This is a genomic window from Actinomadura roseirufa (assembly GCF_900659635.1).
GTDB lineage: Bacteria > Actinomycetota > Actinomycetes > Streptosporangiales > Streptosporangiaceae > Spirillospora > Spirillospora roseirufa.
In genome coordinates, this window is the sequence record NZ_CAACVB010000017.1 from 1 (window position 1) to 57,671 (window position 57,671).

The following is a 57,671-nucleotide window of genomic DNA, read 5'->3' on the forward strand; positions in this document are numbered from 1 at the left end:
GTGCGGGCCGCCGGTGCCGAGCACGTCGTCGGCCGACCAGGACCGGTCACCGCGTTCGGCGGGGGCGGGGGACGTCCGGCCGCGGGCCCGGCGCGACGGGCGGCTCCGCCCGGAGCCGGGCTCCTCACGGCGGCCCTCGTCGCGCCGCTCGCCCAGCCGACCGTCACTCAGCCGACCGTCACTCAGCCGACCGTCACTCAACCGGCCCTCGCTCAACCGGCCCTCGCTGTACCGGCCCTCGCTCAGCCGACCTTCACTCAGCCGGCCGTCGCTCAACCGGCCTTCGCTGTGGCGTCCCTCGCCGCGCCGGCCCTCGCCGGTACGGCCGGAGTCGGGACGCTCACCGGCGTGCCGCCGCCCCTGGTAGGAGCGGCCCGCGGGCAGCTCGGCGACCGGATGGGCGGGGTAGGGCCCACCGAGCAGCCCGCTCGGCGGCGCGCCCGCGGCGGCACCGAGGTCGCCCGCGGGGACCGCCGGCGCGCCGGTCCCGCGCGGCCGGCCCCGGGAGGAGGCGCGCAGGAACGACACCACACAGGCGATGATCACGCCGAGGGCGAGGCCGATCACGGCGTTCTGCGGGAGCTTGCTGGGGGCCGCCCCCGTCGGGTCGGCGGTGTCGAGGAACTGGACGCCGTCGTTGGTCTTGGAGCGGGCCGACAGGAGACCGCTCTCCTCGGTCTGCAGCTTGGTGAGCTGGGCGGCGAGCAGCCGGTAGGTGCGGCTCCCGGACTGGGTGAGCTCCATGTCCTGGGTGGTCTTCTTCTCCAGGGCCTGGAGATTCTTGATCTGCTCGTCGAACTTGCCGGTGTTGGTGGAGACCGTGACGTCCTGGTAGGCCTGCAGGACGGAGTTCGCGACGGCCGCGGCCTCGGCGACGCTGGCGCCGCTCGCGGTGACGATGACCACGCCGCCGTCGGGCTTGCTGGAGGTCTTCACCCGGCCGCGGAGCTGCCCGCCGGTGAGGCTCGGCCCCTTCTTGTTCTTGAGGATCTCGGCGGCGCGGGCCATGACCGGCGTGGAGGAGGCGAAGGCCGCGCGCTGCGCGGTGTAGGCGGCGTAGCCCTGGCCGGACATGACGCCGAGGCGCAGCGCGTTGTTGTTGTTGGTGGGGTCGGTGACCGCGAACCTCGCGGTGGCCGTGGCGCCGCTGAACAGGATCTGCGTCGCCGCGACCGAGGCGAGGACGCACGCCAGCACGATGATGAGCGACATCAGCCGGTAGCGCCAGACGGCCTCGACGAGGCTGATCTCCGGTGTGACGGGGGTCTGTGCTGTCATCGGGTGTCTGAGTCCTCAGGAGGGCGTGGACGGGGTGGCGTTGGCGGGCGAGGCGTTGGCGGGCGGGGCGAGACGGCCGACGGCGTCCCGCAGCTCGCGGTGGTAGCGGTCCTTGCCGAACCGCCGGGCGGCGTCGTCGCGGGCCCGCTTGGCCATCGCCAGGGCGCCGTCCCAGTCGTCCAGCAGACGGGCGATGCCGTCGGCCAGGGCGGCCGGGTCGTCCGGGGGGACCAGGACGCCGTTCTCGCCGTCGGCGACGATCTCGACGAGCCCCTGCGCGGCACTGGCGACCACCGGCCGGCCGGCCAGCATCGCCTCGACCGCGACGTTCCCGAAGGGTTCGACGCGCGAGGGCACGATCGCGATGTCCGCCTCGGCGAACGATTCCCAGACCGAGGCGCGGAAGCCCGCGAAGACCACCCCCTCGTCACCGCCGGCCAGGGACCGCAGTTCCTCCTCGAACCACTCGTAGCCCGGGAAGACGCTGCCGATCAGGGTCAGATTGGCATCGTACCCGCGCTCGCGGAGCAGCCGGACGGCCTTCACCGCGACATCGGACCCCTTGCGCGGGGAGAGCCTCCCCACCAGCACGATACGGGCGGGCGGGCCGGGTTCGGCCCGGGGCGGGACCGTCGCGGGGGGCTCCTCCACGCCGTTGTAGACGATCTGGGCGCGGCGCCCGGCGCCGCCGAGCGCGGCGGCGCTGGCCCGGCTGTTGACCACGACCGTGCGGGCGAGCCGCAGCGGCGCCGACAGCGCGGCGCGGACGGGGCCGGGCACGCCGTCCTCGGCCTCGTGGACGTGGCACAGCGCGGGGACGCGGGCGAGCCGCGCGGCGACGAGCCACAGGGGGATCGTCACGGTGTTGACGTAGAGGACGGCGGCGCGCTCGCGGCGCAGCAGCCGACGGGCGCGGGGCAGCGAGCGGGCGGTGGCGAACGACAGCCGCACCAGGCCGAGCGGGGACATGAACGCCTTGCGGAGCACCGGGACGGGCAGCACGACGACCTCGGCGCCCGCGTCGCGCAGCGCCTGGGAGAGGGGGCCGTCGGCGGGCAGCGTCACCACGACGCGTCGCTGCGGCGCGAGCGCCCGGACCGACTCGACGAGCATCCGGTCGGAGCCGTAGAGATCGGGCGAGGGATGCGCCAGCACCACCGCGGATCTCGTCTGCCGTTCCCCCACCTGGCCTCCTTTCCGGTGGTCCAGTCCCCCTGGCCACCGGCGTCTCGCAACCTTCAGGTTAACTCTGGTTTACCGTCAAGACGCGCAGTACCCCTTGCGCGTAACCTGTGCGGATCAAATGACAAAAGGGTGCGTCTAGAGGGATGGGGGTACTGGTGCGCATCGCCATGGTAGGGACTCGCGGAGTGCCGGCACGATACGGCGGCTTCGAAACGGCGGTGGAGGAGATCGGCAAACGGCTCGTCGCCGGCGGGCACGAGGTCACCGTCTACTGCCGCGGCGAGCGCCATCCCGAGCCCGAGTACCTCGGCATGCGGCTGGTGTACCTGCCCGCGATCGAGAAGAAGGTCGCCGAGACGCTCAGCCACACCGGGCTGTCGGTGCTGCACGCCTTCCGCGGCAAGATCGCGCGGGAGGGCGCGGACGTGGCGCTGGTGTTCAACGCGGCCAACGCCCCGCTGCTGCCGGTGCTGCGCACGCTGCGCATACCCGTGGCCACCCACGTGGACGGCCTGGAGTGGAAGCGCACGAAATGGAGCGGTACAGGGCAGCGCTATTACCGCGCCGCCGAGTCCCTCGCCGTGCGCTGGTCGGACGCGCTGATCGCCGACGCCGCCGGCATCCAGGACTACTACCGCGAGAAGTTCGGCGCCGAGTCGGTGTTCATCCCCTATGGCGCGCCGATCCTGGAATGTACCGACACCGAGAAACTCGCGGACGCCGGATATGAGCCGGGCGGGTTCCACCTGGTCGTGGCCCGGTTCGAGCCGGAGAACCACGTCCACGTCGCGGTCGAGGGCTACCGCCGCAGCTCGGCGACGAGACCGCTGGTCGTGGTGGGGTCGGCGCCGTACGCCGACGAGTACACCGCCCAGGTGAAGGAGCTGGCGGGCGACGACCCGCGCATCACGTTCCTGGGCGGCGTGTGGGACCAGGACCTTCTCGACGCGCTGTACGCGGGCGCCCTCACCTACATCCACGGCCATTCGGTGGGCGGGACGAACCCGTCGCTGCTGCGCGCCATGGGCGCCGGGGCGTCGGTCCTCGCCTTCGACGTCAACTTCAACCGCGAGGTGCTGGGCGAGGAGGCGGGCCGCTTCTTCGCCGACGCGGGCGAGCTGGCGGCGCGGATCGAGGCGGCCGAGGCCGACCCCGGCGCGGCGGCCGACCGCGGCGAGGAGGCCCGCAAGCGCGCCTCCGAGCGGTACGTGTGGGACGACGTGGCGGCCGCCTACGAGCGGCTCTGCGAGGACCTGATGGCACGGCGGCTGTCGCGCAAGACCGTCCGTCCCCGATGAGCGCGCCTCAGATGACCACTACCGGACAGTTCGTCCGTCCCCGGATGGGGACCGGGAACATCCTGGTTCCGGCCGGGTCCCGGCGCGCGGCCCTCGCCGGGGTGGCGTTGCTGACCCGGTCCAAGCTGCCCGCGCTCGCCGCGCAGTGGGCGCTGTACGGCGCGGTGGCGGTGGCGGGACCACGGGCGGTGCCCGGACCCCGGGTCGGCTGGGACCCGCCGGGCGGCGCCGAGCGGTGGGCGGAGCTCGCGGCGCGGATCGGCCCGTTCGACGGCCTCGCCGTCTACGAGCGGCCGCAGGCGTCGCGGCGGGCGTCCGGGCTCGCGGCGGTCCTGCTGCGCCGCGGCCGGCCCCTCGGCTTCCTCAAGGTCCGCGCGGACCGGGGCGAGCTCGACCGGGAGCGGGTGGCGCTGTCGGCGTTCCCGGAGGGCAGGGCCGAGGGCTTCCGGGTGCCGCGGGTGCTCGACCGCGACGTGACGGCGGGCTGGAGCTGGATGCTCATCGAGGCGATGCCGCCGCGGCCCGCCCGCCCGGCGCGCGGCGCGGCGATCGGGCCGCTGGCCGCGGAGATCGGGCGGCGGCTGGCGGGGGTGCTGCCCCGCCCGTCCGGCACGCCCGGCCACTGGGCGCCGATGCACGGCGACCTGACCGCGTGGAACCTGCGCCGCTGCGGCGCCGGCGCGCCCTGGCTGATCGACTGGGAGGACGCCTCGTGGGCGCCCCCCGACGCCGACCGCGTCTACTACGAGGCGACGCACGCGGTCGTGTTCGGCAGGCCGTCCGGCGCGGACGGCGCCACCGGCCCCGAGGAGGCGGTGGAGTTCTGGCGGGAGCGGGTGGCGCGGCGGTCCGGCGCCGACCACGACGCGCCGTTCAATGAGCGCCTGGACGCCGTCCTGCGCTCCATGACGCCCGTCCCCGTCTAGGACGCCGGTTCAGGACGCAGGGCTGTCAACAAGATGAGCGCCCCGGTGGGGTCACCGGGGCGCTCACTGCCTGCTCTTCGCGGGCGTCAGCCCACCGAGTTGGAGGCCGCGCTCGTGAGCGTGTTGCCCAGCGGGTCCTTCACTCGGATCTTGTAGGTGTGCTTGCCCTTGGGGGCCGCCGCGTCGGTGAAGCTCAGGTTCGGCCGGTTCCAGAACGTGGAGTTCTGCTTGACCGTGCCGATGGCGACGGTCCCGCTGTCGCGCAGCACCTCGTAGGTGAGGGCGACGTTGTCCATGTCCCAGGTGGCCCGCCAGTTGACCTTGTTCCTGGTGGAGCTGAGCTTGACCGCCTCCGGCGCCGCGAGGTCGGCCTTCACCGGGCCGGTCTTGTTCGGTGCCTTGGCCTTCACGGCGAAGCGGACGAGGCCCTGCTGCCCCTTGCCGTTGACCTTCGGGAACTCGCCGCCGATGGCGACGTAGGTCTCGTTGCCCGTGACGGCCCAGGCCGCCTGGTTCTGCTTGGTGAACGTCCCCACCGCGAGGGTCGGGAACCAGTGCAGCAGGCTCGGGATCGGCTGCTTGCTGTAGTTGCTGTTGGAGCCGGGGGGCGCCTGGTCACGGCCCGTCGCGACCTTGGTCTCGGCGAGCGTCCGGTGCCAGGTCTGGGGCTTGGTCTCCGGGAAGGCGCCCAGCGACTCGCAGGCGTGCGCGTGGGACACGCTGTAGACGGCCTGGCTCTGCGCGAAGATGCCGTAGGTCGCGCCGTAGCAGTTGTCCAGCCACGTCAGCTCGCCGTCGGCGGCCTTGGCGGCGAACCGGCCGTCGAACCAGTGGCCGCCCTCGCCGTCCGCCGAGCCGAAGACGGTGTCGCCCGACACGAACAGGTCGGTCACGTACGAGTAGTGCTCGTCGTCCTGCTTGGTCGGGATGGGGCGGCTGCTCCACTCCGCGGACGCGCCGTTGGAGGCGCTGACCGCGCCGATGCCGACGTGCTCGGCGCCGTTGAGCTTCTGGAACCGGCCGCCGATGAGCACCCGCGTGCCGCCGGGCGCCAGCGCCATCGCGAAGACCTCGTTGTCGTCCGCGGTGGGCCGCCAGGTGTCGACGTTGGCGCCGTTCGACGCCTTCACCGCCGCGAGCCTGGTCCGCGACTTGCCGTTGACGTTGAAGAAGTTGCCGCCGAAGTACACCGTCGAGGTGGTCGCGGCGATCGCGCGCACCTTGTTGCCGACCTTCGGCGCGAACGCGTCGACCAGTTTGCCGGTGGCGGTGTCGAACGCGGCGAGGCGGTTGTGCGCCTTGCCGTCGACGGTGGTGAACTCGCCGCCGACGTAGACGCGCTTGCCGTCGGGCGAGGCCACGATCCGCAGGCCCTGGCCGTCCAGCGAGTGCGCGAACGAGGTGACGAGGTTCCCGGTCGTGAGGTCGAACGCGAGGATGTTGTTGCGCGTGACCTCCTTGGCGTTGCCGGGCGCCGTGCCCGGCGGACGCGCCTTGGTGAACTTGCCGGTCGCGTAGACCGTGTTGCCGACCGTCGCCATGCTCCACACGACGCCGTCCACCTGCCAGGTCGGCAGCGGGTCGGCGCTCACCGTCGCCGGCGTGCCGACGCCGGGGGCGGTGTCGGCCCCGGCGGTGGCGACGGGCATGAAGGACGCGCCGCCGAGCGCGACGACGGCCGCGGCCGCCAGGCCCGCTCGCGTGCTCGCCCGGCGCTGTCGCAAAAGAGCTTTCACAAGTCGGATCCCTTGCTCCATGGGCTCCCTGTGACCCCTGCGGTCACTCCGGACTGGCGATCCTAGTGGCCGCGCCGCCCTCGACATCGGGCGACTTATGAAATCGTGACCGAATTCCGAAACTCCGGCCTTCGTCCATGCGGTATAGCGCTCTTTTCCGTCTTTTGTGAGAAGAAAGGCGCTCCGAGGCGTGAACCTCGGAGCGCCTTCGGGCGTCGCCGCCTCTTACCCCACCGGGCTTACTCCACCGTGGGCACCACGGCCTTGAGGTCGTCCACCGTCACGAGCACGGGCGCGTTGGTGGCGTTGCCCGCCAGGTAGGCGCGCACGCCGACCGAGCCCGGGGCCTGGAGGCCGGGGGTCGCGTCGGTGCCGGTGACCTGCCAGCCGGGCTCGGCCGTGCCGTCCGCCCAGACCTTCGCCCGCAGCGTGGCCGGAGCCGAGCCGGTGACCTGGAGCCGCAGCCGCAGCGGCGCGCCCGGGGCGTAGGTCAGCCCCGCGACCGTCTGCTCGCCGCCGATCGCGGTCTCGGTGTTGCCCGCGTCGGTGCGGCTGAGCTGCAGCGACACGACGCCGGACGGGCGGAGCCTGATCCGTGCCCGGTACTCGCCCTGACCGGCGACGCGGCGTCCGGCGGCCCAGACGTAGACGCCGTTGCCGGTGCCCTCCCTGTCGGCGGTGACCGTGAAGGTGAGGTCGGTGTCACCGGAGGACACGGCGCCGGCGTAGGCCCCGCCGTCCGCCTTGGCGGCGGTGAGCCCGATCCTGCCCGCACCGTCCACCGAGGTCGCGGCGCCGCTGCCGGCCATGGTCCAGGCGCCGCCGGTGTCGGCCGTCCCCCAGCCGTTCGCGACGGTGCGGCCGAACGCGTCGGCGGCGAGAGTCCTGGAGGTCACCGTGACGGGGTGCGCGGCCTCGCCGGTCGCGCCGCGGTCGTCGGTGACGACGAGCTTGACCGTGCGGGCGCCCGCGGAGGCGTAGGTGTGGGACGGCTTGGCGCCCGTGCCGGTCGCGCCGTCGCCGAAGTCCCACGCGTGGCCGGCCACGGAGCCGTCGGCGTCGGCGGAGCCCGACCCGTCGAACGCGCAGGTCAGCTCGTCGCAGGACACGGTGAACGCGGCCGACGGAGGCTGGTTGGGCTTGACCGTCCCGGTACCGAGCCCGCGGTGGCGGGCCACCTCGGCGGCGGTCAGCGCGCGCGGGTACACCGCCACCTCGTCGAGCGTGCCGTTGAGGAAGTTGCTGGACGGCTTGCTCGGCCAGCCGCTGAGGTTGTCGCCGCCGATCCGCCAGTAACCCGTGTAGTCCTCGCCGTTCTTCGCCGACGCGTCGGCTCCGGCCTGCGCGCCGTCGACGTACAGCCGCAGCCCGGTGGTCTCGTCGACGGTGCCGACGAGGTGATGCCACTTGCCGTCGTTGAGCCCGGCGCCGCTCTGCACGGTCTTGACCCCGCCGAAGTTGACGCCGAAGACCGCCCGGCCGTCGTTGGTCATGTACAGCTGGCGGTCGTAGCGCGCGCTGAGACCGGTCGCGGCGCTGCCGTAGCCGATGATCTTCCCGCCGGTGCGGGCGGTGGTCCGCACCCACGCCTCGACGCTCAGGTTCCTCGGCGCGGCGGCCGCGCCGCTCGCGCCGGTGCCCGTGGACGTGCCGCCGAAGGCGACCGCCCGGTCGGGATCGCCCACGAGGGCGCCGGACTGGCCGCGTGTCACGCCGGTGCCGAGCGTGAGGTCGTTCACGCCCGCGCGGTCGTAGGCGGGGCCGCCGCTCTCGTCGAGGCGCCAGTAGGCGGCTGCGCCGTCCGCGCCGACCTCGCCCGCGTAGGCTCCCAGCGTCCCGGCCGGGGTCACCGCGGCGGACGCGGCGCTGGCGGCGGCGTTGCCGGACGGGTCCACGGCCCGGACCTTGTAGGTGTGCGCGGTCCCGGGCGGGGCCGTCTTGTCGAGGAACGCCGCGCCGGGCTTGGACCAGAACGCCGACGGCTTCTCGACGGTGCCGATGGGGGCCGTGCCGTTATCCCGGAGCACCTCGTACTTCAGGGTGGCGTTGTCCATGTCCCAGGTGGTGGTCCACGAGACACGGACCGTCCCGTCGGGGAGAGCCTGCGCCTTCGGCGCCGCCAGTTCGGCGGCCTGCGGGCCGGCCTTGTTCGGCGCGTTCGCCTTCAGCGCGAAGCGGACGAGGCCCTGCTGTCCCTTGCCGTTCACCTTCGGGAACTCGCCGCCCATGGCGACGTAGGAGGCGTTGCCCGTGACGGCCCAGGCCGCCTGGTACTGCTTGGTGAACGACCCGGCCGCGAGCGTGGGGAACCAGTGCAGCAGGCTCGGGACGGGCTGCTTGCTGTAGTTGCTGTTCGAACCCGGTGGGGCCTTGTCGGCGCCCGTCGCGTAGGCCGTCTCGGCGAGCGCGCGATGCCACGTCGTCGGGCTGGTCTCGGGGAAGGCGCCCAGCGACTCGCAGGCGTGCGCGTGCGAGGCGCTGTAGATCGCCTGGCCCTGCGCGAACATGCCGTAGGTCGCGCCATAGCAGTTGTCCAGCCACACGAGGTCGCCGTTGGACGCCTTGGCGGCGAACCGGCCGTCGAACCAGTGGCCGCCCTCGCCGTCCGCCGAGCCGTAGACGGTGTCGCCCGACACGAACAGGTCGGTGACGTAGGAGAAGTGGGTGGCGTCCTTCTTCGTGGGGATGGGCCTGCTCGTCCACGTCGAGGTCGCCCCGGTGGACGCGTCCACCGCGCCGATGCCGACCTGGGCGGCCCCGTTCAGCCGCTGGAACCGGCCGCCGACGAGGACCCGCGTGGCGGTGGGCGAGAGCGCGAGCGCCATCACCTCGTCGTCGTCGGCCCTCGGCGTCCAGGTGTCGACGTTCGCGCCGTCGGAGGCCCGGACCGCGGCGAGCCGCGTCCGCGCCTTGCCGTTGACGCTGAAGAAGTTCCCGCCGAGGTACACGGTGGAGCCGGTCGCGGCGATGCCGCGGACCTTGGCCGACACCGATGGGCGGAAGGCCGGGTCGAGCGCGCCGGTGGCGGTGTCGAAGGCCGCGACGTGGTTGCGGGTCTGCCCGTCGACGGTGGTGAAGTCGCCGCCGACGTAGACGCGCCCGCCGTCGGGCGAGGCCACGATCCGCAGGCCCTGGCCGTTCAGCGTGTGGGAGAACGAGGTGACCAGCTCGCCCGTCGTGAGGTCGAACGCCAGGATGTTCTTGCGCGCCACCTCGCGCGCGTCCCCCGCGGACGTGCCCGGTGGACGCGCCTTGGTGAAGTCGCCGGTCGCGTAGACGGTGTTCCCGACGGTCGCCATGCTCCACACGACGCCGTCCACCTGCCACGTCGGCAGCGGGTCGGCGGTCACCGTCGGCGGCGTCCCGGCGGGAGGATCGGTGTCGGCGGCCGCCGGCACGGGCGGCAGCGCCGACGCGCCGAGCACCGCGGCCGAGACCGCGGTCACCGCCGCGACGGCCGTTCGGCGGACGCGCGCGGCGCCCGGATGCGAAAGTACAGATCTCACTGGCGTTCCCTTGAGCCTCGGCTTCCGTCCCCCCACGGCCACGGAAGTAAAGGCAGGGTAACCGAAGGGGAACATCTAGACTGCGCCTGACCAGTGACTTCAGCATCGACGACCGAGGAGAGAGTCGCATGTCCCACGGTGGAGCGCGCCCGCCGATCTTCGTCGCGACGGGTGCGGCCCTGGCCCTCGCGCTCGCGCTGACCGGCTGCTCCGGCGAGAAGAAGAAGGCCGCCGGCAAGCCCGCGCCGCCGCCGCCGAGCGCGCAGCCGGAGGCACAGGCCAACGCCGCGCCGGGGTCGCTCGCGCTGAAGTCGACGACGGGCCTGCGCAAGCCGGTGACCTACAACGACAAGGTCACCGTGGCGATCAGTGACATCCGTTATGTCAAGAGCAAGGGGCAGGGGCCCGGCGAGATCCCCGGCCGCGTCCTCACGATCTTCACGCTGCGCTTCGGCAACGGCTCGGCGCGGCCGCTGGACCTCAACAAGGTCCGGGTCGTCGCCCGTTACGGGCCGGCGAAGGCCCTGGCCAGCCCGACGTCCTACGCCAACATCAACGACTTCTACGGGACGGTCGCCGCGGGCGGGAAGCGCGCGGCGTCCTACGCCTTCGACCTGCCCGCGACCGGATACAAGCAGGTCACCCTCGGGGTCACCTTCGACGCCCAGCACAAGACCGCCCTGTTCGCGGGCTCCCTGCGGCACTGACCTCCGGGCCGTGGGAGCGACGCGAGTGGCCGGACGGCCGTGCGGTGGGTAATTTCGGTGGTCAACGGTCTCCGGGGGTCAAGGGGCAAGTCATGGCGCACAGCTCGCACCGCGCGGTCATCGTCCGGGTGCTCGCCCTGCCGGTGATCGCGGCGGTCGGTTTCCTCGGCTGGCAGCTGCCGCGCAGCCACGACGGCCCGCCCGCCCCCGCCGCGCCGCCCGGCCCCCCGGGCTCCGCGGCCGTCGGCGCCACCTCCTACAAGGTCCCGGGCGGGGCCCTGTTCGTGTCGCCGTCCGGGAGCGACGGCGCCGACGGCTCGAAGCGGCACCCGCTGCGGACGGTCGCCAAGGCGGTCGCCAAGGCGCGGCCGAAGGGCACGATCGTGCTGCGCGGGGGCGTCTACCACGAGACCGTGACCGTCCCGTCCGGCAAGCGGCTGACGATCCAGTCCCACCCCCGCGAGGCCGCCTGGTTCGACGGCGCCTCGCCCGTCACCGGCTGGCGCCCCGGCAACGCGGCCTGGGTGAAGGAGGGGTGGACGGCGCGGTTCGACGCCAGCCCCACCTACACGGCGGGCGCCGGGGAGAGCGGCGACGCCGACTTCCGGTTCGTCTCGCCCGACCACCCGATGGCAGCCCACCCCGACCAGGTGTGGGTCGACGGCGTCGCACAGCGCCAGGTCGGCCGGCGGGACCAGGTGACGGGCGGGACGTTCTACATCGACGAGGGCGCCCGCCGCCTCTACGTGGGCTCGGACCCGCGCGGGCACGACGTGCGGGCCAGCACGCTCGGCGAGGCGATCACCGTGCAGGGGGCGGGCTCGGTGCTGCGCGGTTTCGGCGTCCGCCGGTACGCCACCGCGCTCCCCCAGATGGGCAGCGTGAAGGTCACCGCCCCGGACGTCACCGTCGAGAACGTGGTCGTCGACGACTCCGCCACGACCGGCCTCAGCGTCCTCGCCCCGCACGCCCGGATCCGGCGGGTCACCACCGAGCGCAACGGGCTGCTCGGCGTCCACGCCAACCAGGCCGACGACCTGCGGCTGGAATCGGTGCGCAGCGCGGGCAACAACGTGGAGCGGTTCAAGTACTCGCCGGTGTCGGGGGGCATCAAGGTCACCCGGTCGCGCAAGGTCGCCGTCGTCGGCGGCGCGGTCGCCGGCAACCTCGGCAAGGGCGTCTGGATGGACGAGTCCGTCTACGACATCACGCTGGCCCGCAACCGGATCGTCCGCAACGCCGACCACGGCGTGTCGCTGGAGCTGAGCGCCAAGGCCGTCGTCGCGGGCAACGTCATCGCCGACAACGGCGGTGACGGCGTGAAGGTGAACGACACCTCCGACGTCCAGATCTGGAACAACACGCTGACCGGGAACGGCCGCACGGTCCACCTCGTCCAGGACGGCCGCCGCCGCGACGACCCCCGCACGCCCGGCCGCGACCCGCGGCAGAAGGGCCCGGACCCGGCGATGACCTGGCGCGTCGAGAAGATCACCGTGAGCAACAACACGCTCGCCGACGCGCGCCCCGACACCCCGTGCCTGCTGTGCGTGGAGGACGCCTCCGGCGAACGCGGCGCCGGGCGGATGGGCCTGACCGTCAACGGCAACGTCTACGTCCGGCCCGACACGCACGCCCCGCGCACGCTGGTGCTGTGGGCGCGCGGCTCGGGCGGCCGGACGACCTACACCGACCTCGGCCGGTTCCGATCGGAGACCGGCCAGGAGGCCCGCGGCCAGACCCACGACTCCTCCGCCGCCGCCGACGGCCAGGGCACCTTGGAACGAACGGTCGCCGGCGAGGCCGACGCGTCCGCCGCACTCCCCCTACCGGACTTCGTGGCCCGCCTCCTGGGCAAACCGGCAGGCGCCCGCCACGTAGGCACCTGGCTCTTCTGACCGAACCACCGACCCTGGAAACAACTCCGAACGGTCCTCAGCCGTCACGCGAGCGCGCGACCTGACCGGCGGGGCGAAGCCGGAGGCGAGCCCCGCCGGGAAGATCGCGAAGCGATTCGCGCTCGCACAAGAACGGTCACGAAGCGAGCGCCAGCGAGCGAAGTGGGCCGGGCTTGCAATTAGTACTGCCAAGGGAAGGTGCGGTCGAGGAGGGCTTCGAGGTCGGCGTTGAAGGGGGCGTAGTGCTCGGCCAGGCGTCGCCGTGTCTCCGGCGCGAGGTCCTGGCTCGGCGCCGCGTTCCACACCTTGATCGCGGAGGGCGGCAGTGGCGCGGGCTCCAGGCCGAGGAACCGCGCGACACCGTCGATGGCGGTCTGCGGGTCGGCGTAGAAGTCCTCGGCGGCGAGGACGTGGATCCGCTCGGCCGGGAAGTGCTCCATCCAGCGCCGCAGGTGCGGCGCGTACTCGCCCTGCGCCCGGTAGGACTGCTGCTCGTGCGCGTAGCTGATGTAGCCGGGTTCGGCGGCGATGCGCTCCTCCTCGCCTTCGAGGCGGCCCGCCTCGGCCTCCAGCGCCTCCTCGAACGTCGCCAGTTCCTCGGCGTCCTGCCGGCGCCGCTCCCGGTAGTGGGAGAACGCGCGCTCGATCGGGTCGCGCAGCACCAGCAGGATCCTGGCCTCGGGGACGTCGCGTCCGGCCCGCTCCGCCGCGAGGGGATGGAACAGGTAATAGGGCGACCCCTCCCCCACGACCTTGCCGGACCGGCGGGCCGAGGCGGGGAAGTGCGACCGGTACCAGGCGCTCCCCTTGGTGTAGTGGGAGTCGAAGTAGTGGACGCCCTTGGTGTGGTTGTCCTTGGGGAGCAGCCGCGCGTTCGGGAACAGCGGCATCACCCGGGGATGCTCCAGCAGCGTGTAGTACAGCGACGTGGAACCGCCCCGCTTCGCGCCGATCAGCAGGAAGTCGGGGCCGGGGCGCAGCGCGGCGGTGCTCATCCCGTAGCCGCGGATCACCGATCGGCCCGCGGAGACGACCGGGCCGGGGAGGGTCGCTCGATTCACAGCGGACAGGGTACCGGCCCGTCGCCCGTATTCTTGGCTGAGTCTTAACCGGGCCGCCCTTATACCGGCATCCTGGACGGGCACGGTCCGGCGGCACGGTTCCGCGGCGGGGACCGGCGGCACGGGCTTCGGCGAGCGATCTGTGGGGGCGCCATGGCAGTCACCGGCGTGGCGGTACGGGGACTGTTCCCGCGCCGCCGGCCGCCCGCGGCGAGCGCCGGGTGGTGGGCGTGGACGCTGCCGCTCGCCCTCATGCTCGCCAGTGACTACAAGCTGCGCAGCCGCGCGGTCGACCAGGCCGTGGGCGGCAGCGCCGACCTGACCGTCCTGGTGGAGGTCGCCATCTACGGGATGGCCGCCCTCTATCTGGTGCACAGGTTCGGGCTGCGGGCCCCCACCCGCCGCATCACCGGGCTGCTGTTCGCCGCCTGGGCGTTCTGCGGGTACGTGGCGTTCTCGGCGCTGTGGTCGCCGTTCAAGTCGCTGGGGATGGTCCGCGGCGCCCAGCTGATGATCACCATGCTGGTCGCGCACACGGTGGCGACCCGGGCGACGCCGGGCGACCTGCGCCGGCTCGCGCACGCGTTCGTCGGGATCGTGATCGCGTCGGTCGGCATCGGGGTCGTTCACCCCTTCCCCCGCACCCATCTGACCGAGAACCGCTTCAACTGGCTGTACGTCCACCCGGTCATCGCCGGCGTGTACCTGGGCATCGCCGTCCTGCTGACGGTGGGCTTCCTGATCCGCTGGACGACGCCGGAGGACCGGCTCTGGCATCCGGCGATCTACGCGGGGGCGCTGGTCGTGCTGACGGGGGCGCTCGTCGCCACCGGCACGCGCGGCGCGGCGCTCGGCTGCGCGGCGGGCCTGCTGGTGCTGCTGGCCACCGCGCGGGGCCCGAAGGGCCGGATCGACCTGGTGGTCCTCGGCATGGCCGTGACCGTCCTCGCGGTGCTGGCGTTCTCCGACACCATCCTGGCGTTCGTGGCGCGCGGCGAGACGGCGGAGAAGCTGGCCTCGCTGAACTCCCGCACTGATCTGTGGTCGCTGGCGATGACGGCCTACTCCGAGGAGCCGATCTTCGGCCGCGGGCTCGGCGCCTCGCGCGGGCTGTTCCTGGACGACATGGGCCTCGGCGGCGGGCACAACGCGTTCGTCAACGCCCTGGTCGACAACGGGACGGTCGGCACCGCGGCGTTCGCGGCGCTGCTGCTGACGCTCGGGTTCGTGCTGCTGGTGGTGACCCGGTACCGGACGCTGCGCGCGGACGCGGGCATGCTCCTCGGCGTCCTCGGGTTCTTCCTCGCCGACAGCATGACCACCGAGGGCCTGGCGGCGCCCGCGAACGTCTCCAACGTGTGGCTGCTGCTGCTCGTCGCGTGGGCGGAGACGCTGCGCCGGCAGGGCGACGGCCTGGTGGCGCCCGCCGGGGCCGGCCACGGAGCCGTCCCGGTGCCGGGCGGCGCGTCGTTGACGGCGTCGGTCGCGGCGTCTGTCACGGAGCCGGTCGCGGCGGCGGAGGCGCAGCCGGACGGCCCGGCCGGCGGGCCCGGCCGCGAGGCAGGGCGCACGGCTCTGGACAGCGGAGCCCTTCGCGCTCTGACGTCCGGGCCCTGGTCAACCGTGCCGGGGTCGGCTCTGCCGCCGTCCCCGGATGTAGAGGGCTCCTCCGAGGAGCCCTAGCAGCACCAGGCCGATGAGGGCGCCGGTGCCGAGCAGCCCTCCGGGCGGTCCCGACTTGGACGGGATCGTCACCGGCGACTGGTCGGCCAGCGGCACCGTCCCCGGCGACGCCGAGGCCGACGCCGCCGTCGCGGGCCGCGCGCCGTCCGGCAGCGCCACGGCCCGGAACACCGGCTTGGCGCCGGGGTCGGCGATGAGGACGCGCCGGCCGTCGGAGGCCACCGCGAACGCGTTCCCGCTCAGCCGGGCGGCGGTCCGCACGACCTGGCCGACCTCCGCCCGGATCCCGGGCAGCACCCGCACGTCGCGGGTCGTCTTGAGGACCACGCGGCCGTCACGGGTGAACTCCCCGCCCCGGACGGGGAACGCCAGCGTCCGCAGCCGGGTCAGCGCGTTGCCCTGCGGGCCGAGGACGCCGGGGAGGGCGAACACGGCGGCGGCGGTCGCGCTCCTGGTGATGATGTAGACGCGGCTCTCGGCGGGGTCGGCGAGCAGCGCGCCGCCCTGGTGGCCCCCGTCGGGGTACTTGACCCGGAACGACTTGACCGGCAGCGCGCCGCCGGAGAGCGCGGCCGGCTCGGCGACCCGGTGCAGGGTGAGGCTGCCCGCGCGGCCCTCGTCGAGGTCGCCGACGAACAGCCCGGACTCGCCCGAGCCGTTCTTCACGATCGTGATCGCGTTCAGCCGGCCGGCGGCCGCGCCCGCGAGCGTGTAGGTCGCGCGGGTGCGGCCGCGGGCGTCGAGCGCGAAGAGCAGCGGGCGGCCGGTTCCGGCCGCGATCGTCCACCAGATGTCCGGGTGCAGCACGCCCGCGACGAGACCCGACGGGTTGGCGAGCCGGGGGTCGGCCGGCCGGAAAGCGGGCGTCGCGGGAGCGGTGCTGGTCACGGCCGGGCCCGGTGCCGGGCTGGGTCTCACGGCGGGCGCCGCGGCGCGCGCGGGAGCGGGCGCGGGGGATATCGGGACCACGAGCGCGGCCGCCGCGCCACCGGCGGCGAGGCGGAGCGCACGGGAGGAGTGGGCTCTCATGCTGTGACGTCCATCTCTGCGGGGGGCCGTGTGGCATTCTTGCGCATGTGGATCCACTCAGCATCAACGGTACTTACTTGTTCACCCCCCGCGTGCACGGTGACCAGCGCGGATCGTTCCATGAGTGGCTCCGGAGCGACGACCTCCAGAAGCATGTCGGGCACCCGATGAACATCGCGCAGGCGAACTGCTCGGTGTCCAGCCGGGGCACCCTGCGCGGCGTCCACTTCGCGGACGTCCCGCCGGGGCAGGCGAAGTACATCACCTGCATGCGCGGCGCGATCCTGGACGTCGTCGTGGACCTGCGGGTCGGCTCCCCCACCTTCGGGCGGTGGGAGTTCGTGCGGCTGGACGACGAGACCCGCGGCTGCCTGTACGTCGCCGAGGGTCTCGGGCACGGCTTCATGGCCCTGACCGACGACGCGACCGTGATCTACATGTGCTCGGAGCCCTACACCCCGAAGCGCGAGCACGGGATCCACCCGCTCGACCCGGAGATCGGCATCGAGTGGCCCGCGGACGTCGAGCACGTCCTGTCGGAGAAGGACGCGACGGCGCCCTCTCTGCAGGAGGCCCTCGCCACCGGGCTGCTCCCCCGCTACCAGGACTGCCTCGATCACTACGCCAGGCTCGGGTCGCCGCTCTGAGCTCCGCGCAGCGCGGGCCAGGCGGCGTGCAGCGCCGCGCGCCAGTCGCGCATGGGCGCCAGCCCCGCCGCCGCCCAGCGGTCGTGGCCGAGGACGCTGAACGCGGGACGGGGCGCGGGCCGCGCGAACCGGCCGGCGGTCGTCGGCCGGACCCGGTCCGGATCGTGGCCGAGCAGCGTGAACACCTCGCGGGCCAGCCCGTACCAGCTCGTGCGCCCCGCGTTCGTCCCGTGGTAGATCCCCGCCGGGGCCCGCGACGACCCGAGCAGGACGATCCGGTCGGCCAGGTCACCGGTCCAGGTCGGCTGGCCCACCTCGTCGTCGACGACGTCGACGGTGTCGCGCTCGGCGGCGAGCCGCGCCATCGTCGCGACGAAGTTGCGGCCGTGCGCGCCGTACAGCCAGGCGGTGCGGACCACGTAGCCGCGCTCGTAGCCGAGCACGGCCCGCTCGCCCGCGAGCTTGGTGCGCCCGTAGGCGTTGACGGGGGCGGTCGGCGCGTCCTCGGCGAACGGCTCCCCGGCCTTCCCGTCGAAGACGTAGTCGGTGGACGGCTGCACGAGCCGCGCCCCGATCGCCGCGCAGCCCTCGGCCAGCACCCGGACCGCCGTGCCGTTGACGGCGAGCGCCTCCTCCTCGTGGGCCTCGGCGTCGTCCACGGCCGTCCAGGCGGCGCAGTTGACGACGACCTCGGGCCGGTGCCGCAGCAGCGCCGCGCTCACGGCGCTCGCGTCCCGCAGGTCCAGGACGTCCCGGGGGCAGGCGGCGACCTCGACGTCCGCGGCCCGCAGCCGCGCCACCAGGTCGGTGCCGAGCATCCCTCCGGCGCCGGTGACGAGCCAGCTCATGCCGCGTCCTCGGTGCGCTTCTTCAACGGCTCCCACCAGGTCCGGTTCTCGGCGTACCAGCGGACGGTCTCGGCTAGCCCCTCCTCGAACGGCACACGCGGAGCGTAGCCGAGCGCGCGCAGCCGGGCGTCCGACAGCGAGTAGCGGCGGTCGTGGCCCTTGCGGTCCTCGACGCGCTCCACCCGGTCCCAGCCGGCACCGAGCGCGTCCAGCAGCCGCCGGGTGAGCTCCAGGTTCGTCAGCTCCGCCGTCCCGGCGATGTGGTAGACCTCACCGGGCGCGCCGCGCTCGGCCGCCACCTGGATGCCGCGGCAGTGGTCGGCGACGTGGATCCAGTCGCGGACGTTCCCGCCGTCGCCGTACAGCGGGACGGTGCGCCCGTCCATCAGGTTGGTGGCGAACAGCGGGACGACCTTCTCCGGGTACTGGTACGGCCCGTAGTTGTTGCCGCAGCGGGTGATGCTGACGGGCAGCCCGTGCGTCCGCGCGTACGCCCGCGCGATCATGTCTCCGCCCGCCTTGGCCGCCGAGTACGGCGAGTTCGGCGCGAGCGGCGCGTCCTCGTCCCAGGAGCCCTCGTCGACGCTGCCGTACACCTCGTCGGTGGAGATCTGCACGACCCGCGGCGTCCCCGCGTCCAGGCACGCCTGCATCAGCGTCTGCACGCCGAGGACGTTGGTGCGGACGAACTCGCCGGCGCTCGCGATGGACCGGTCGACGTGCGACTCGGCCGCGAAGTTCAGCACCGCGTCGTGGCCCGGGACCACCTCGGCGAGCAGTTCGGCGTCGCACACGTCGCCCCGCACGAACGTGTACGCCCCGTCGACGGGCTCCAGGTTGGCGAGGTTGCCCGCGTAGGTGAGCTTGTCGAGCACGGTCACCGCCGCGCCCGCCCACTCCGGGTAGGCGCCGCGCACCAGCTCCCGCACGTACTGCGATCCGATGAAACCGGCTCCGCCGGTGACCAGCACCCGTGGCGCGCTCATTTGCCGATCTGCACTTTGCTGTGGTCTCCCAGTACGAGCCGGTGCGCCTTCGGCACCCGGGGGGCGGGCGTGACCTCGGCCTCACGGCCGATCAGGGAGCATTCGATGCGGCCGACACCGTCGATGGACGCGCCGCGCAGCACGATCGAGTACTCGATCTCGCTGTCGATGACCGCGCAGTCGCGGTCGATGGAGGTGAAGGGACCGAGGTAGGAGTCGCGGACGACCGAGCCGGCGCCGACGATCACCGGGCCGACGATCCGGGAGCCGGCGACGCGGGCGCCCGTCTCCACCACGACCCGGCCGATCAGCTCGCTGGCGTCGTCGACCTCGCCCTCCACCCGGGGCTCGGCGCTCTCCAGGACGAGCCGGTTGACCTCCAGCATGTCGGTGACGTTGCCGGTGTCCTTCCAGTAGCCGGTGATCACGGTGGACTCCACCCGGTGGCCGTGGTCGATCAGCCACTGGATCGCGTCGGTGATCTCCAGCTCGCCGCGCCCGGACGGCTTCAGCTCGGCGACGGCCTCGTGCACGGCGGCACCGAACAGGTAGACCCCGACGAGCGCCAGGTCGCCCTTGGGGTGCTCGGGCTTCTCCTCCAGCCCGACGACCCGGCCGTCCCCGTCGAGCTCGGCGACGCCGAACGCGCGCGGATCGGAGACGCGGGTCAGCATGATCTGCGCCGCGGGCCGGTCCGTGCGGAACCGCCCGACGAGGTCGTCGATGCCGCCGACGACGAAGTTGTCGCCGAGGTACATGACGAAGTCGTCGCCTGCGAGGTACTCGCGGGCGATCAGCACGGCGTGCGCCAGCCCGCGCGGGGCGTCCTGGCGCAGGTAGGTGACCTCCAACCCGAACCGCGACCCGTCGCCGACCGCCGCCCGGATCTCCGCCTCGGTGTCGCCGACGACGATGCCGACCTCGCGGACGCCCGCGTCCCGGATCGCCTCCAGCCCGTAGAACAGCACGGGCTTGTTCGCGACCGGGACGAGCTGCTTGGCGGAGGTGTGCGTGATCGGGCGGAGCCGGGACCCGGATCCGCCCGCCAGCACGAGCGCCTTCACTCGGCGGCTCGCGGGCGGCCCGGGGGGACGGGCTGGTTCACGGGGGACTCCAGTGCTGCCGGGGGGCGGGTTGACACCCGACATTACCGGCAGATTTCCCCCCTCGCCGCCACGCGTCCGGCCCTGGACGCGGAGGTGAACCTCACCCGCCCGATGGCCGTCGGCCGCTCGCCGCTACCGGGCGCTGGTGATCATCCCGGCCGCCACGGTGTTGTTGGTGGCCTCGTCGATGAGGATGAAACCGCCGGTCAGCCGGTTGCGGCCGTAGTCGTCGACGAACAGCGGCTGGGTGACCCGCAGCGAGATCCGGCCGATCTCGTTCAGGCCGAGCGCGGTGGCCTGCTCGTCGCGGTGCAGCGTGTTCACGTCCAGCCGGTAGTGCAGCTCCTTGACCAGGGCCTTCGCCGTCCGCGTCGTGTGCTTGACGATCAGCTTCGTGCGCGGCGTGAGGGCCCGGTCCGGGGTCATCCAGCAGATCATGGCGTCGAGGTCCTGCGCGGTCTCCGGCCGGTTGTTCGGCCGGGCGATCATGTCGCCGCGGGAGATGTCGATGTCGTCGGCCAGCCGCAGCGTGACCGACATCGGCGCGTACGCCTCCTCGACCGGGCCGTGCGGCCCGTCGATGGCGGTGATCGTCGTGGTCAGCCCGGACGGCAGGTGCACGACCTCGTCGCCCGGCTTGAGCACCCCGCCCGCCACCTGCCCCGCGTAGCCGCGGTAGTCGTGCAGGTCGGGGTCGGTGGAGGCGTGCGGCCGGATCACGTACTGGACGGGGAACCGGACGTCGATCAGGTTGCGGTCCGAGGCGATGTGGACGTGCTCCAGGTGGTGCAGCAGCGACGACCCGTCGTACCAGGGCATGTTCACGCTGCGCTCGACCACGTTGTCGCCGTGCAGCGCCGACAGCGGGATGAACGTCAGGTCGGTCACCTCCAGCTTGGAGGCGAACGCGGTGAACTCGTCCACGATCCGCTCGTACACGTCCTGGTCGTAGCCGACCAGGTCCATCTTGTTGACCGCCACGACCAGGTGCGGGACCTGCAGCAGCGTCGTGAGGAACGCGTGCCGGCGGGACTGCTCCAGGATGCCCTTGCGCGCGTCCACCAGGATGATCGCCAGGTCGGCGGTCGAGGCGCCGGTCACCATGTTGCGGGTGTACTGGATGTGCCCGGGCGTGTCGGCGATGATGAACTTGCGGCGCGGCGTCGCGAAGTACCGGTAGGCGACGTCGATCGTGATGCCCTGCTCCCGCTCGGCCCGCAGGCCGTCGGTCAGCAGCGCCAGGTTGGTGTACTCCTCGCCGCGGTCGGCGCTCGTGCGCTCCACCGACTCCAGCTGGTCCTCGAAGATCGACTTCGAGTCGTAGAGCAGCCGCCCGATCAGGGTGGACTTGCCGTCGTCCACGCTCCCGGCCGTCGCGAAACGCAGGATGTCCATCTGCTTGCCCGGCTTGCCCTGCGCGAGGGAAGTCGTCGTGGCGGCCATTAGAAGTAGCCCTCCTTCTTGCGGTCCTCCATGGCGGCCTCGCTGGCCCGGTCGTCGGCGCGGGTCTGGCCGCGCTCGGTGATCCGCGTGCTGGCGATCTCCTCGATCACCTGCTCCAGCGTCACCGCGGCGGACTTCACCGCGCCCGTGCAGGACGCGTCGCCGACCGTCCGGTAGCGGACGGTCGCCTCGAACGCCGGCTCGTCCTCGCCCCGGTTCGTGTACGGCAGGTCCGCCAGCAGCATCCCGTCCCGCTCGAACACCTCGCGGGTGTGCGCGAAGTAGATCGACGGCAGCTCCAGCTCCTCGCGCCGCACGTAGTCCCAGATGTCCAGCTCCGTCCAGTTGGACAGCGGGAACACCCGGACGTGCTCGCCGCGCCGGATCCTGGTGTTGTACAGGTTCCACAGTTCGGGCCGCTGGTTCTTGGGGTCCCACTGCCCGAACTCGTCGCGGAAGGAGACCACGCGCTCCTTGGCGCGGGCCTTCTCCTCGTCCCGGCGGGCACCGCCGAACGCCGCGTCGAACCCGTGCTCCTCGATCGCGTCCAGCAGCGTGGTGGTCTGCAACCGGTTCCGGGACGCGCGGCGCCCCGTCTCCTCGACCACGCGGCCGCCGTCGATCGACTCCTGGACCGACGCCACCACCAGCCGCACGCCCGTCTCGGCGACCCGCCGGTCGCGGAAGTCGATCACCTCGGGGAAGTTGTGGCCGGTGTCGACGTGCATCACCGGGAACGGGATCGGCGCGGGCCAGAACGCCTTCTGGGCCAGGCGCAGCATGACGATGCTGTCCTTGCCGCCCGAGAAGAGCAGCACGGGCTTCTCGAACTCGGCCGCCACCTCCCGGATGATCTGGATCGACTCGGCCTCGAGGACGTCTAGTTGTGACAGCAGATAATCGCAACGCTGCATGGTCTGGGGCTCTCTCCACGCTGGACTGGCAGATGCACCGGTGGCCTGGGGACCGGCTGGGCCGGACTAGGGCATGCCTTCCCCACCGGATCGAACGTCATCCCGCCGGGTTTTCGTCCCGCCGGGTCAGAGGCGGGTCACTCCGGAAGGGCGCCGCCCACGTCCCGGATGCCGGTCAGCAGCGTCGACGCCGACACGGGGTGACAGACCAGGATATCCGGCAGCCAGGGGTCGTCCCGGTTGTAGGCCAGCGACGCCCCGTCCACCCGCGAGGCGTGCGCCCCGGCGGCCGACGCGACCGCCACGGGGGCGGCCGAGTCCCACTCGTACTGGCCGCCCGCGTGCGCGTAGGCGTCCACCTCGCCGAGCAGCACCGCGGAGATCTTCGCCCCCGCCGATCCGATCGGCACCAGCTCCACGTCCAGGTCGAGCCGCTCGGCCAGCAGCGTCACGAACTCCGGCGGCCGGGTGCGGCTGACCGCGATCCGCAGCTTCCCGGCGTCCGGCGCGGGAGCGTGCAGCGGCACCTCGCGCGGCAGGTCCCGCGCGGCGCGGCCCGCGGCCGTCCCGCCGGTCACCTGGTCGGCCCCGCCCGGCTCCTCGCGGACGAGCAGCGCGCCGCCCGTCGCGGCCGTGCGCAGCGTCAGTCCCTGCGCCGGGAGCGCCACGGCCCCGGCCGTCAGCCGCCCGCCGGACCCGCCGCCGGCGGCGCGCTCCCACAGCGCCACGTGGACGGCCCAGTCGCGGCGGCCCTCCTCGGAGTACTCGCGGGTGCCGTCGAGGGGATCCACGATCCACACGCGGCGGGCCGCGCGGCGCTCGGCGTCGGTGGTGTTACCGGTCGGTGCCCGGTCCGAGCCGCGGGCGCGCTTGCCGGCGACGGAGGAACGGCCTTCTTCGGAGAGGACGGCGTCGCCGGGACAGCGCTCGGCCAGCGCCGCCATGAGGTACTCGTGCGCCCGCAGGTCGCCGGTGTCCTTCAGGGCACGCGCGTCGGCGAACCCCACCTCGTCCCGTACGCCCAGCAGCAGCCGCCCCGCGGCTCCGGCGAGTTCCGCCGCGAGCGCGTGGTCGTCCACCGCCGCAATCTCCGTCATCCCTCGATCACATTCCCGGGCTCGACTGGTCTGCTCGACCTACATTCTCATGGATACCCGACCGGCGCTTGTGCCCGGGTGCCAAGGTCCCCGCGGAAGCACCGGACGGACACCGTTAACGGACCACCCGGGGCCGGGAGCGTTCTAGTACGCTCCGGAGCCGCGGAAGACGGCCGACCAGGTCTTCCACATGATCTGCAGGTCGAGGGCGAGGGACCAGTTGTCGACGTAGCGCAGGTCGAGCCGGACCGACTCCTCCCACGTCAGGTCGGAGCGGCCGCTGACCTGCCACAGCCCGGTGAGGCCCGGCTTGACCACCAGCCTGCGGTAGACGTCGCCGCCGTACTGGGCGACCTCCTCCGGCAGCGGCGGGCGCGGGCCGACCAGCGACATGTCGCCGCGGACGACGTTGAACAGCTGGGGCAGCTCGTCCAGGGAGTAGCGGCGCAGCCAGCGCCCGACCCGGGTGATCCGCGGGTCCTCCTTGATCTTGAAGAGCACGCCGTCGTTCTCGTTGCTCTCCAGCAGCGCGCGCTTGCGCGCCTCGGCGTCGACGACCATCGTGCGGAACTTCAGCACGGTGAACTCGCGCCCGCCGCGGCCGACCCGGATCTGCCGGAACATCACCGGGCCCTGGCCGGAGATCTTGATCAGGAACGCCACCACCGCCAGCAGCGGGCTCAGCAGCACCAGCCCGGTCAGCGCGGCCGCCCGGTCGAACAGGCCCTTGAGGACCTTGCGGCCGCCGTCCAGCTCGGGGTGCTCGACGTGCAGCAGCGGCAGCCCCGACACCGGCCGGATGGAGATCCGCGGGCCGGTGACGTCCATCAGCGCCGGCGCGACGACCAGCTCGACGTCGTCGCGCTCGATCTGCCAGGCCAGCCGGCGCAGCGCCACGCCGTCCATCTCCGGGCAGGCCAGCACCGCGACCGAGTCGGCGCCGATCCGGTCGGCGACCGCCGCCGCGTGACCGAAGTCGCCCATGACCGGGACGCCCTCCACCTCGGCGACGGCATCGTCGCCGGACACCAGCGGGGCGGGCAGGCAGACCGCCGCGATGCTCATGCCGTGGTAGCGCTTCTGCCGCAGCAGCCGGATCAGGTCGGCGACGGACGTGCGGTGCCCGACGGCCACCACGCGCCGCATGCAGTCGCCGTTCCAGCGCTTGCGGTGCAGCCATTTGCGCAGCCGGTAGCGCGCCACGACCGCCAGGAGCGTTCCGAAGGGCATCGCCATGACGACGTAGCCGCGCGCCACCTCCGTCTTGGTGGCGTAGGCGAGGATCGCGAGCGTCGCGGTGTAGATGAACCCGGCCCGCAGGACGCGGTGGAACTCCTCGTAGCCGACGCCTATGTACCGCGGCTGGTAGGCCCGGCAGAGGATCAGCATCGGGATCCAGAGCACGGGCAGCGCGACGGTCAGCACGACGTACGGCACCGTCGGCTCGCTCGGCACGCCCGGGAAGCGCAGCCCGAACGCGATCATGCCCGCGGCCAGCATGCTGAGGAAGTCGAGGGCGCCGGCGACCCGCCGGTACCCGACGCTCCAGCTCTGGGACGACGTGCGGCGCGGCTGGTGGCCGGTCGATGACCCGGTCTGAACCTTGTCAACGACGGCCATACGCTCACCAACCCTTTAACGCGCGCCCCGGAAAGCTCGATCCACCTCGAAGACGGCCGAACGTCGCTTCAGGTTCACAAACATCCCGAAGTCTCGTTTGATGCATCTTACGAGCGCATCGCCCCGATCGAGACCCTAGACGCCGCACTCGCCACCAAAGCGACCGGGACCGGCCGCACTCCGGAGACTTTTTTCTCACCTGAGTGACACCCCCGGGACGCCCGCGCGGCGCCGCGCCCGGCCGGGCGCCCGGCTCAGCCGACGTGGAAGGTGTTCTGCGCCGCGGCGAGGCCCCCGGCGATGAGCGCCTCGACGGCGTCCGCCGCGCGCTCGACCTCCAGGGCGAGCTCCTTGCGTTCGGCGGCGGAGAAGTCCTTCAGCACGAACGCGGCGGGGTCCATCCGGCCGGGCGGACGTCCCACCCCGAACCGGACGCGCAGGTACTCCTTGTCACCCAGCGACCGGGTGATGGACCGCAGCCCGTTGTGGCCGTTGTCACCGCCGCCCTGCTTCAGCCGCACGGCCCCATAGGGGATGTCCAGCTCGTCGTGGACGACGATGAGGTGCTCCAAGGGCACCTTGTAGAAATCGCGCAGGCCCTTCACGGGCCCGCCCGAGTCGTTCATGTACGTGCGCGGCTTCGCCAGCACGGCGCGCGCGCCCGCGAGCCGTCCTTCCAGGACGTCGGACCGGGTCCTGTGCGACTTGAACTTCCCCCCGGCGCGGCCGGCGAGGACGTCCAGCACCATGAACCCGGCGTTGTGCCGGTTCCCGGCGTACGACGGACCGGGGTTCCCCAGCCCGACCACCAGCCAGCCGTCCGAACTCACCCGAACTCCCTACAGCGGACGGTCCCCGCGGGTGCGCGCACCCGCGGGGACCGACATGACCGTGTCGTGAGGACCCGGTACCCGGATCACTCGCCCGCGGGCTCGCCCTCGGCCTCGGCCGTCTCGCCCTCGGCCGCCTCGGCGCCCTCGGCGGGCTCGGTGGAGACGGTCGCGTCGACGATCTGGACGATCAGCGTCTCCTCGTCGGCGGCCAGCGTCGTGCCGGAGGGCAGCTTGAGGTCCTTCGCGAGCACCTGGGTGTCGATCGCCAGGCCGGTGATGTCCAGGTCGACCGACTCGGGGATGTGGGTCGCCTCGGCCTCGACCGAGATCTGCACCTCGGTCTGGACGAGCCGGCCGCCCGCGACCACGTCGCCGACGACGTTCACGGGCAGGTCGACGGTGACCTTCTCGCCGCGCTTCACCAGCAGCAGGTCGACGTGCTCCAGGAAGCCCTTGACCGGGTCGCGCTGGACGTCCTTGGGCAGCGCCAGCTCGGCGCCGTTGCCCAGGCCCTCGATGGTCAGCAGCACGTTGGGGGTCTTGAGCGCGAGCATCAGCTCGTGGCCCGGGAGGGAGATGTGCTGGGGGTCGGTGCCGTGACCGTAGAGGACGGCGGGCACCTTGCCGGCCCGGCGGGTGCGCCGCGCGGCACCCTTACCGAACTCGGTGCGCGGCTCGGCGGCAATACGTACCTCGGACACGGCGAAAACTCCTCGTTGTTGCGATCCACGGCCGTCCTGGCATGGACGTCCGCTGCGGACAGAGCGAATCAGGCGTTGCTCGATGCGTCAGGCGCCTCGAAGATTCTTTGCGTTCCTCGGGGAGTGCGGGTCCTGTACCGGCACCGCACTGAACGACCCGGGGCATACGCGGATTCATCAAGTCTAGCCGATCGGCGCTATGCGCAACGCCAGAGGGCTTGCATACGCGTGCCCGGCGGCCCCCGCGGCGGCGGGCGCCGGGAGACCGCGCGGGAGACCGTGCGGGAGACGACGAGGGAGGCTTACGCGGGCCAGGCGGCGAGAGCGGTCCGGGCGATCGCGAGCAGGTCGTCGCGGGTGGCCCCGTCCCGGGCCTGCTGGGACATCCCCTGAATGGTGGCGCCGAGGAACCGCGCCAGACCACGGGCGTCGGTGCCGGACGGCAGGACCCCGGCCCGGACGTCGGCGTCGACGAGCTTCTCAAGGGCGGCGACGTTGGCGTTGCGCCGGGCCCGCAGGTCGGCCTCGACGTCGGCGGAGGCCGGCGTGCAGTTGACGGCCGCGCTGATGACCAGGCATCCCGGCGGGTGGTCCGGGTCGGTGTAGGCCGTCGCGAGAAGGTCCAGCAGGGGGCCGACGACTTCGCGGGCGGTGACCCCCTCGCGCGGCTCGGCGTCCACGCGCGGGCCGTAGTTCTCCTGGTAGTGGGCCACCACTTCACGGAAGAGCGCCTTCTTGTCACCGAAGGCCGCGTAGAGGCTGGGCATGCTGATGCCCATGGCGCGGGTCAGCTCGGCGGTCGAGGTGGCCTCGTAGCCGCGCGCCCAGAACAGGCGCAGCGCCACGTCCAGCGCGGCCCCCCTGTCGAAGCTCCGCGGGCGGCCGCGTCGAGGTCGTTCGGTCATCGTCACCCCCACATTGTATAGCGACCACTAGGAAAAGATGCTAGCGTGACGGCATTCGATAGCGATCGCTACAGAAAGAGGGACGTCATGCCGTCGACGAACAGGACCGCCCTGGTGACCGGTGCCAGCCGTGGGATCGGGCGGGGCATCGCGCTGCGGCTCGCCCAGGACGGGCTGCTGGTGGGAGTGCACTACGGCTCGAACGAGGTGGCGGCGAAGCAGACCTTGCAGGACATCGAGCGGGCCGGGGGCCGGGGCTTCCTCGTGCACGCCGAGCTGGGGGTCCCCGGCGACGTGGAGCTGTTGTGGGCCGGAGTCGACGCGGCCCTGGCCGAGGCGGGTCACGGGCCGGAGATCGACGTCCTGGTGAACAACGCCGGCATCGGCTCCTCCAATGACTTCGAGACGATCACGCCCGGCGAGTTCGACCGGCTGTTCGCGGTCAACGTCAAGGCGCCGTTCTTCATCGTGCGGGAGGGCCTGGGGCGGCTGCGCGACGGCGGCCGGATCATCAACATCTCCTCCGGGGTCACCCGCATCGCGTTCCCGAGGATCATGGGCTACAGCCTGACCAAGGGCGCGCTGGAGACCTTCACCCACACGCTCGCCCTGGAGCTGGGGCCGCGCGGCATCACGGTGAACTCGGTCGCCCCGGGCATCGTCGAAACCGACAACACCGCGCCGCAGCTGGCCACCCCGGAGGGGAAGGCGGGGGCGGCCGCCTTCTCGGTCTTCAACCGGCTGGGCCAGCCCGACGACATCGCCGACATCGTCGCCTTCCTGGCCTCCGACGACGCCCGCTGGATCACCGGCCACCACGTCGACGCCACAGGCGGATCCCTGCTGGGAGTCTGAGGAAGCGAGTCAGCGCCACCAAGCACACAACGGCCAGGGTCCGGACGAGACGACCTAAGCCGTCACGCGAGCGCGCGACCTGACCGGCGGGGCAATGCCGAAGGCGAGCCCCGCCGGGAAGATCGCGAAGCGATTCGCGCTCGCACAAGAACGGTCACGAAGCGAGCGCCAGCGAGCGAAGTGGGCCGGGCTTGAATTTAACTGTGTCCGCCGAACAGGCTGGTCACCGAGCCGTCGCTGAACACCTCGTTGATCGCGCGGGCGACGAGCGGCGCGATCGACAGGATGGTCAGCTTGTCGAACTGCTTCTCCTCGGGGATCGGCAGCGTGTTGGTCAGGACGACCTCGGCGATGCGCGAGTTCTTCAGCCGGTCGACGGCGGGGCCGGACAGGACGCCGTGCGTCGCGGCGACCACGACCTTGGCCGCGCCGTGGTCGAACAGGGCGTCGGCGGCCTTCACGATGGTGCCACCGGTGTCGATCATGTCGTCGACGATGACGCAGGTGCGACCCGCGACCTCGCCGACGACGTCGAAGACCTTGACCTCGTTGGCGACGTCGGGGTCGCGCTTCTTGTGGATGATCGCCATCGGCACGCCACCGAGCCGGTCGCTCCACCGCTCGGTGACGCGCACCCGGCCGGCGTCGGGCGCGACCACGGTCACCTGGGAGGTGTCGAGCCGGCTCTCGAAGTGCTGGGCCAGCAGGTCCAGTGCGAACAGGTGGTCGACGGGGCCGTCGAAGAAGCCCTGGATCTGCGCGGTGTGCAGGTCCACGGCGATCAGCCGGTCGGCGCCCGCGGTCTTGAACAGGTCGGCCATCAGCCGGGCCGAGATGGGCTCGCGGCCGCGGTGCTTCTTGTCCTGCCGGGCGTAGCCGAAGAACGGCGCGACGACGGTGATCCGCTTGGCGGACGCGCGCTTCAGCGCGTCCACCATGATCAGCTGCTCCATGATCCACTGGTTGATGGGAGCGGTGTGGCTCTGGATCACGAAGGCGTCGGAGCCGCGGACCGACTCCAGGAACCGGACAAAAGTCTCACCGTTGGCGAAATCATAGGCGGACGTCGGCGTGAGGTCGACGTGGAGGTTGTCGGCGACTTCCTGGGCCAGGTCCGGGTGGGCTCGGCCGGTGAAGAGCATCATCTTCTTCTGGCCGCTCGCTTTGATCCCACTCACCACTGACAACTCCCCCTCAATGGAACTGCGCTCATTCGTGGGTGCTGTGTCCCCACTTCCCGCGCACCACAAGGGTCTCTGTGGCGCACGGTGGTCTGTTGTCCGTGGGGGAACGCCAGTGTCCCTCCACCTCCCCGCCATGGGACGGGGCAGTCTTGTCTCAGGCGGGAACCCGCTCGCGGGGCTCCCGCCGGGGCGCGCCCGTCAGGCGCCGTCCGCGGGCTCGCCGGCGCCGTCCGCGCCCTGCTCGCCCTCCGTCTCGCGGACGCGGCGGGCCGCCTCCGCCGACGGGGTGCCGGCGCGCCTGCGCTCGACCCACCCTTCAATAGTGCGCTGCTTGGCCCGCGCGACCGCCATCGCCCCGGCCGGCACGTTCTGGACGATCACCGAGCCGGCCGCCGTGTAGGCGCCGTCCCCCACCGTCACCGGCGCGACGATCATGTTGTCGCTGCCGATCTTCACGTGCGAGCCGATGACGCTGCGCTGCTTGCGCACGCCGTCGTAGTTCACGAACACCGAGCTCGCGCCGATGTTGGAGCCGGCGCCGATCTCGGCGTCGCCGACGTAGGTCAGGTGCGGCACCTTGGAGCCCTCGCCGATCTCGGCGTTCTTGGTCTCGACGTACGTCCCGACCTTGGCCCCGCGCGCCAGGCGGGTGCCCGGCCGCAGGTAGGCGAACGGGCCGACGGACGCCTCGGGCCCGACCTCGGCGCCGGTGCACACGGCGTTCACCACCGCCGCTCCGGCGCCGACGCGGGTGTCGGTCAGCGTGCAGTTCGGGCCGACCCGCGCGCCCTCCTCCAGGTGCGTGCGGCCGTGCAGCTGCGTGCCCGGGTGGACCTCGGCGTCCGGGGCCGCCGTGACGTCCACGTCGATCCAGGTGGTGGCCGGGTCGATGACGGAGACGCCAGCCCGCATGTGGGCCTCGACGATCCGGTCGTTCAGCCGCCGGCGCGCCTGCGCGAGCTGGACCTTGTCGTTCACGCCCAGGGTCTCGACCCAGTCGGCGACGAGGTGGGCGCCCGCCCGGTGCCCGTCGGCGCGCAGGATCGCGACGACGTCGGTGAGGTACTCCTCGCCGCCCGCGTTCTCGGTGGTCACGCGCTTGAGCGCGGACTCCAGCAGGGCTCCGTCGAAGGCGTACATGCCGACGTTGATCTCGTTGATGGCCCGCTGCGCGGCGTCGGCGTCCTTGTGCTCGACGATCGCGTCGATGCCGCCGTCGGCGGCGCGGACCATCCGGCCGTACCCGGTCGCGTCCGGGATCTCGGTGGTCAGGACGGTCGCCGCGTTCCCCTCGTCCTCGTGGGTCCGGACGAGCGCGGCGAGCGTCTCGCCGCGCAGCAGCGGGTGGTCGCCGTTGGTGACCACGACGGTGCCGGTCAGGGCGCCGACCCGCTCCAGCGTCGTCCGGACGGCGTGGCCGGTGCCGCCCTGCCGTTCCTGCACGACGGCCTCGGCGTCGGGCGCGTGCTCGGCCAGATGGGCGGTCACCTGCTCGCGCCGGTGGCCGACGACCACCACGAGCCGCTCGGGCTCCAGCGCGCGGGCGGCGGCCAGGACATGGCCGAGCATGCTGCGCCCGCACAGTTCGTGCAGCACCTTCGAGGTGCGGGACTTCATCCGGGTGCCCTCGCCGGCGGCGAGGACGATGACGGCGGCCGGGCGGCTGGCGCTCACTGGGGAGGCTCCTCGGCATCGCGAACTGGGATCGGTTTCGGGTGCGGACGAGCTGTCTACCTGCTGCGACAGGGCATGGCAGGCCGCAGAGCGCCCGACAGGGGAAGGATACCGCCCGCGGCCGTCCCGTCATCCCGCGCCCACCGGGACCGCCCCGGCCGCGGCCCTGGCGGGCCCGGTGACCGGGTTCGTCGAGAACAGCTCCGGCGCAAGGATTCGAACCTTGTCTAAGGGCACCAAAAACCCTTGTGCTGCCGATTACACCACGCCGGATCAAAGCCGACAGATCCGGCCTACGCCGGATCGTCCGGGCGTCCACGATACCGAGCCGGGAAGATCCAGCCCACCCTATTCCCCACCCCCGGCCCGTCCCGCGCCGAGGGCTTCGTCACTCGCCCGGAAGCCACCCGGGCAGGGGCTCGCGTGCGGCGAGCCAGCCGGCCGGGACCGCGTCCGCGCCGCGATGGGCGCCGATGACGCCGCCCACGATCGCCGCGGTGGTGTCGGTGTCCCCTCCGACGAGCGCGCAGGCCCGCACCGCCGCCTCGTAGTCGTCCAGCATGGTCGCCGCCGCCCACAGCGCGAACGGGACGGTGTCCTGGGCCGAGACCCGCGAGCCGTTGCCCAGTTCGCGCGCGGCCTCGCGCGGGGACCTCTCCAGCAGCCAGAGCGAGTTCTGCAGGCCGCGCTGCACGTACTCGCCCATCGTCGTGCGTTCGAGGGCGGTCTCGATGAGGTCGGCGGGCGCGAGCGGCTCCCCCCGGTGCGCGGCCGCGGCCGCGGCGGCGACGGCCACCGCGACGGCGCCGGCGATGCCCTCCGCGTGGGCGTGGGTGACCTCCGCGGACAGGACGGCCTGCTCCGCCGCGAGGTCGAGATCATCGCTGAAGTAGGCGCCGAGCGGCGCGACCCGCATCGCGGCGCCGTTGCCGTAGGAGCCCCTGCCGCCGAAGAGCTCGCCGGCCGCCCGCCGCCAGGGCGCGCCGTCCCGGACGCGGGCGAGCAGCTCGGCCGCGCCGACCCCGTACCCGCGCCCGGCGTCGAACCGCCCGGCGAAGGCCGCGGCGAGCGCATCTTGGTTGATTTGTCCGAATCGGTTTAGGACGTCCACGACGGAGCACGCCATCTCCGTGTCGTCCGACCAGGCCCAGGGGGCGGGCGGCACACCGGTCTCGGCGGAGACGCCCCGGTTGGCGAGGATGAAGAACTGGTCTCCGAAGGCGTCGCCCACCGAGAGCCCGGTCAGCGAACTCCTGGCCCGGGTCGAGCGTTCATCTTGCGAGCGTTCGTCCTGTACGAGGGACATCTCACCATCCTTTCGCGGCGCGGGCGCCACCGCGACCGGATCACACGGCGTCGATGCCCTGATCCGTGCTTGATACCAGAATCCGACCATCTGAACCGCAAGAGAACTTTGTGGCCTATGGGACAGATTCGCGCTGAATTTACCATCCAGCACTGTCCAACCTACGGTTCCGTAGGTTACGTTGCCGTAGGTAGCACGGTCCCCAGTCCAGGCACCAGAAGCAGGAAGCGGTGAGTACATGACCACGGCCCCCGCCATCGAGCCTCCCCGGCCGCAACGACGACCCGAGCTCGCCCCGCAGACCCGAGGGAACGCGGAACGCACGCTCGTCGCCGCCTTCACCGGCGTGCCCTTTCTCGCCCTCTTCGCGGCCGTCCCGCTCGCCTGGGGCCGGTTCCTCGGCTGGACCGACATCGCGATAATGGCCGTCTTCTACCTGCTCTCCGCGGCGGGCATCACGGTCGGCTACCACCGTTTCTTCACCCACGGCTCGTTCAAGGCCAAGCGTCCCCTGAAGATCTTCCTGGCGCTGGCGGGGAGCCTCGCCATTGAGGGACCGGTCATCACCTGGGTCGCCGACCACCGGCGCCACCACAAGCACTCCGACAAGGAATTCGACCCCCACTCGCCGTGGCGGTTCGGCGACGACTGGAAAGCGCTCACCAAGGGCCTGGTCTGGGCACACTACGGCTGGTTGTTCGACGCCAACCGCACATCCAAGCAGCGCTTTGCCAAGGATCTGCTGAACGACCGCGACATGACGCGCATCCACCGCGCGTTCCCCGGCCTCGTCGCGGTGTCCTTCCTGCTTCCCGCCGTCCTCGGCGGCCTGCTCACCTCGTCGTGGACGGGATTCCTCACCGCCCTCTTCTGGGCCGGGCTCGTCCGCGTCACGCTCGTCCACCACGTCACCTGGTCGATCAACTCCATCTGCCACACATTCGGCAAAGAGGACTTCGAGGTCCGCGACAAGTCCCGCAACGTCTGGTGGCTCGCCATCCCGTCCCTCGGCGAGTCCTGGCACAACCTTCACCACTCCGATCCGACGTGCGCGCGGCACGGCGTCCTCAAAGGACAGGTCGACATCAGCGCGCGCATCATCCAGGGCTTCGAGAAGGCGGGCTGGGCCTACGACGTCCGCTGGCCGAACGACGAAAGGCTGGCGGCCAGGCGGACCGAGCGGGTCCGTTGACCGCCACAATTGGTTCCGTGACAGAACCCGCTCCCAGGACCCGCAGAAAGCGGATGACCGGCAAGGAACGCCGCGAGCAGCTTCTCGACATCGGCCGCACGCTGTTCGCCGGGCGCGGCCTGGACGGCACGTCGGTGGAGGAGATCGCCTCCGCGGCGGGGGTGTCCAAGCCCGTGGTCTACGAGCACTTCGGCGGTAAGGAAGGGCTCTACGCGGTCGTCGTGGACCGCGAGTTCGAGAAGCTGCTGCGCCTCGTCACCGAGGCGCTCACCTCCGCGACGCACTACCGGAGCATGCTGGAGAGGGCCGCGCTGGCACTGCTGGAGTACATCGAGGAAAGCCCCGACGGGTTCCGCATCCTCGTCCGCGACTCCCACGGCGGCACCGGCACCGGCAGCTACGCCAGCCTGCTCAGCGAGATCGCCGGCGAGGTCGAGTACATCCTCGCCCAGGAGTTCGACCGGCACGGGTACGACGACAAGTTCGCCCCGCTGTACGCGCAGAGCCTCGTCGGCATGGTCGCGCTCACCGGGCAGTGGTGGCTGGACGTGCGCAAACCGCGCCGCGAGGACGTCGCCGCCCACATCGTCAACCTGGCGTGGAACGGACTGTCGGGCCTGGAGCCCCGGCCGTCGCTGGACCCCCGCAGGCGCCGCAGGGAGATGGAGCGGCTGGAGAAGCGCGCCGAGAAGGCCGCCGCCAAGGCGGAGAAGGCCGAGGAGAAGGCCGCCGCCAAGGCCGAGAAGGCCCAGCGCCGGACGCGGCGCGACCTCGACGCCGAGGCGCAGGAGGGCTGAGGCGGCCCCGGTGGGACCGGTGGCCGTCCGGAGTTCGTCCGGACGGCCGCCGGCCGGGGTCGCCGCCGCCGGGTCACGGCGCCGGGATCCGCGCCGGCCGCGGGTCTGCGATCATGTAGAGGTCGCGTTCCGGCGCGGCCGGTGGGCACCGCCCGCCCTCCGAGCTGGCACACCGCAGGGGAACGAGTCGCTTCCCTCGGACGGCGGGCGGCGCCCCGCCTAAGGGGCGTTCCGGCTGGCGATGACGAACACCCGCCGGAAGGGGAACACCGTCCCGTAGGACGTGGCCGGATAGGCCGTACGGAGCAGGGCCCGGTAGGAGTCGAGGAACTCCTCGGTATCCGCCGGACCCAGAATTGAGAGCACGGGGCGCAACGTGGTGCCCTTGACCCACTCAAGTACCGGGTCGTCCCCGTGCAGGACTTGCGTGTACGTCGTCTCCCAGGCGTCCACCGTGTACCCGTGCCGTCCCAGCAGGTCGAGGTAGCCGGACGGGGTCAGGACGGGGTCGGCCCGGAGGACCGTCCCGAGCGCGTCCTTCCACCGGGGCGAGCGGCACAGCTCGCGCAGCAGCGCGTGGCTCGGCGCGTCGTGGTTGCCCGGCACCTGGAAGGCCAGCCACCCGCCCGGCGCGAGGGCACCGGCCCAGCGCGGCAGCAGCGCGGGATGCTCGGGCACCCAGTGCAGGACGGCGTTGGACACGATGACGTCGACGGGTTCCCGCGGCGCCCAGGACGCCACGTCCCCGACCGCGAAGCCCAGCCGTCCCGGGATCTCGTGCCGCCGCGCCGCCGCGATCATGTCGGGTGAGGCGTCGAGCGCCTCGACGACCGCGCCCGGCCACCGCCGGGCCAGCGTCGCGGTGAGCTCCCCCGACCCGCAGCCGAGGTCGGCGACCCGGCGCGGCTCGACGGCGCCGATGCGGGCGACCAGCTCGGCGAAGGGCCGCGCGCGCTCGTCGCCGAAGGCCCCGTACTGCGCGGGGTCCCACACGGCCGCATCTTGTCTCGACATCAAGACACATGATGCCCGGCTCATATCTTGATGTCAAGAATCTTGCCTCGGTCCAGACTTTCGCGCCGCTCGCTCAGGCTTGGTCGGCCGTAGTGGGGTGGTCGCGCAGCAGAGCCGTGGCGGACTCGTGGATCTTGGCCAGGGCGCTCATCAGGTGGTCGCGCTCGGCCGCGGTGAGGTTCGCGGTCACCCGCTCCTCCAGTGCCCGCCGCTCGTGCTCGACCGGCTCGCGCAGGGCACGGCCCGCGTCCGTGAGCCAGAGACGGACCAGGCGGTTGTCGCGGTCGTCACGGCGCCGCTCGACGAGCCCGGCGGACGCCATCCGGGTGGCCATCTTGACGACCGTCGGGGTCGTGACGCCGAGCGCGGCCGCGATGTCCCCCGGCGTCCGGCCGTCCCGCTCCCACAACGCCGCGAGCAGGAGGTTCTGGCCCAGGTGCAGGCCGTGCCGCCGCATCGACGACTCCGCCACCGCGCGCAGCGCCTTCGTCGTGCGGCCGTGCAGGTCGAGGAACTCGGGCATGGGCACCTCCGGGGCGGCCGAGACGATCGATTGACGGCTAATCATTAACCGGCTAGCGTTCTCCCGCAGATCATTAGCCGGCACATGACTTTGGAGTCCTCATGCTACTGGTGACCGGTGCCACCGGGACCATCGGCCGCGCGCTCGTCGGCGAACTGGACGCGGCGGGCGCCGACGTCCGCGTCCTGGTCCGCGACCCCGCTCGCGCGGCCAGGCTGCCGGAACGCGCCGGGCGGGCCGTCGCGGACCTAGACGAGCCCGCGAGCCTCGCACCGGCCTTCGCCGGCGTCACCCGGCTCTTCCTGCTCACCCCGGGGATCGGCACCGCGCACACGGCCCACGCGGTCGCCGCCGCCCGGTCGGCGGGGGTCGGGCACATCGTGCACCTGTCGTCCGCCAACGTCCTCGGGGACCCGATGCCCGCCATGGGCCGCTGGCACCACGAGCGCGAAGAGATCGTCCGCGGCTCCGGCCTTCCCGCGACGTTCCTGCGGCCCACCGGCTTCATGCAGAACGCCCTGGAATGGGCGTCCACGATCCGGGCCGGCCACGTCCTCGACCCGATCGGCCCGGGACGCTTCGCGCCGATCGACACCGCCGACGTCGCCGCGGTCGCCGCCGCCGTCCTGACCGGGGAGGGGCACGCGGGCCGCGCGTACGTTCTCACCGGCGGCGAGGCGCTCACCGTCGCCGAGCAGGCCGGGCTCATCGCCGCGGCGGCGGGCCGGGACATCGAGGTCCGCGCGGCGGCCACGCCCGCGGAGGCCGTCCGGTCCCGCTTCCCCGGCGGCGCGCCCGGCCCCCTCGCCGACGCCCTCGTCGAGGCGTTCACCCTCATGCGCGCCGACACCACCGGGCTCCGGACCGACACGGTGGAACGCCTCCTCGGCCGCCGCCCCCGCACGTTCGCCGACTGGTGCCAGCGTAACGCCGCCGCGTTCCGCTGAGCCCGCCGCGCCGCGCTCGGCGAGACCGGCAGCGGCCGGTCCACCCGGCGGATGGCCGCCACCCGCAAATCTCCCCTACACGCTTCGAGACCATCTCAAGTCGGTCCTCGCCGAGGTCGGCGTCCGTAGCCGCCGCGAGCTGACGACCCGCCTCACCGGTGTCTGAGCGCCCGGAATCGGGGGAGATCAGGGGAAGTCGTCTCGATATCGAGACGAGTAGGGTGTCGGCATGGAGGATGAGGTCGACCGCCTGGTCTCGGCGTGGAACGCGGAGCGCCCGGACCTGGACGTGCGGCCGCTGCACGTCCTCAGCCGGGTGTCGCGCCTCGCCCGGCATCTGGACCGTGCCCGGCGCGCGGTGTTCGTGGCGCACGACCTGGAGCCGTGGGAGTTCGACGTCCTCACGGCGCTGCGGCGCGCGGGCCGCCGCTACGAGCTCAGCCCCGGCCGCCTGCTGCGGGCGACGCTGGTGACGTCCGGGACGATGACGAACCGGATCGACCGGCTGGCGGCCGCCGGGCTGGTCGAGCGGCACCCCGACCCGCAGGACAAGCGCGGTGTGCTGGTGCGGCTGACGCCCGCCGGACTGACCCGCGTGGACGCCGCGTTCGCCGACCTGCTCGACCGCGAGCAGGCGATCCTGGAGGGACTGAGCCCCGCCCAGCGCGACACGCTCGCCGACCTGCTGCGCACCCTGCTGGTCCCCTTCGACTCCGAAACCCAGCCCCTCGCCTAGCTCGCCTGTCTCCCTCGGCTGTCACGCGAGCGCGCGACCTGACCGGCGGGACGATGCCGAAGGCGAGCCCCGCCGGTCAGATCGCGAAGAAATTCGCGCTCGCACAATCCCGGTCACGAAGCGAGCGCCGTGGGCCGGGATTGCACTGAATACTGCTTAGTAGACGCTGTGGAGGGTCTGGTCGATGCTGCTGCCGCCCTCGTCCTGGGCCTTGACGCGGAGCGTCAGCTTCTGCCCCTCGCCGGGCTTCGGCAGGGGGGCCGAGAACCGGCCGCCGTCCAGCGGCTTGACCGTGGCGGGCTGCCAGGTCTTACCGTCGTCCAGCGACGTCCACGCCTCCAGACCGGTGACCTTCTGCGAGCCGGTTCCGGCGACGCGGGCCACCGTGAACGTGGCGGGCGCGCCCGTCGGACGGTTCAGCAGGTCCAGCCCCAGGTCGTACTGCACCTGGAGCAGCGGCAGGGCGGCGACGCCGGTTCCCGCGTCCGCGCCGGACGAACGGAAGCTCCACGTGCTGGAGGTCCGGTTGTTGACCGGCAGCAGCCGGGAGAGGTCGTTCTCATAGGTCAGGCGGTAGGTGGCCGCCTTCTCACCGACCTTGAATTCCCCGAGGGTGGATCCCTTCTCTCCGATCTTCCGATCGTCTTCGTACAGGGACATCTTCCAGGGGAACCTCTCGAAGTCGATGTAGCCGCTCAGCATGTTCGGCCGGGTTTGGAGGTTGAAGACCTGGATCCGCATCAGCCCCCGAGTGCGGCTGGTGACTTCCGCGGGGAAGAAGGTGTACAGCTCGGAGCCCGGCGCGAGGAAGCCCGGATGCTGCCCCTGCGCGCCCCATGACTTGGTGACCCGGCTGCCCGGTTCGGCTTCGGCGAAGGGATCGAACTCCGCCCAGATCGTCGGGTCATCGCCGGGCAGCACAGGGCCCGGGTACGCGACGTCCTCCCAGCGCAGGCCTTTGTACGCGCTGACGTAGTCCGTGCGGGTCGAGCCCGGTTTCACATCGTATTGGGCATCGACGGCGTAGAAGCCCTCGGGGAGGACTGCCATGCGCCTCTCCGCCATGCGCTGGCTCGTGTCCCCGTTGAACGCGGTGAAGCGCTGGTCGATGCGGGCGAGCCGCTTCTGAACTTCTGGCGTCACGACGAAGGACGGGTCGGCGGGCAGCCGGTCGCCGAGCGGCTCCACCAGATCCCACACGGTGTCGGGCGCGGCGAGCCGGACGGACATGTAGGTCCGGAAGGAGCCCGTCGACACCCCGCCACTGGCCTGGACATAGACCTTGTCCTTCGGGTCCACCGCTTCGGCGAGATGGCCCCAGTAAGCGTGGCCGTCGCTCTGCAGGGACCTGAAACTCTGTGGGCCCTGCGTGGTCTCGCGGCCCTCCACACGTGCGGTGACCTGCTTGGCCTTCGCCCCGTCGATCGTGACGGTGACATCCCGGTCCACCTTCACCTCGGGGGCGCCACCGAGCGCCACGCTGGTACCGCTCGTGCTCTCCGGACCGTCCATGACCCTGCCGAGCACGGAGTAGGTCCCGTCGGGCACCCGGATCTGAAGCGGCTTGTCCGGTCCTCCGAGCCCTTGGTACAGGTCCACGGGAGCGCCGCCGAGGCTCGTCACGCCCACGCTCCCGCTGAACTTGTCCGGTGCGGTGCCCGGCAGCGGCTTCCCGATGACGGTCAGCGTGTGACTCGCCGGCTCGACATAGAAGGTGACCGGCGTCCGCACGCTCGTGCTCCCGCTCCTGGCGGTGACGGTGGCGATGTAGAAGCCGGGCTGCGCCTTCGCCGCGTTGACGGTCAGCAGCGTGCGGGACGTCCCGCCCGCCGGGACGGCCAGCCGGGAGTCGGCAAGGGCCGCGACGTCCGGGTGCTCCTTGCCCGCGCGGTCGGTGACCCGCACCGACAGATCGGCGGTCAGCGCCGGGCCGGTCGAGGTGAAGCCGACCTTGGTCGTCAGCGCCGGATGGGCCGGGAACGCCGACGTGCCCAGATGCGGAACGGCATCGGTGGAGACGAGCGGAGCGGCCACGGCGGCGGCCACGTCGAGCCGTCCCGCACCCTGCCGGTAGACATCCCCGCCGAGCGCGTGCGACGTGCCGACCAGAGCCGCCTTCAACTGCGCCCCCGTCCACCGCGGGTGCCGCTGGAGCAGCAGCGCGGCGGCACCGGCGACATGCGGCGTCGCCATCGGCGTCCCCGACACGCTCGTGTACTGGTCATCGATCGGACGGCCCCAGGAGGTCCCCGCCGCACGGGCGGCGACGATGTCCACACCCGGGGCGGTGATCTCCGGCTTGGCCGCCGGCCGGCCGGCCCGGGGCCCACCGCAGGAGAACGGCGCCACCTTGTCGGCGCCGTCCACCGCACCGACGGCCAGGGCGGAGTCGGCGGACGCCGGCGTCAGGACCGAGCACGTCAGCGGCCACGGGCCCGGGAGAGCCGGGACGGTGTTGCCCGCCGCGGCGACGACGAGCGTCCCGTACTCGGCGGAGATCTTGTCGATCGCCAGCGGCAGCGGGTCGGTGCCGTCGGTCTCCTCCCCGGTCACGGTCAGGGTGACGACCTTGGCGAGCGGCGCCGCCCACTCCAGGCCCTCGATGATGCCCGACGAGGTGCCAGATCCGCTGTAGTCCAGTACCTTGCCGATGACCAGCGAGGCGTCGGGCGCGACGCCCTTGCGCTCACCGCCCGACCCGGCGCCACTGCCCGCGATCAGCGCGGCGACGTGGGTACCGTTCCCGAGGCGGTCAATGGCATCGGTGGTGCCGACGAAGTCCTTCTTCTCGGCGATCTTGCCCTTCAGATCGGGATGGTTCTCATCGATGCCCGAGTCCAGCACCGCCACCTTGGCCCCGGCGCCGGTGACGCCGGCCTGCCACGCGGCGGGCGCGCCGACCTGGGACAGGTTCCCATCGAGCTTCGGCCCGGCGGCCCGGCGAGCGGCCGAGGTGGGCAGGGCGGCCGCCTTGACCTTCCGGTCCAGCCACACCCGCGTCGCACCGGCGCCCAGCAGCGATCGCCCGAGCGTCACGGCCCGCTTCTTCGGCTGCCGTGCCGCCACCGCCCCCAGCGAGCGCAGCTCACGGGCCGCCGCGAAGCCCTGGACCGCCGAGCGTCCGCCGCCTTGGACGATCAACGGGATGTCGGCGCTGTGCGCGTCGTCATAGCCCTGCCGGATCAGCCCCGTCACGTCGAACAGAGCCGGATCGAGCACCGTCCCGTACCGGCGGGCGGCGTCGGACGGCACGACGATCACATGCCCGTCCCGCCGGATCGTGGTATTGAAGATCGGCTTACGCCCCTGGCCCGGCCGGACCTTGACCAGCGGCGGCCGCTTCTTGACCGTGGTCACCTCGACCACGTCACCGGTGACCAAGGTCACCGTCCAGTGATTACCCGTGGGCAGCGCGACTGCTCCGCCACCCGGTGGCGCCGCCGCGGCGGCCTGCGAGGGGACGACCGCGCCCGCCGCCGCCACCATGGCGGCGGCCAGGACGCGACCGGTACTTCTTTTTCTCATGCTTCTCCTTGCCTGGAGATGATCACCTCCCTTGATCACCCGAAGCGTCCGGCCGCTTTCCCCGGGCGCGCAGGCCGAGAAGCACACTTACATGGTGGCGTTTCGGTCGCCACACGTGACCTGTGGTGGGCAGCGAAGGTCGGCGACCGAATCACGAACGCAATGCGGCGGGCCCCGCTTCATTCGTGAAAGCGGGGCCCAGGGGCACAGTCGTGATCGAGTGGAATCAGCCGACGTCTTCGGCGAGCATCAGCCATTCCTCTTCGACCTGGGCGGCTTCGGCCTTGATGTCCCTGAGGCGGCCGTCCAGTTCCTGGAGCTTGGCATAGTCGGTCGCGTGCGCGGCCAGCTGCTCGTGGAGCTCGGCCTCCTGCCCGGCGAGCTTCTCCAGGCGCCGTTCAAGCCGGTCGAGTTCCTTGCGGGCCTTCCAATCCTGGCCGCCCTTGGCCGCCTTGGACGGGCCGGCCGGAGCCGCCTCCGCCTTGGCCATGGCGGTGCGGGTCGGGGCATTGCCCGCCGCGCGGCGATCGAGATACTCGTCGACGCCGCCGGGCAGCATGGCCACGCGGCCGTCACCGAGCAGCGCCACGACGTGGTCGGTGATGCGCTCCAGGAAGTACCGGTCGTGGCTGACGACGACGAGCGTTCCCGGCCAGCCGTCGAGGAGGTCCTCCAGCTCGGTGAGGGTCTCGATGTCGAGGTCGTTGGTGGGCTCGTCCAGCAGGAGGACGTTCGGCTCGCCCATGAGGAGGCGCAGGACCTGGAGGCGGCGCCGCTCGCCGCCCGACAGGTCGCCGACGGGCGTCCACTGGCGGTCGCCCGGGAAGCCGAGCCGTTCGAGGAGCTGGCTCGCGGTCCATTCGCGCTTGCCGACGGTGATGCGGCGGCGGATCTCCTCGACCGACTCCAGGACGCGCCGCTCGGGGTCGAGGTCCTCAAGGTTCTGCGACAGGTGGGCGAGCTGGACGGTCTTGCCGCGCACGACGCGGCCCGCGGCGGCCTGCACCGACCCGTCCAGGACGCGGAGCAGGGTGCTCTTGCCGCTGCCGTTGACGCCGACGAGCCCGACGCGGTCGCCCGGCCCGAGCCGCCAGGTCATCCGCTCGAAGAGGTCACGGCCGCCGACCCGGACGGTCACGTCCTCCAGGTCGTAGACGGTCTTGCCGAGCCGCGCGGTCGCGAACCGGGTCAGCTCGACGGAGTCGCGCAGGGGCGGCTCGTCGGCGATGAGGGCCTGCGCGGCGTCCACCCGGAACTTGGGCTTGGACGTGCGGGCCTGCGGGCCGCGGCGCAGCCACGCCAGCTCCTTGCGCAGCAGGTTCTGCCGTTTCGCCTCGGTCGCGGCGGCGATCCGGGAGCGCTCCGCCTTCGCCAGGACGTAGGCGGAGTAGCCGCCCTCGTAGCGTTCGACGGCGCCGTCGACGACCTCCCAGGTCCGCTCGGTGATCTCGTCGAGGAACCAGCGGTCGTGGGTGACGACGAGCAGCGCGACCCGGCGGGCCTTCAGATGCCGGGCGAGCCAGTCGATCGCCTCGATGTCCAGGTGGTTGGTGGGCTCGTCCAGCAGCAGCAGGTCGGACTCGGGGACCAGCAGCCGCGCCAGCGCCACCCGGCGCCGCTCCCCGCCGGACATCCCGGCGACGGGCGCGTCCAGGTCGAGGTCGGCGAGCAGGCCGCCGAGGACGTCGCGGACGCGGGTGTCGCCCGCCCATTCGTGCTCGGCGCGGTCGCCGAGCACGACGGTCCGGACCGTGGCGCCTTCGGCGAAGTCGTCCCGCTGGGTCAGGTAGCCGAGCCGCAGCCCGCGCGCGTGCGTGACGCGCCCGTCGTCGGGTTCGGTCTCCCGCGCCAGCACGGACACGAGCGTGCTCTTGCCACCGCCGTTGCGGCCGACGACACCGACGCGGTCGCCGTCGTCCAGCCCGAGCGACACGGCGTCGAGCAGCGGCTTGGGCCCGTAGGCCTTGGCGACGTTCTCAAGATTGATCAGATTCACGACACCATCAAGCCTATTGCCCCGGGCGAACCGGTCATCCCACCCGCGCGGATTTCGCGAGCCGGACGGGACGCCCCGGCGTCACGCGGGCGGCGTCGGCCCCTGTCCGGGCTGCTGCCCGTACCCGGGCGGCGGAGCCTGCCCATACCCCGGCGGTGGGGCCTGACCGTATCCGGGCGGCGGAGCCTGGCCCGACGGACCGTAACCGGGCTGCGGGGGCCCGTAGTGCGGCGGCTGACCGTACGGAGGGGCCTGGCCGTACGGAGGGGCCTGGCGGCCCGACCTCCCACGGGCGACGACCAGCACCACGACCAGCACGCCCCCGAGGATGACGACGAACAGGACGAAGAGCAGGAAGAGCAACTCCGCGGAACCAGCGTTCGCCGCCATGGTCATCTCACAGATGTCACCGTGCACGTCAGGGAGCGGCAGAAGGGCCGAAGCCCCTCGAACCAAGCCCTCAGGCTAGCGCCTGGACAGCAGGGACAGCAGCCCCAACAAGAACGAATCGCCCACCCGAGCCAGAACGCGACCGCATGACCCGGCCCAGGTGAAGCGACGCCGCAGGCGAGTCTCCTGGGCCGAGCCGTCACGCGAGCGCGATTCGCGCTCGCACAAGCACGGTCACGAAGCGAGCCTTAGCGAGCGCCGTGGGCCGGGATTGCAAGAAACACAGCGCTAGCGAGCGAAGTGGGCCGGGCTTGCGATCAACACCGCGCCCGGGACGGGGCCGGATGCTCGGAGGAGGTGTTCGGCCACGTTCGCGGCGGCGAGCTCGGTGGCCAGGGTGGCGGCGTGGTCGGCCGTTCCGGCGAGGAACGCGCAGGTGGGGCCGGAGCCGGAGACGAGCGCGCCGAGCGCGCCGAGGTCACGGCCGGCGTCGACCGTCCGGCGCAGGGACGGGCGCAGCGACAGCGCGGCGGGTTGCAGGTCGTTCACCAGCTCGGCGCCGAGGGCGTCCACGTCGCCGGTGGCGAGGGCGGCCATGAGCCCGGCGGAGACGCCGGGCTCGGGGACGGGCCGTCCGGCGGCGTCGCGGAGGCGGTCGCACTCGGCGTAGACGGCGGGGGTGGACAGGCCGCCGTCGGCGATGGCGAAGACCCAGTGGAAGGTGCCCCGGGTGAGCGCCGGGGTGAGCCGCTCGCCGCGGCCGACGCCGACGGCGGTGCCGCCGAGCAGGGCGAACGGGACGTCGCTGCCGAGCTCGGCGCCGAGCTCCATGAGGTCGTCGCGGGTCAGCGCGGGGTCGTCCGGGTCGTCCCACAGCCGGGCGCAGGCGACGAGCGCGGCGGCGGCGTCGGCGCTGCCGCCCGCCATGCCGCCGGCGACGGGGATGGCCTTGCGGATCCGCAGGGCCACCGCGGGGTCGACGCCGAGTTGCGCGGCGACGAGCCGGGCGGCGCGCGCGGCGAGGTTGTCGCCGGTGGTGGGGACGCCGTCGATCGCGGTCACCGAGCCCGGCGCGGCCTCGACGGCGACCGTCAGCCGCTCGGCGGGCGCGGCGCTCACCTCGTCGAACAGGGACACGGCGTGGAAGACGCTGACGAGTTCGTGGTAGCCGTCGTCGCGGAGCGGTCCCACGGCGAGCTGGAGGTTGACCTTCGCGGGGACGCGTACGCTCACTGCCGTCACGGCACCGAAGCGTACGGGACGTTCCGCGCCCGCCCCGAATCCGAGCCGGAGACGGTCCGGGCCGTCCGGGGGCGGGCGCGGGGCGGGCGGTCAGTCCCCGCTGGTCACCGGCAGGTTGCGGGGGTTGAAGTAGGGGGTGGTCGCCAGCTCGCGGAGCGCGGAGACGGCCCTCTTGTCGCCGCCGAGCGCGAACGCGCGCCGGTCGTCGCGGGCGTCCTCGGCCTGCTCGTCGGAGTCGAAGTAGAGGACGGCCTTGATCTGCGGGTCCTGCAGCAGGCCGGCGGCCCGGCGGAGCCATTCGGCGCGGCGCTCGCCGTAGGCCTTCGGTACCCCCATCTCGGCGATCATGATGGGCTTGGAACGGCCGCGCGCCCACTCCATGAACAGCTTCAGTGCCTCCGACAGGTCGCGGTACTCGAAGTCGCCGCCCGGCTGGGCGTCGGCGCAGATCCAGTCGACCTCGTCGTCGCCCGGGTAGTAGGCGCCGGCGTTGCCGGAGCCGAAGCCGCGCGCGGACGGGCACCAGACCCAGGCGACGTTGTCGACCTTCTCCTGCTTGAAGATCGCGCGCAGGTGCTTCCAGGCGGCGATGTAGTCGGGCGCCGAGTGGACCCGCTTGGACGCCGGGGACTTGTCCATGTCCCGTTCCCAGCGCAGGAAGACCGGCTTGCCGGTGGCCTTGACGGCGCGGGCGCGGGCCCGGATCAGCGCGTCCTCGCCGCCGCCGACGATCTCCCTGGCGTCGCCGCCGCTCCAGCTGAGCAGCAGGTACCGGTGGCCCGCGAGGACGGAGGAGTCGAAGGCCGAGGGGAACGGCGACTTCCAGGTGTGGAAGTTCTGCACGATGTCCAGCTGCCGGCCGAGGTCGCGCTCGAACCCGGCGATCGGGGCCATGCCCGGCTTGCCGGCGTCCTCGCCGGGGGCCGTGCCGCCCGGCGCCGTCGCGGCCGGGGACTTCGAGGGGGTCTGCGAGGGGGACTTCGGCCCGCCCTTGGCCGGGGGTCTGCCACCGTCCTCGGCCGGGACCCACGCGCCGAAGTAGGCGCCCTTCGCGGGGGGTGTGGGGGCGACGCCCGCACGCGCGGTCGTCGTGATCTTCGGTGCCGCGCCCGCGCCGCTACAGCCCGCCGCGGCGGCCACCGCCGCCAGGGCCGCCGCCACGACCGGCACCCGTAGGGGCCTCCCCGTCCGCGCCGTCCGCGAACGCGCCTTCACCATCGTCCTCCGCCTCATGTCGGGGCGCCGCCTCTTCCGGAACCGTCGCGCCCGCCGAAGCGGGCGCCGGGGGGATCGGAGGCTCGTCGCCCCCTGGACCATACTCGGCAATACGGGCGAAGGCGGCCACGTCCAGGGCTTCGCCCCGCGCCCGGGGATCAACGTCCGCGGCCCGCAGTGCCCGCTCGGCGTCCGCCGCGGAGCCCGCCCAGCCCGCCAGGGCGGCGCGCAGCGTCTTGCGGCGCTGCGCGAAGGCGGCGTCGATCACGGCGAACACCCGCGCGCGGGTCGCGCTCGTCCGGGGCGGCTCGTGCCTGGTGAAGGCGACGAGCCCGGAGTCGACGTTCGGCGCGGGCCAGAACACCGCGCGGCCGACGGGCCCGGCCCGGCGGGCGTCGCCGTACCAGGCGAGCTTCACCGACGGCACGCCGTAGATCTTGGATCCGGGCGCGGCGACCATGCGGTCGGCGACCTCGGCCTGCACCATGACCAGGGCGCTGCGCAGCGACGGCAGCGTGGCCAGCAGGTGCAGGACGACGGGGACGGCGACGTTGTAGGGCAGGTTCGCGACGAGCGCGGTGGGCGCCTCCCCGGGCAACGCCGTGATCTTCATCGCATCGGCGTGCACGACCTCCAGCCGGCCCGCGGCCCCCGGAACGCGGGCGGCGGCCGTGGCGGGCAGCTCGGCGGCGAGGGCGGGGTCGATCTCGACCGCGACGACCCGGCGGACCTCGGGCAGCAGCGCCAGCGTCAGCGAGCCGAGCCCCGGCCCCACCTCCACGACGACGTCGTCGGCGGCGAGCCCAGCGGCCCGCACGATCCGCCGGACGGTGTTGGCGTCGATGACGAAGTTCTGCCCGAGCGTCTTCGTCGGCCGGATGCCGAGCCGGTCCGCCAGTTCCCGTACGTCGGCCGGCCCCAGCAACCCTTGTCTCTCCCCCACGGAGTCCAGTGTCCCAGGTCTAGGAGAAGAGGAAGCGGCCGCAGTTCGGCCACTGCCCCTGCCAGCGGCCGTTCACCTTGGTGTACAGCAGCTGGGCCCGGTAGGTCTGCTCGCCGGGGCTGGCGTCGGACGGCTTGCCCGACCCGCCCACCGACGCCCACGACGACAGCGAGAACTGGTAGAGGCCGTAGTAGCCGGCCGGGTTGACCGCCCGCGGGTTGTTGTGCGACTCGCAGTTGGCGAGGCCGCTCCAGTTGAGCCGGGCCGCCGCGCCGCCGCCGCCCGACTGGGGCCCGACGGCCAGGATCCGCGGCACCGGCTTGCTCTTGACCTTCTCGGAGATGACGACCTTGACCTTCTTCCCCTTGCGCCGGACGAGGGCGATCTGAACGATCTTCACGCCCGGCTTCCCCTTGCGCAGCTCCTTCTCGGTGAACGGCGGAACCGAGGAGCTCTTCTTCTTGATCGTCGGCGCCGGGGTCCGGACGATCTTGGTGACCGGTGCCGACAGCAGCCGCATCACCTTGATCATCGCACCGGCGGGCGCCTCGCGGGGCGGGGTCACCAGATCGTGTTCGCCGAGCGGGATCTTCGCCTGGTCGAGGACCTGCTGGACGGTCGTGCCGGTGGTCATCGTCTCGGTCTTCTTCTTGTCGACGACGATGACGACCTTGCGCGCCGCCGGGGCGCTCGTCCGCGGCCGGTCCGCGACGGGCGCCGACGCGGCGGGCTTGGCCGCGCCGCCGCCACCGCCGCCGCCTCCGCAGGCCGCGGCCAGCAGCGCCGCGCCGGTCAGCACGGGCACGAGCCGGGTCGAGGCGAGACGCCCTGCACTGAGACGGCCGGCACTGAGACGCCCTGCACTGAGACGGCCGGCACCGGGGCGTCCGGGGCCGGGACGGGCGGGGGCGGGGGTGGTGGGGACCGGACGGGTCCGGGGAGCTCGACGCACCGTGTTCCTCCAGGGCGGGCCGGGCTCGGGGGCGCCCGTTCACCGGGCCAGAGAGTAGAGCCACCCGCCGGTCGCCCGCCACCTCAACGCGTACAGTGCCCCCGCGAAGCGCCCCCGGCCGGGCGGTGCGGGCGGGACGGGCGGGACGGGCCGATCCGCGCCCAAGTGATCATCTACGGCCTTTTCCCGTGCCTATGACAGACAATTCACCGAGCCATTCTCCGCGCGATCCGACCCGCCACACCTCGCCAATTTCCTGCGAATCCACATTCCCGGTTCCGGTGCGGGGGCCGGAACCGGCGGCCGTCACCAGGGGCCGAAGACACGCTCCCCGTTCACGGCGATCGCGGTGCACAGTTCCGCCACGTCCACGCCCTTGATCTCCGCCATCGCGCGGACGGTGTGCGGGATCAGGTACGAGGCGTTCGGCTTGCCGCGGTGCGGGACCGGCGTCAGGAACGGCGCGTCGGTCTCCACCAGGACGAGGTCGAGCGGCGCCGCCCGGAGCGCCTCGCGCAGCGGCTCGGCGTTCTTGAACGTGACGTTCCCGGCGAAGCTCATCACGTACCCGCGTTCGGCGCACACCTCGGCCATGCGGGCGTCGCCGGAGAAGCAGTGGAAGACCACCTTCTCCGGCGCGCCCTCCTCCAGCAGGAGGGCCAGGACGTCGTCGTGGGCGTCGCGGTCGTGGATGACCAGGGCCTTGCCGGTCCGCTTGGCGATCTCGACGTGGCCGCGGAACGAGGCGTGCTGGTCCTCCTTGGACGCCCAGTCGCGGTAGTAGTCCAGGCCGGTCTCGCCGATGGCGCGGACCTTGGGGTGCGCGGCCAGCCCGGCGATGTCGTCCAGGATCGCGTCGGAGATCCCCGTCGCCTCGTTCGGGTGGATCGCGACGCCCGCGTACACGGCGTCGAACTCGTCGGCGGCCTCCACGGCGAACCGGGACGACGGCAGGTCGCAGCCGATCGTGATGATCCGCGTGACGCCCGCCGCCCGCGCCGACGCGAGCTGCTCGGCCACCGGCGTCCCGACGATGTCGAGATGGCAGTGGCTGTCGAACACCTCGACGGGCAGCCGGTCGGGCAGCGGCGCGAACGAGCGGGCGGCCTGCCCGTCCTGCTCGTCGGCGCTCACGGCTTCTCCAGGCGGGCGACTTCCTCGTCCGCCACCGACGGTTCGAGCTTGCGGAACAGCGGGGCCGGCTTGGCCAGCGGGACGCCCGGCTTGATCGGCGTGGACTCCCAGCGCGCCGCGGTGGCGTAGTCGCCGGTCAGCACCTGGTAGTCCGGGCCGCCCTCCTCCGAGACCGTCCGCAGCTCCGGCATGCCGCTCCACACGCCCTCGCCGCCGAGCATCTCGTAGACCTTCTGCGACGAGGCGGGCAGGAACGGGGTGAGGAGCGTCTTGGCGTCGTCCACCACCTGCAGCGCGGTGTGCAGGATCGACTGGACGCGGGCCGGGTCGTCCTTCAGCTTCCACGGCGCCTGGTCGGACAGGTACCGGTTGGCGTCGCGGACGACGTCCAGCGCCTCGGTGATCGCGTTCTTGAACCGGGACCGGCCGAGCTCGGCGCCGACCGCGCCGAAGGCGGTGCGGCTGCGCTCCATCAGGGCCCGGTCGGCGTCGGTGAGCTCGCCCGCCTCGGGGACCGCGCCGAAGTTCTTGGCGGCCATGGTCACCGACCGGTTGACCAGGTTGCCCCAGGCGGCGACCAGCTCGTCGTTGTTGCGGCGGACGAACTCCGACCAGGTGAAGTCGGTGTCCTGGTTCTCCGGACCGGCGATCGCGACGTAGTAGCGCAGCGCGTCGACGTCGTAGCGCTCCAGGAAGTCCTTCACGTAGATGACGACCTGGCGGGACGAGGAGAACTTCTTGCCCTCCATCGTCAGGTACTCCGACGACACCACCTCGGTCGGGACGTTCAGCGCGCCGAGCGTCCCGGGGGTGCCGCCCTTGTCGCCCTGGCCGCCGTACCCGTACAGCATCGCCGGCCAGATCTCGGCGTGGAAGACGATGTTGTCCTTGCCCATGAAGTAGTAGGACAGCGCGTCCGGGTCCTGCCACCAGGCCCGCCACGCCTCCGGGTCGCCGGACCGGCGGGCCCACTCGACCGACGCCGAGAAGTACCCGACGACCGCGTCGAACCACACGTACAGCTTCTTCGCCGGGTTGTCGCGCCAGCCGTCCAGCGGGATGGGGACGCCCCAGTCCAGGTCGCGGCTGATCGCCCGCGGCTGCATGTCGTCCAGCAGGTTCAGCGCGAACTTCAGCACGTTCGGCCGCCACTGGCCCTGCTTGCCGCGCAGGTACCGGCCGAGAACGTCGGTGAAGGCGGGCAGGTCGAGCATGAAGTGCTCGGTCTCGATGAACTTCGGCTTCTCCCCGTTGATCCGGCTCACCGGATTGATCAGGTCGACCGGGTCGAGCTGGTTGCCGCAGTTGTCGCACTGGTCGCCGCGCGCCCCGTCGTACCCGCAGATCGGGCAGGTGCCCTCGATGTAGCGGTCGGGCAGGGTCCGGCCGGTGGACGGCGAGATCGCGCCCATCGTGGTCTTGGGGAAGATGTAGCCGTTGTCGTACAGGCCCTTGAAGATCTCCTGGACGATCGCGTAGTGGTTCAGGGTCGTGGTGCGGGTGAACAGGTCGTAGGTCATGCCGAGGCCGTGCAGGTCCTCGGCGATCACGCCGTTGTAGCGGTCGGCCAGCTCGCGCGCCGACACGCCCTCCTTGTCGGCCTGGACCTGGATCGGCGTGCCGTGCTCGTCGGTACCGCTGACCATCAGGACCCGGTTGCCCGCCATCCGCTGGTAGCGGCTGAACATGTCGGCGGGCAGCGCGAATCCGGAGACGTGCCCGATGTGACGGGGCCCGTTGGCGTACGGCCAGGCGGGCGCGGTCAAGATGTGTCGGCTTGACGAGGACATGGAATCAAGGGTAGTCGGGTCCGTCCCCCCAACCGCACCGATATCCGCGCGGCGCAGCCTGGAAGGTTGCTGGAGATCCGGCCCGCCCGCGTCCCGCCGCGCCGGGACGCGAGTAGCCTGGTCCGGCGTTTGCGCGGCGCGACGGTACGGCGCGCGGCGGACGGCGCGGCCCGGCACGGGCCCGCGGGACGGGAGACGGGACCGGCGGGGCGGCCCGGAGCCCGGCGACGACGATCAGGCGAAGGCAGAAGCGAGGCATGGCCCAGACCACGGCCGGTCAGACCGGCAGGCGGACGGCGGACGAGCGGACGGCGGACGGAGGGTCCGGGTCCCCCGGCAGGGCCCTCGGCCGGGTCGCCCGGCGGATCCTCGGCCGCGCCCGCCGGACCAGGCGGGTCGTGTGGCTCACCCTGTTCGTCGCGGCGTGCACCGTGCTCGCCCAATGGGTGATCATGACGCCGCCGCTGTACTTCGATCCCTACTACGTCTGGCTCGGCGCCCGCGACTGGCCGCACGTCCCGCTCACGCAGTGGCCCTTCGACGAGGTCCCCCACCAGGTCACCCGGATCGGGCTGGTGGTGCCCGCCCGGCTCGTCCAGGACGTCCTCGGCCCCGGCCAGGCCGCCTACTTCGTGATCGCGGCGCTCGGCGGGTGCGCGTTCTTCGCCGGGACGTACCTGGTCGTCCGGTCCCTGTTCGGCGATCTCGCCGGGCTGGCGTCCGCGCTGGTCCTGCTGATCAACCCGTTCTTCACGATGACCAACCCGTTCGGGCACGAGGTCACCTGGTCGAGCGGCGTGATGCTGCCCGACATGCCCGGCGCCGGGCTGTTCTCCCTCGGCATGGCGGGCCTCGTGGTCGCGAGCCGCCGGACGGGCCGCGACCAGACGCGGCTCCTGCTCGCCGCCGGGGTGCTGCTCGGGTCGTCGTTCCTCGTCCGGGAGTTCCTGGCGTTCCTGTTCCTCGCGATCCCGGTGTACCTGTGGGCGCTGCGGATCCCGTGGCGGCGCAACGTCACCGTCGGCGCGCCGATGGCGGCGATCCTGGCGATCAACCTGGTGCACAACGCGGTGGTGTGGGGCAACCCGCTGGCCGGGCTGCGCTCGGCGGCCGAGCACGGCGGCCAGTCCCGCGACTACGTCACCCGCGGTCTCGCGCTGCGCTCGTTCCTGCGCGCCATGAACGACTGGAACGCGCTAGGGACGATCTTCGTCGCGGCGCTGGCGCTGACGATCGTGGGCTGGGCGGTCACCCGGGACCGGCGGCTGGCGCTGGTCCTGGTGTGGTTCTTCGCCCTGGCCGTGCCGCTGACGGTGCTGTCGGGCGTCCTGGACCCCGACAACATCTCGCTGCGGGCCTGGCTGCCGCGCTACTGGTTCGCGGTGCTCCCCGCGCTGATGGCCGGGGCGTCCGGCTCGCTGATCCTGATGTTCCGGATGCTGCCGGCCGAGGCTGTGCGGCGGTTCCGGCTCCGCACGGTGGCGATCCCCGCGCTCGCGGTCGCGCTCGGCGCGGGGTACGCGGTGTCGGCCGTCCGCGCCGTCCCCGATCTGCCGCGTGACACGGCCTGGAACGAGTTCCGCGGTTACCTGCGCGGGCACCGCGACATGCGGCTGATCTGCGCGGACCGGCGGCTCGCGCAGACCCTCACGTTCTACACGCGCGACATGTGGGGCGAGCCCATCTGGAACGGCGAGATCCGCGACTTCCCGCACTTCATGCCACAGATCCCGCGCAACGCCCTGGAAGGGCCCATGCTCTACACCCACTGGCGCGGCCAGGAGTCGCAGATCGCCGCGGGCTGGCGGCCGTCCACCGAGATGGGCTGGCGGCTCCTGTGGCGTTCCTCCGACGGCGTCCTCCAGCTGTGGAACCCGCCTCCCGGCGCCGCCGCCGGCTGACGCCCGGCGGTCAGTGCGCCCAGGCCACCCAGTCGCCCTCGGGGGTACGGCGGGCGTCGACGATCCGCCACCCGGCGGGGGCGCCGCCCGGCCAGGACGCGGTGGCGGGCCCGTCCTCCGGCCAGGCCAGGACCACCATGTCCACGTTCTGCGGCGGCGGCACGTCCCGCGCGTTGAAGATGCTCCCCGCGCTCCACCAGGCCCAGTAGTAGTGCGAGAGCCGGATCGTCCAGGGGACGTTCCAGTCCAGCGCCACGGACCGGCGCGCGCGCAGGTCGGTGTCGGCGCGCAGGTCGGTGTGCGCGGTCGTCTCCCGGACGAGCGGGCGCGCGATCCGCTCGGTGGCGGTGACGGCCGTCGCGAGCGCCACGGCGGCGAGCAGGCCCGCCAGCAGTTCCGGCCCGCGCCTGCGCAGCACGGTCGCGAGCACCGCCAGGCCGAGCAGGGTGAGGCCCGCGAACGTCGCCCGCCACAGGTGGAACGACGTCCAGTCCCAGGTCAGGAACGAGGTCTCGGGGAAGTCGTAGCGGGTGTAGGTGTAGCGGCTCAGCCGGTCGCCCGCGTACCACTGGACGACGCACGCCGTCAGGACGGTCAGCGTCACCGCCGACGCCGCCGCCCACAGCAGCGTCCGCCGTCCGGCGCGCAAGAGGACCGCGACCCCGACGGCGAACAGGATCGGCGTGACGCAGGCCAGGTAGCGGCCGTAGACGTAGTTGCCGATGCGGTACTCGTCCGGCAGCGCCCCGGACGTGGCGAACGCGATCCCCGCCACGAGCGCGAGGAGCGCCAGCGCCAGCGCGCGCAGCCGCGCCGGGGTGCCGCGCCGGGTCGCCGCGAACGCCACGGTGACCAGGCCGATCGCGGCGACGCCGCCGGTGGCCACGGCCTGGTACCAGATCTGGCCCGTGCCGAGCGACAGCATCCAGCCCAGGCCGCCCCGGGTGGTCATCCGCTGGACGAGGTTGCCGCTCAGGTCGTTGTCGCCCGCCGGGTACAGGTGCGGGAGCAGCGCGTGGTTCAGCGCCGTCCCGGCTCCGACCCCGATGGCCAGCACGAGCGCGGCGACGGCGGTGCCGCGCCGGGACCGCCACCGGCACAGCACCGCCGCCAGCAGCAGGCAGGCGTGCACCACCAGCAGGATCGCGCCCCGGGTGTGGCAGGTGTAGGCGAAGGCGACCAGAAGCGAGGCTCCCGCGCCGGGCGCCAGGGCCCGGCGGGACGGACGCCCCGCGGGGGCGGCGGGGCGGGTCAGCCAGGCGTGCGCGAGCAGCAGCCAGCCGAGCACGACCGCCGGCAGCACCGCGTCGGTCAGCACGAACTCGGAGTAGAACAGCACGCCCGGCAGCAGCGCCGTCACGTGCGCGAACAGGTACGCCCAGCGGCGCCGCACCTGGAGGCCGCGCAGCAGCAGGTAGGCCAGCGGCAGCACCGCCGCGCCGATCATCGCGTTGATCACCAGCGCGGACCGGTACACCCCCACCGGCCCGCCGCCGATCCAGAACGCGGGCGTGAGCAGCAGCGGGTATCCGCCCCGGTAGACCGTCCCGTACGAAAGGTCCGCGTCCGGCCCGCCGGTCAGCACGCGGGCGGCGAACAGGTAGCCCGCCTCGTCGGGCGTCGCGACCGGCATCGTCTGCCCGGACGCCAGCCACAGCCGCAGCGCGACCTGCGCCGTCCAGCCGAGCAGGAACAGCAGGACCAGGCGCCGCCGCCGGGAGGCGGGTGCGGTGTCCGGGCCCGCCGGCGCGAGGACGGGACGCGCGACGGCCCGGGGCGCTGCCTCGGTGCTCATCGCCGTCCGCGGCGCCGGAAGCGGGCGCTCAGGGGAGGAAGATCCATTGCCGTGTCAGCCTGTCACAGTGCGGGCGACGCATCCTCTGCGGCCCGGAAACGCTCAGCAAGTTCTCGGCATTCAGCACGTTGCGCGACCGCGCGCCGACCCTTCGCGACGAACGCCAGGCCACGGGGCCGGGTGCCGCGGGCGGCCGGGGCGGGTCCGGAAACGCCGAGCCCCCGGGGATCGGACTCCCCGGGGGCTCGGTGACGGTCCCGAAGGGACGGCGCTCAGCTCCCGTCCTCACCCTTGGCCGAGCCGCCCGGCGCCGTCGCGGACTCGGTGGCGGGCTCGCCCTCGGCGGGCGCGGGCACCGACGCCTTCGCGACGGCGGTGGCGTCGGCGGTGGCGGTGGCGGTCGCGTCCTTGGCGGCCCGGCGCTCGCCGGCCACCTTCTCGGCGGCGGCGTCGACGACGCCCGCGGCCTCCTCGGCCGGGTCGACGAGCGGCGGGTGCTGGCGGCGGCGGATGCCGAGGATGCTGACGAACAGCGAGGCGAAGATGGCCTGCAGGCTCATCACCAGCGCGGTCGCGGCGGGCACCACGATGCGCAGCGAGTGCCGCGGGTCGAGCTCGCCGAAGTCGTTGACCCGCCAGTGCAGCAGCGAGGCGGCCAGGCCGGCCAGTCCCGCCACCGCGAGCAGCCCGCCGAGCAGCAGGCCGCGCTCCAGGCTCCACCAGTCGATGATCTTCTGTACCCGGCGGTCGTGCGGCAGGAACCCCTCCTGCATCGCGTAGACCTTGGTGAGCAGCGCGAACAGCACCGCCTGGAAGCCGATCACCAGCGCGGCGGACGCGCCGACGAGGGTGTCGACGTCGAAGGCGATGTCCCCGACCGTGACGGGACCGGTGGACAGTGCGATCCCGGCGATCAATCCGAGCGTCATAAAGACGAGACCCGGGATCAGGAACAGCCAGCGCGGGCTGTAGAGCATGAGGAAGCGGAGATGACGCCAACCGTCACGCCAGGTGTTCAGGTGCGGGGCGCGGGACCGCCCGTCCGGCGACAGCGTCGTCGGCACCTCGCGGATGTCGTACTTCTGCAGGGTCGCCTTGACGACCATCTCGCTGGCGAACTCCATGCCGCCGGTCTGCAGCCCGAGCCGCAGGATCGACTCCTTGTTGAAGGCGCGCAGCCCGCAGTGGAAGTCGCCGATCTTGCTGCGGAAGAACAGCCGGCCGACGAAGCTCAGCACCGGGTTCCCGAGGTAGCGGTGCAGCGGCGGCATGGCGCCCGGCGCGATGCCGCCCTTGAAGCGGTTGCCCATGACGAGGTCGGCGCCGTCGCGCAGTTCGTCCAGGAACGGCCCGAGGGTGGTGAAGTCGTAGGAGTCGTCGGCGTCGCCCATCGCGACGTAGCGGCCGCGCGCGGCGCGGATGCCGCCCATCAACGCGTTGCCGTACCCCTTGTCGATCACCGGCACGACACGGGCCCCGGCGTCGCGGGCGAGTTGCTGACTGCCGTCGGTGCTGCCGTTGTCGGCGATGACGACCTCGCCGTCGATGCCGCTGTCCTCAAAGAAGCCGATGGTCTTACGGACGCAGGTCTCGACCGTTTCGGCCTCGTTCAGACATGGCATCACTACGGAGAGTTCCACGCGATCTCCTTCGTTACCCCTGGTGACCGTCTGCGGTACTTTCCACTAATCTCGTCATGTTCCGCTCGGCGGCCCGTCGTCGGTCATGATGCCTGCCGGGAGCGCGTGATGCTGGGCGCTCCGCACAAGAGCGCCCGTATCGTGTTGCGCACTTGCAACCGAAAGACCCTCTCCGCCGCGCTCGCGGGCGGCAGGCTAGGACGTCAAGCATACGGGCACGGCGGCCCGGAAAGGTTGGGTCGGCTGTGACGCGCGGGGAAAAGGCGGTGCCGGGCTCGCTGCCGGGCGCACCGCCGCAGGCACCGTCACCGGGACGGGGACCGGACACCGAAGGGAAGGTGCGGTAGTGGCGGGGGACGCACCGCACGGCAGCGTGCTCGACGGGGGCCACCCCGGCGAGGAACTGCTCGACGCCGTGCAGGACGCCGCGCGGAACGCCCTGGCCACGGGCGGATCGGCCGAGATCCCGGCCGGCGTCGTGGCCGTCGCGGCGGGCGCGGCGACACGCCGCGACACGCCCGGGAGCGCCGCCACCGGCATCGATTCGGAAAACTCGGGCGCGGCGGGCGGCACCATCGTGAACACGGCCACCGGCACCGCCACGGGCACCGAGGCCGCCGGCCCCCGGCACGCCGAGGCCCCGGGCGAGTCGTCCACCGCACCGGACGAACCGTCCACCGCCGAAGGTTCCGGACGGCTCGGCCGGGCCGCCGGGCTGTGGGAGGTGGTGCGCCGCCACCCGCTCTTCGCTGTGATCATTGCCACAGCGACACTGCTCCGCCTCGTCGCCATGATCGGCTACCAGCCGGCGATGTACTTCAACGACAGCTTCGACTACCTGCACGTGGCGACCGAGCCCTACCCGAACCCGCTGCGGCCCGACGGCTACTCGTTCCTGCTGCTCGCCCTGAAGCCGTTCCACAGCTTCGCGCTCCTCGTGCTCGTCCAGCACCTCATGGGCCTGGGCATGGGCGTGATGATCTACGCGCTGCTGCGCCGCCGGTTCGGGCTGCCCGGCTGGGGCGCCGCGCTGGCGGCGGCGCCGGTCCTGCTGGACGCCTACCAGATCCAGCTCGAGGAGCTGGTGCTGTCGGACACGACGTTCACGTTCCTCGTGATGTGCACGGTCACCCTGCTGCTGTGGAAGGACCGGCCCACCTGGAAGATCGCCGCGTCCGCCGGGCTCATCGTCGGGCTGGCCTGGCTGACCCGCTCGGTGGGCATGCCGGTGCTGCTCGGCGTGCTGGCGTTCATGGCGGTCCGCCGCAACGGCTGGCGGCTCATCGCGGTGACGCTGGTGGCGTGCGCGCTTCCCATCCTGGCCTACATGGGCTGGTACAAGGCCGACACGGGCAAGTTCGCCATCACCGAGAGCAACGGCATCTTCCTGTACGCCCGCGTGTACAAGTTCGCGAACTGCCACAAGATGGACGACCTGCCGGTGAGCGAGTACGCGCTGTGCACCGAGCCGGCGACCCGCCTGCCGAACTCACAGGACGGCATCTGGAACGCG

The 57,671-nt window shown here is 72.5% G+C and carries 43 protein-coding genes, 1 tRNA gene and 2 pseudogenes (1 of these 46 running past the window's edge); 13 read left to right on the plus strand and 33 right to left on the minus strand.

Translation table 11 applies throughout. The features are described from left to right. Positions 1-1,278: pseudogene (locus E1291_RS05895) on the minus strand (hypothetical protein); the annotation flags it as partial. 15 nt (positions 1,279-1,293) lie between these two features. Beyond that, positions 1,294-2,463 (minus strand): glycosyltransferase family 4 protein, encoded by a 1,170-nt coding sequence (locus E1291_RS05900; RefSeq protein ID WP_242613967.1) that lies wholly within the window; start codon positions 2,461-2,463, stop codon positions 1,294-1,296. 185 nt (positions 2,464-2,648) lie between these two features. Between E1291_RS05900 and E1291_RS05905 the strand changes: the two genes are divergently transcribed. Together E1291_RS05905 and E1291_RS05910 are read left to right on the plus strand one after the other, a co-directional pair. Beyond that, positions 2,649-3,761, plus strand: a complete 1,113-nt coding sequence (locus E1291_RS05905; RefSeq protein ID WP_207400583.1) for a glycosyltransferase — start codon at positions 2,649-2,651, stop codon at positions 3,759-3,761. 11 nt (positions 3,762-3,772) lie between these two features. Beyond that, complete coding sequence (locus E1291_RS05910; RefSeq protein ID WP_131736685.1) at positions 3,773-4,687, plus strand: protein kinase family protein; 915 nt, start codon at positions 3,773-3,775, stop codon at positions 4,685-4,687. A gap of 86 nt (positions 4,688-4,773) precedes the next feature. Here E1291_RS05910 and E1291_RS05915 read toward each other — a convergent pair whose 3' ends face one another. Further along, the gene (locus E1291_RS05915) at positions 4,774-6,423 is read right to left on the minus strand and encodes a PQQ-binding-like beta-propeller repeat protein (protein WP_131736687.1); all 1,650 of its coding nucleotides are present in this window, start codon (positions 6,421-6,423) and stop codon (positions 4,774-4,776) included. Positions 6,424-6,662: 239 nt separating this feature from the next. Further along, the gene (locus tag E1291_RS43795; RefSeq protein ID WP_131736689.1) at positions 6,663-9,929 is read right to left on the minus strand and encodes a LamG-like jellyroll fold domain-containing protein; all 3,267 of its coding nucleotides are present in this window, start codon (positions 9,927-9,929) and stop codon (positions 6,663-6,665) included. A gap of 128 nt (positions 9,930-10,057) precedes the next feature. Here E1291_RS43795 and E1291_RS05925 point away from each other — a divergent pair, with 128 nt between their 5' ends. Next, a complete protein-coding gene (locus E1291_RS05925) occupies positions 10,058-10,636 on the plus strand; it encodes a hypothetical protein (protein ID WP_131736691.1) in 579 nt (192 codons plus the stop codon). A gap of 92 nt (positions 10,637-10,728) precedes the next feature. Next, positions 10,729-12,534 (plus strand): right-handed parallel beta-helix repeat-containing protein, encoded by a 1,806-nt coding sequence (locus E1291_RS05930; RefSeq protein ID WP_131736693.1) that lies wholly within the window; start codon positions 10,729-10,731, stop codon positions 12,532-12,534. Between the two features lie 179 nt (positions 12,535-12,713). Here the strand turns inward: E1291_RS05930 and E1291_RS41795 are convergent, their stop codons facing one another. Further along, positions 12,714-13,595, minus strand: coding sequence for a sulfotransferase domain-containing protein (locus E1291_RS41795; RefSeq protein WP_165494977.1), 882 nt, complete (start codon positions 13,593-13,595; stop codon positions 12,714-12,716). A 153-nt stretch (positions 13,596-13,748) separates the two neighbouring features. Here E1291_RS41795 and E1291_RS05940 point away from each other — a divergent pair, with 153 nt between their 5' ends. Next, positions 13,749-15,278 (plus strand): O-antigen ligase family protein, encoded by a 1,530-nt coding sequence (locus tag E1291_RS05940; RefSeq protein WP_165494978.1) that lies wholly within the window; start codon positions 13,749-13,751, stop codon positions 15,276-15,278. Here E1291_RS05940 and E1291_RS05945 read toward each other — a convergent pair. Then, positions 15,213-16,307 (minus strand): hypothetical protein, encoded by a 1,095-nt coding sequence (locus E1291_RS05945; RefSeq protein WP_131736700.1) that lies wholly within the window; start codon positions 16,305-16,307, stop codon positions 15,213-15,215. The two genes, E1291_RS05940 and E1291_RS05945, sit on opposite strands and share 66 nt — an antisense overlap. Positions 16,308-16,354: 47 nt before the next feature. On the opposite strand from E1291_RS05945, the gene rfbC reads away from it, so the two are divergent. Continuing rightward, positions 16,355-16,954 carry a dTDP-4-dehydrorhamnose 3,5-epimerase gene (gene rfbC / locus E1291_RS05950; protein ID WP_131736702.1) on the plus strand — a complete coding sequence of 200 codons (600 nt, stop codon included), beginning with the start codon at positions 16,355-16,357 and terminating at the stop codon, positions 16,952-16,954. Here rfbC and rfbD read toward each other — a convergent pair. The 10 genes from rfbD to E1291_RS06000 form a co-directional block, all read right to left on the minus strand. Continuing rightward, positions 16,927-17,802, minus strand: a complete 876-nt coding sequence (gene rfbD, locus E1291_RS05955; RefSeq protein WP_131736704.1) for a dTDP-4-dehydrorhamnose reductase — start codon at positions 17,800-17,802, stop codon at positions 16,927-16,929. The two genes, rfbC and rfbD, sit on opposite strands and share 28 nt — an antisense overlap. Next, the gene (gene rfbB, locus E1291_RS05960; protein WP_131736706.1) at positions 17,799-18,788 is read right to left on the minus strand and encodes a dTDP-glucose 4,6-dehydratase; all 990 of its coding nucleotides are present in this window, start codon (positions 18,786-18,788) and stop codon (positions 17,799-17,801) included. Before rfbB ends, rfbD begins: the two co-directional genes overlap by 4 nt. Continuing rightward, positions 18,785-19,852: a glucose-1-phosphate thymidylyltransferase gene (locus E1291_RS05965; RefSeq protein ID WP_131736708.1), complete on the minus strand. Its 1,068-nt coding sequence runs from the start codon at positions 19,850-19,852 to the stop codon at positions 18,785-18,787. The genes rfbB and E1291_RS05965 overlap by 4 nt, the downstream gene beginning before the upstream one ends. Positions 19,853-20,026: 174 nt before the next feature. After that, positions 20,027-21,289, minus strand: coding sequence for a sulfate adenylyltransferase subunit 1 (locus E1291_RS05970; protein WP_131736739.1), 1,263 nt, complete (start codon positions 21,287-21,289; stop codon positions 20,027-20,029). 47 nt (positions 21,290-21,336) lie between these two features. Further along, positions 21,337-22,251: a sulfate adenylyltransferase subunit CysD gene (gene cysD, locus E1291_RS05975; protein ID WP_131736710.1), complete on the minus strand. Its 915-nt coding sequence runs from the start codon at positions 22,249-22,251 to the stop codon at positions 21,337-21,339. Positions 22,252-22,388: 137 nt separating this feature from the next. Further along, the gene (locus E1291_RS05980) at positions 22,389-23,348 is read right to left on the minus strand and encodes an inositol monophosphatase family protein (RefSeq protein ID WP_131736712.1); all 960 of its coding nucleotides are present in this window, start codon (positions 23,346-23,348) and stop codon (positions 22,389-22,391) included. Between the two features lie 144 nt (positions 23,349-23,492). After that, positions 23,493-24,968 (minus strand): sugar transferase, encoded by a 1,476-nt coding sequence (locus tag E1291_RS05985; protein ID WP_131736714.1) that lies wholly within the window; start codon positions 24,966-24,968, stop codon positions 23,493-23,495. Positions 24,969-25,222: 254 nt separating this feature from the next. Continuing rightward, on the minus strand, positions 25,223-25,798 hold the full coding sequence (gene pth, locus E1291_RS05990) for an aminoacyl-tRNA hydrolase (protein ID WP_131736716.1): 576 nt from the start codon (positions 25,796-25,798) through the stop codon (positions 25,223-25,225). Between the two features lie 86 nt (positions 25,799-25,884). Beyond that, positions 25,885-26,502, minus strand: a complete 618-nt coding sequence (locus E1291_RS05995) for a 50S ribosomal protein L25/general stress protein Ctc (protein WP_131736718.1) — start codon at positions 26,500-26,502, stop codon at positions 25,885-25,887. Between the two features lie 302 nt (positions 26,503-26,804). After that, positions 26,805-27,407, minus strand: a complete 603-nt coding sequence (locus tag E1291_RS06000) for a TetR/AcrR family transcriptional regulator (RefSeq protein WP_131736740.1) — start codon at positions 27,405-27,407, stop codon at positions 26,805-26,807. 87 nt (positions 27,408-27,494) lie between these two features. On the opposite strand from E1291_RS06000, the gene E1291_RS06005 reads away from it, so the two are divergent. Beyond that, complete coding sequence (locus E1291_RS06005) at positions 27,495-28,262, plus strand: SDR family oxidoreductase (RefSeq protein WP_131736719.1); 768 nt, start codon at positions 27,495-27,497, stop codon at positions 28,260-28,262. A gap of 197 nt (positions 28,263-28,459) precedes the next feature. Here the strand turns inward: E1291_RS06005 and E1291_RS06010 are convergent, their stop codons facing one another. The 4 genes from E1291_RS06010 to E1291_RS06025 all read right to left on the minus strand — a co-directional run bounded on the left by E1291_RS06010 (position 28,460) and on the right by E1291_RS06025 (position 32,426). Then, a complete protein-coding gene (locus E1291_RS06010; RefSeq protein WP_131736720.1) occupies positions 28,460-29,440 on the minus strand; it encodes a ribose-phosphate diphosphokinase in 981 nt (326 codons plus the stop codon). A 204-nt stretch (positions 29,441-29,644) separates the two neighbouring features. After that, a complete protein-coding gene (glmU, locus tag E1291_RS06015; protein WP_131736721.1) occupies positions 29,645-31,120 on the minus strand; it encodes a bifunctional UDP-N-acetylglucosamine diphosphorylase/glucosamine-1-phosphate N-acetyltransferase GlmU in 1,476 nt (491 codons plus the stop codon). A 201-nt stretch (positions 31,121-31,321) separates the two neighbouring features. Next, positions 31,322-31,393: transfer RNA gene (locus tag E1291_RS06020), tRNA-Gln, on the minus strand. 115 nt (positions 31,394-31,508) lie between these two features. Continuing rightward, positions 31,509-32,426: an ADP-ribosylglycohydrolase family protein gene (locus tag E1291_RS06025; protein WP_131736722.1), complete on the minus strand. Its 918-nt coding sequence runs from the start codon at positions 32,424-32,426 to the stop codon at positions 31,509-31,511. 238 nt (positions 32,427-32,664) lie between these two features. On the opposite strand from E1291_RS06025, the gene E1291_RS06030 reads away from it, so the two are divergent. Together E1291_RS06030 and E1291_RS06035 are read left to right on the plus strand one after the other, a co-directional pair. After that, positions 32,665-33,618: an acyl-CoA desaturase gene (locus E1291_RS06030; protein ID WP_131736723.1), complete on the plus strand. Its 954-nt coding sequence runs from the start codon at positions 32,665-32,667 to the stop codon at positions 33,616-33,618. 53 nt (positions 33,619-33,671) lie between these two features. Next, on the plus strand, positions 33,672-34,415 hold the full coding sequence (locus tag E1291_RS06035) for a TetR/AcrR family transcriptional regulator (RefSeq protein ID WP_207400584.1): 744 nt from the start codon (positions 33,672-33,674) through the stop codon (positions 34,413-34,415). Positions 34,416-34,634: 219 nt separating this feature from the next. On the opposite strand, the gene E1291_RS06040 is transcribed toward E1291_RS06035, so the two are convergent. Both E1291_RS06040 and E1291_RS06045 read right to left on the minus strand, forming a co-directional pair. Next, the gene (locus E1291_RS06040; RefSeq protein WP_242613968.1) at positions 34,635-35,429 is read right to left on the minus strand and encodes a trans-aconitate 2-methyltransferase; all 795 of its coding nucleotides are present in this window, start codon (positions 35,427-35,429) and stop codon (positions 34,635-34,637) included. Positions 35,430-35,502: 73 nt separating this feature from the next. After that, positions 35,503-35,952, minus strand: a complete 450-nt coding sequence (locus E1291_RS06045; protein WP_131736725.1) for a MarR family winged helix-turn-helix transcriptional regulator — start codon at positions 35,950-35,952, stop codon at positions 35,503-35,505. Positions 35,953-36,053: 101 nt separating this feature from the next. On the opposite strand from E1291_RS06045, the gene E1291_RS06050 reads away from it, so the two are divergent. Next, a complete protein-coding gene (locus E1291_RS06050; protein ID WP_131736726.1) occupies positions 36,054-36,899 on the plus strand; it encodes an NAD(P)H-binding protein in 846 nt (281 codons plus the stop codon). A gap of 229 nt (positions 36,900-37,128) precedes the next feature. After that, positions 37,129-37,635 (plus strand): MarR family winged helix-turn-helix transcriptional regulator, encoded by a 507-nt coding sequence (locus tag E1291_RS06055; protein WP_131736727.1) that lies wholly within the window; start codon positions 37,129-37,131, stop codon positions 37,633-37,635. Positions 37,636-37,791: 156 nt separating this feature from the next. Here the strand turns inward: E1291_RS06055 and E1291_RS06060 are convergent, their stop codons facing one another. The 9 genes and pseudogenes from E1291_RS06060 to metG form a co-directional block, all read right to left on the minus strand. Further along, positions 37,792-41,160 carry a S8 family serine peptidase gene (locus tag E1291_RS06060; protein WP_131736728.1) on the minus strand — a complete coding sequence of 1,123 codons (3,369 nt, stop codon included), beginning with the start codon at positions 41,158-41,160 and terminating at the stop codon, positions 37,792-37,794. A gap of 226 nt (positions 41,161-41,386) precedes the next feature. Further along, the gene (locus E1291_RS06065) at positions 41,387-43,156 is read right to left on the minus strand and encodes an ABC-F family ATP-binding cassette domain-containing protein (protein ID WP_131736729.1); all 1,770 of its coding nucleotides are present in this window, start codon (positions 43,154-43,156) and stop codon (positions 41,387-41,389) included. A gap of 81 nt (positions 43,157-43,237) precedes the next feature. Then, positions 43,238-43,552, minus strand: coding sequence for a hypothetical protein (locus E1291_RS06070; protein ID WP_207400585.1), 315 nt, complete (start codon positions 43,550-43,552; stop codon positions 43,238-43,240). A gap of 282 nt (positions 43,553-43,834) precedes the next feature. Next, positions 43,835-44,779 (minus strand): 4-(cytidine 5'-diphospho)-2-C-methyl-D-erythritol kinase, encoded by a 945-nt coding sequence (locus E1291_RS06075; RefSeq protein ID WP_131736742.1) that lies wholly within the window; start codon positions 44,777-44,779, stop codon positions 43,835-43,837. 99 nt (positions 44,780-44,878) lie between these two features. Further along, positions 44,879-45,958: a glycoside hydrolase family 26 protein gene (locus E1291_RS06080; protein WP_131736730.1), complete on the minus strand. Its 1,080-nt coding sequence runs from the start codon at positions 45,956-45,958 to the stop codon at positions 44,879-44,881. Positions 45,959-46,097: 139 nt separating this feature from the next. Beyond that, positions 46,098-46,946: pseudogene (gene rsmA, locus E1291_RS06085) on the minus strand (16S rRNA (adenine(1518)-N(6)/adenine(1519)-N(6))-dimethyltransferase RsmA); the annotation flags it as partial. A 19-nt stretch (positions 46,947-46,965) separates the two neighbouring features. Next, the gene (locus tag E1291_RS06090) at positions 46,966-47,751 is read right to left on the minus strand and encodes a resuscitation-promoting factor (RefSeq protein ID WP_242613969.1); all 786 of its coding nucleotides are present in this window, start codon (positions 47,749-47,751) and stop codon (positions 46,966-46,968) included. Between the two features lie 453 nt (positions 47,752-48,204). Continuing rightward, positions 48,205-49,032 (minus strand): TatD family hydrolase, encoded by an 828-nt coding sequence (locus E1291_RS06095; protein WP_131736732.1) that lies wholly within the window; start codon positions 49,030-49,032, stop codon positions 48,205-48,207. After that, a complete protein-coding gene (gene metG / locus E1291_RS06100; RefSeq protein ID WP_131736733.1) occupies positions 49,029-50,822 on the minus strand; it encodes a methionine--tRNA ligase in 1,794 nt (597 codons plus the stop codon). Before metG ends, E1291_RS06095 begins: the two co-directional genes overlap by 4 nt. 257 nt (positions 50,823-51,079) lie before the next feature. Here metG and E1291_RS06105 point away from each other — a divergent pair, with 257 nt between their 5' ends. Then, positions 51,080-52,723, plus strand: coding sequence for a glycosyltransferase family 39 protein (locus E1291_RS06105; RefSeq protein ID WP_131736734.1), 1,644 nt, complete (start codon positions 51,080-51,082; stop codon positions 52,721-52,723). Positions 52,724-52,733: 10 nt separating this feature from the next. Here E1291_RS06105 and E1291_RS06110 read toward each other — a convergent pair whose 3' ends face one another. Both E1291_RS06110 and E1291_RS06115 read right to left on the minus strand, forming a co-directional pair. Beyond that, positions 52,734-54,518: a hypothetical protein gene (locus E1291_RS06110; RefSeq protein ID WP_131736735.1), complete on the minus strand. Its 1,785-nt coding sequence runs from the start codon at positions 54,516-54,518 to the stop codon at positions 52,734-52,736. Positions 54,519-54,790: 272 nt separating this feature from the next. After that, positions 54,791-56,158 (minus strand): glycosyltransferase family 2 protein, encoded by a 1,368-nt coding sequence (locus E1291_RS06115; protein ID WP_242613970.1) that lies wholly within the window; start codon positions 56,156-56,158, stop codon positions 54,791-54,793. Positions 56,159-56,504: 346 nt separating this feature from the next. Here E1291_RS06115 and E1291_RS06120 point away from each other — a divergent pair, with 346 nt between their 5' ends. After that, on the plus strand, positions 56,505-57,671 hold the 5' portion of the coding sequence (locus E1291_RS06120) for a hypothetical protein (protein ID WP_207400586.1). Its footprint extends 648 nt past the window's final position; 1,167 of the gene's 1,815 nt are visible here — the first part of the coding sequence; the start codon lies at positions 56,505-56,507; its stop codon lies beyond the right edge, outside the window.

What these genes read in the sequence shown, in the direction of transcription:
- E1291_RS05910 (WP_131736685.1), top strand. Translation starts at nt 3,773, where the DNA reads ATGACCACTACCGGACAGTTCGTCCGTCCCCGGATGGGGACCGGGAAC.
- E1291_RS05925 (WP_131736691.1), top strand. Translation starts at nt 10,058, where the DNA reads ATGTCCCACGGTGGAGCGCGCCCGCCGATCTTCGTCGCGACGGGTGCG.
- E1291_RS05930 (WP_131736693.1), top strand. Translation starts at nt 10,729, where the DNA reads ATGGCGCACAGCTCGCACCGCGCGGTCATCGTCCGGGTGCTCGCCCTG.
- E1291_RS05940 (WP_165494978.1), top strand. Translation starts at nt 13,749, where the DNA reads ATGGCAGTCACCGGCGTGGCGGTACGGGGACTGTTCCCGCGCCGCCGG.
- E1291_RS05945 (WP_131736700.1), bottom strand. Translation starts at nt 16,307, where the DNA reads ATGAGAGCCCACTCCTCCCGTGCGCTCCGCCTCGCCGCCGGTGGCGCG.
- rfbD (WP_131736704.1), bottom strand. Translation starts at nt 17,802, where the DNA reads ATGAGCTGGCTCGTCACCGGCGCCGGAGGGATGCTCGGCACCGACCTG.
- rfbB (WP_131736706.1), bottom strand. Translation starts at nt 18,788, where the DNA reads ATGAGCGCGCCACGGGTGCTGGTCACCGGCGGAGCCGGTTTCATCGGA.
- E1291_RS05970 (WP_131736739.1), bottom strand. Translation starts at nt 21,289, where the DNA reads ATGGACATCCTGCGTTTCGCGACGGCCGGGAGCGTGGACGACGGCAAG.
- cysD (WP_131736710.1), bottom strand. Translation starts at nt 22,251, where the DNA reads ATGCAGCGTTGCGATTATCTGCTGTCACAACTAGACGTCCTCGAGGCC.
- E1291_RS05980 (WP_131736712.1), bottom strand. Translation starts at nt 23,348, where the DNA reads ATGACGGAGATTGCGGCGGTGGACGACCACGCGCTCGCGGCGGAACTC.
- E1291_RS05985 (WP_131736714.1), bottom strand. Translation starts at nt 24,968, where the DNA reads ATGGCCGTCGTTGACAAGGTTCAGACCGGGTCATCGACCGGCCACCAG.
- E1291_RS06000 (WP_131736740.1), bottom strand. Translation starts at nt 27,407, where the DNA reads ATGACCGAACGACCTCGACGCGGCCGCCCGCGGAGCTTCGACAGGGGG.
- E1291_RS06005 (WP_131736719.1), top strand. Translation starts at nt 27,495, where the DNA reads ATGCCGTCGACGAACAGGACCGCCCTGGTGACCGGTGCCAGCCGTGGG.
- E1291_RS06025 (WP_131736722.1), bottom strand. Translation starts at nt 32,426, where the DNA reads ATGTCCCTCGTACAGGACGAACGCTCGCAAGATGAACGCTCGACCCGG.
- E1291_RS06030 (WP_131736723.1), top strand. Translation starts at nt 32,665, where the DNA reads ATGACCACGGCCCCCGCCATCGAGCCTCCCCGGCCGCAACGACGACCC.
- E1291_RS06035 (WP_207400584.1), top strand. Translation starts at nt 33,672, where the DNA reads ATGACCGGCAAGGAACGCCGCGAGCAGCTTCTCGACATCGGCCGCACG.
- E1291_RS06040 (WP_242613968.1), bottom strand. Translation starts at nt 35,429, where the DNA reads ATGTCGAGACAAGATGCGGCCGTGTGGGACCCCGCGCAGTACGGGGCC.
- E1291_RS06045 (WP_131736725.1), bottom strand. Translation starts at nt 35,952, where the DNA reads ATGCCCGAGTTCCTCGACCTGCACGGCCGCACGACGAAGGCGCTGCGC.
- E1291_RS06050 (WP_131736726.1), top strand. Translation starts at nt 36,054, where the DNA reads ATGCTACTGGTGACCGGTGCCACCGGGACCATCGGCCGCGCGCTCGTC.
- E1291_RS06055 (WP_131736727.1), top strand. Translation starts at nt 37,129, where the DNA reads ATGGAGGATGAGGTCGACCGCCTGGTCTCGGCGTGGAACGCGGAGCGC.
- E1291_RS06060 (WP_131736728.1), bottom strand. Translation starts at nt 41,160, where the DNA reads ATGAGAAAAAGAAGTACCGGTCGCGTCCTGGCCGCCGCCATGGTGGCG.
- E1291_RS06070 (WP_207400585.1), bottom strand. Translation starts at nt 43,552, where the DNA reads ATGACCATGGCGGCGAACGCTGGTTCCGCGGAGTTGCTCTTCCTGCTC.
- metG (WP_131736733.1), bottom strand. Translation starts at nt 50,822, where the DNA reads ATGTCCTCGTCAAGCCGACACATCTTGACCGCGCCCGCCTGGCCGTAC.
- E1291_RS06105 (WP_131736734.1), top strand. Translation starts at nt 51,080, where the DNA reads ATGGCCCAGACCACGGCCGGTCAGACCGGCAGGCGGACGGCGGACGAG.
- E1291_RS06110 (WP_131736735.1), bottom strand. Translation starts at nt 54,518, where the DNA reads ATGAGCACCGAGGCAGCGCCCCGGGCCGTCGCGCGTCCCGTCCTCGCG.